This is a genomic window from Dyella ginsengisoli LA-4 (assembly GCF_000334915.1).
Taxonomy (GTDB): Bacteria; Pseudomonadota; Gammaproteobacteria; order Xanthomonadales; family Rhodanobacteraceae; genus Dyella_A; species Dyella_A ginsengisoli_A.
Genome location: NZ_AMSF01000063.1, coordinates 1 through 57,671, shown reverse-complemented (window position 1 = coordinate 57,671; position 57,671 = coordinate 1). Strand labels below are relative to the sequence as shown.

The following is a 57,671-nucleotide window of genomic DNA, read 5'->3' as shown; positions in this document are numbered from 1 at the left end:
GGTGTTGCCCTCGCCCGCGCGGTTGCGGGTGAGCGGAGCCATCACGATGCGGTTGGGCAGCTTCAGGTCGCCGACGGTGATCGGCTGGAACAACACGGAAACGTCGGCCGGGCGGTCGGTCATGGGAACTCCTCGGGATGGGGTGGAAAAGACGTGGCGCGATTGCGCTGCATGGCAGCTGGGGAGCGCCATTCGTATTTCAAGCGATTGGATTGTACGCAATGGAAACGTGGTCGGATCGTGAGTACGCTCAGCCGGCCAGCCGGGTGCGTCGCCACCACTGCGAAAAGCTGCCGCAGGTGCCCGCCACCGGAGTGAACAGCCGCGGGACGGGGTGCCACTGAATCCTCGTTCCGGCCGGGCCGAGCGCCTGGCGCAGGTGCGGATCGTCGACGGCATGCACGCTTTGCGCGCCGGCCAGCGCGGCGACCAGCTGCGGAGCGGGAGCCAGCCAGCGCAACGGCGCCAGCGAACGCTGCCGTTCGGCGACAAACGCCCAGCGCCGCGCCGACCATGGCCAGCGCCGGTGCCAGTCGTCAATTGCCACGGCCACGGGGAGGGCGTCCCCCGGCAGGTCCGCCGGTGCCGCGCGCAGCGCCCACGGATGCACCAGCCACACGTCGCGCCCGTGCACGGCGGCGGGGTCGGGCGCGCCGTGGCCACACGCGGCGGATGGGCCGTCGAGCAGTGGCGGTTCGTCCTCGCCCTGCGCATCGTCGCGGGTTTCGGCGGCTGCCGCCGAGGGATCACGGGCGATCCGGTCCAGTGCCTCGTAGCTGCAGTCGATCGCGGTGCCGGTGCTGTGCCAGTCACGCGGGGCGTATTTCGCCACGTTGGCCGCGTTGAACAGGTAGGGCTTGTGGCTGCCGGTGCCGGCCACCCACTGCCAGCTCAGGTGGTTGCTGGCGAGGTCGCCGTCCAGCAGGTGCCCGTAGAGCCAGTCCGCGCCGGCACGCCAGTGCACCTTGCGCAGGTGCACCACGTAGCTGGCCAGCCACATGCGGGCGTGGTTGTGCAGGTAGCCGGTGGCGTACAGCGTGGCCACCGCGCGGTCGATCGCCGGCACGCCGGTGCGGCCCTGGCGGATGTCCGCGGGAAGGGTGTCCGCATAGGTGGAGTCCGGCAGCGGGCCGGCGTGCAGCGAGTCGAGGATCGCCTCGCCACGACGCTCCCAGACGTGATGGAAGTACTCGCGCCAGCCGAACTCGTAGACCAGCTTGTGCTGCGGCTCCAGCCGATGGCGGGCGGCGATCCCGGCGTGGGCTTCCGGCAGCGTGAGCACACCGTGGGTGAGATAGGGCGAAAGCCGGGTAACTGCGCCGTCGAGGGCGTTGCGGCTGCGCGCGTAGTCGGCTGGACGCACCGCGGCGAGCCGGGCGAGGGCGGCTTCGCGGGTGGGCGGGAAGTCGTCGGGGGTCATTCGAACAGGTCGGCCTGTGGTGACGGCGATGGCGGCGCGGCGCGGCGACGCCGCCGGGTGCTGGTGGGCAGGCCGCTGCGGCGGGAACCGTGGCGGCCCTGGATCGCGTCGGCCTCCGCGCGGGCGCGCGGATCGCGGCGCACGGCGTACAGCCGTTCGCGGGCGCTGGCCAGGGCGACCTTCTCCTCCACCAACGGGGCTGGATAGTCGCGGCCGATCACGCAGCCGGCCGCGCGCTGCTGCGCCGGGTCCATCCGCCACGGCTCGGCCAGCAGCGGCAGCGGCACGTGCGCGAGTTCCGGCAGCCAACGGCGGATGAAATGGCCGCCCGGATCGTGGTCGCGCGCCTGCTTCGCCGGCGAGTACATGCGCAGCGTGTTGATGCCGGTGGTGCCGCTCTGCATCTGCATCTGGCTCCAGTGGATGCCCGCCTCGTAATCGAGGAACTGGCGCGCCAGGAACAGCCCCGGTTCGCGCCAGTGCAGCCACAGGTGGTAGGCGGCGAAACTCACCAGCATCGCCCGCATCCGGAAGTTGAGCCAGCCGGTGGCGCGCAGCGAGCGCATGCAGGCGTCGACCATCGGGTAGCCGGTGGCGCCGGCGCACCACGCCTCGAAGCGCTCGCGGTCGAATTCGCCCTCGCGCAGGCCGTCGGTCGCCCGGGCCAGGTTGCGGAACTCCAGCGACGGCTGGCTCTCCAGCTTTTGCATGAAGTGGCAGTGCCAGCGCAGCCGCCCGGCGAAACCGCGCAGGGCGCGGCGCACATCGGTGTCGTCCCGGGTTGCAAGGGTCGCCACGGTGGCCTGGTGCACCTGGCGCATCGACAGCATGCCGAAGGCGAGGTAGGGGCTGAGCCGGCTGCCGCCGCGCTCGGCGCGCAGCGGACTGGAGATCGACTTGAGGTAGTCGTGGCCGCGGTGGGCGAGGAAGCTGGCGAGCGTCGCCTCTGCCGTGGCCTCGCCGGCCATCTGCAACTGCTTGCCGTGCGGTGGCAGGCCAAGCCGGGCGAGATCGGGCAGATCGTGCGCCTCGAGACACGCTTCACCGCGGAAGCCCGCGGGCGTGGGGATCTGCGGGGCATCCATCCGTGCCTGCCAGCGCCGGGCCCAGCCATCGCGCGAGCGCAGACGGCGCACCGCGCCGGTCTGGGGAAACTCCGTCCAGGCCACGCCGCGGCGCCGGCACCACGCAGCTACCGCCTGGTCGCGACGGTAGCTCCAGCCGGAGCCGGTTTCCTCGTGACTGAGCAGCTCGTCGAAGGGGAAACGCGCGCGCAGGCGGTCGAACACGCTGCACGCCTCGCCCACCTCGACCAGCAGCGGCAGGCCGCGGGCGGCCAGTGCCCGTCGCAGTTGTGCCAGGCCCTCCAGTGCGAACGCGACGTGGGCCGACGAACCCTCCGGGCTGGCCAGCCAGTCCGGCTCGATCAGGTAGACCGCCGCCGCCGCGTCGGCCCGTGCGGCGGTGGCCAGCGGCGCGTGGTCACGCAGGCGCAGGTCGCGCTTGAACCAGACAAGGGAACGTAAAGGCATGCGCCTGGATACGCGCGCGACGCTCCTTCCGATGCCTGCGGCCTTCTGCGCTCAGAGCAGCCGCAGCAGTTCCTTCATCAGCGGCAACCGGCGCACGCGTACCGCGGTGGCGCGGAATACCGCGTTGGCGAGCGCCGGTGCGGCGGTCGGCATGGCCAGGAAGCTGGCGCCGGCGGGCGGCCGGTCATTGTCCGCGATCACCACGACTTCCACCGCATTCGGCAATTGCGCCATGCCGGCCAGGCCGTAGGCGCTCCAGTCCCGTTGCTGCACCTGGCCATCCCTGACGGTGATCGCCTGGTTCAGCGCCTGGCCGAGCGCGTCGAGCGTGGCGCCGGCAAGCTGGCCTTCCAGCCCGGTGGGGTTGATCGCACGGCCGATGTCGGCCACGCAGACCGCGCGCTCGATGGTGAGCTGCTCGCCCTGCATCGAGGCTTCCACCGCGTGCGCGACATAGGCGCCGTCCATGTACCAGGCGGCGATGCCCAGGCCGTTGACGGTGTGCAGCCAGGTCGGCCAGTCGATGCGCTCGGCGGCCAGTTTCAGCACGTTGGCCAGCCGGCCGGTGTCCAGCGCACCGCCGCCGGGCAGCGGCAGCTGGCGCGGCTCGCCGATCACCCGCAGGCGGGTGTCCAGCGGGTTCTCGCGCATCACGTGGGCGATCTCGTCGATGAAGCTCTCCACGGCGAAGGCCTGCGCCGTATCGGGCATGCCGCGCATCGGACCGCGCGGGGTGACCGCCTGCAGCGCGTACCAGTCCAGCCGGAAGTTCGGCACCAGGCCGGCCGGGAGATGGCCCGGATCGGCTTCGGCGGTCCCCAGACGGCCTTCCGGCACGCCACGGCCGGCCAGCGCCGGTGCGGTGGCGAAGCGCTGGCTCCAGGCCAGCAACTGGCGCTTGCGGCCAATGATCGCCTGCATCGCATGCACGCTGCCGGAGCGGTAGAAGTCGTGCGCGAGATCGTCCTCGCGCGTCCACAGCAGCCGCACCGGTTTGTCGAGCATCTTGCCCAGCATCACCGCCTCGGCCACGTAATCGTGGTCGAGCCGGCGACCGTAGCCGCCGCCCACGCGCGGTATGCGGATGGTGATCTGCGCCGGCGACAGGCCAGTGAGCCGCTGCACCACGGCCAGTGCCTGCTGCGGTGCCTGGGTCGGAATGACCAGCTCGGCGCGGTCCTTCTCGATCCGTGCGAAACAGTTCATCGGCTCGGCCGTGGCATGCGCCAGCCACGGCTGGACGTAGGTGGCCTCGATGCGCCGGGCGGCTTTCTTGCTGGCGGCATCGACGTCGCCGTCGTTGCGCATGCGAAGGGTGGGTGCGTCGTCGCCTGCGAGCAGGGTCTGCGCCTGCTGCTCGATGGCAGCAGTGGACTCCCCCGCGGCCGCGCCGGGTTTCCATTTCAGTTCGAGCGCCGCGCGACCGCGCAGTGCCGCCCAGGTGCTTTCCGCCACCACGGCGATGGCGGCGCAGCGCGGCGTGGTACCCGGTGCCTGGCCCTTTTCCGGCGCCAGGCGCAGGACCTTCTGCACGCCCTTGACGGCCAACGCCTTGGTCGTATCGATCCGGTCCAGGCTGCCATCCGGCCACGGACAGTGCGCCAGCACGGCCACCAGGGCGTCGTCGTTGGCGTGGTCGATGCCGAAACGGGCCTGTCCGGTGACCACGGCCCGCGCATCGGCATCGCCGGCGCCCTTGCCGATCAGGGTGAAACGGTCCGGCGTCTTGATCGGCACGGGTACCTTGGGTGGGTCGATCTTCGCGGCGGCCTCGGCCAGCGCCCCGTAGCCCAGCCGCCGGCCATCGCCGGCGATCACGTGGCCGGCCTCGCAGCGCAACTGGTCCGCCGGCACGCCGAGCTGGCGCGCAGCGGCCTGCAGCAGCAGCCAACGGGCCAGCGCACCGGCCGGGCGCAGGTCGTTCCACGCCGTCGGCACCGAGGTGCCGGTGCCGCCGAGCTGGTGGCCGTAGACGAAGCGGGTAGCGCCGTCGACCTGGGTCGTGTCCGGCCCCAGTGCGATCACCTTCACGCTCGTCCAGTCCGCGTCCATCTCGTCGGCGATGATGCGGGCCAGCGCGGTCGCCGCACCGGTGCCGGTTTCCGGGTCGCGCGCGCCAATCAGCACGCTGCCATCGGCATCCACGCGCACGTAGGTGCCCAGGCCGTAGAGCTGGTCGCCGAGCCAGCCGGCGGGCACCGGCGCATCGGCGGCATCGACCAGCGGAATGCCCACCACCAGCGCCCCGGTGGCGCCGGCCAGCACCTGCAGGAAGCGGCGCCGCGACAGCCGGATCATGCCTGGCCTCCCTTGGCGGCGCGCTGGATCGCCTTGCGCACGCGGGTCTGGCAGCCGCAGCGGCAGAGGTTGGGCAGGGTGTCGATGTCGGCGTCGGTGGGATGCGGCTTGCGGTGCAGCAGGTCGACGCCGGCGATCAGCCAGCCCGGCGTGCAGTAGCCGCAGCCGATCGCGTCCTCGTCGATGAAGGCCTGCTGCAGCGGGTGCAACTGGCCGTCGGGCCCGGCAAGTCCCTCCACGGTCACCACGGATTTGCCGGCCAGCCGGGCCATCGGCAGGGTGATCGCCGAAATCGCCTTGCCGTCGACCAGGACCAGGTCGGCGCCGCCGGTTCCCCTGGCGTCGGCGTACTTGGTGCCGGTCAGGCGCAGCACGTCCCGCAGATACCAGAGCAGCGGCAGCTCGGGGTCGCCGGTGTGGCGGAAGTCCTCGCCGTTGATCCGCAGACCGATGCCGTCACGGACCTTTTCCGGCGTGACGGAGGTGTCCGGATTCGCCAGCAGACCCTGGTCCTGCAACTGCGTCATCAAACCGCTCCCGAGGATGATCCGGGCATTCTCGCATCCCCTGCGAGGGTTAGGGATGGGCGGGCCTGAACAGATGCTGCCAGACGAAATACACCGGCGCGCCGGCCAGCATGATCAGCACGCCGATGCCGGCATTGCGGGGATTGCTGCACATGGTCTCGACCACCACCCAGCCGATCACGCCGACGAACAGCAGCGGCAGCAGCGGATAGCCCGGCACCCGGAAGCTGGTGCCGGTACCGTCGTGGCGCCGGTACCAGAACAGGGTCAGCACGCCGATCGCGCAGGCCAGCCAGTCGGCGAAGGTGGCGTAGTCCAGCAGCTGGCCGTAACTGCCGGACACCACCAGCACGATCGACCAGCCCGCGAGCAGCACGATCGCCAGGTTCGGCGTGCGATGCACCGGGTGCAGCCGCGCCACCGAGCGGAAGAACAGCCCGTCCTCGCCCATCACCTGCAGCACGCGTGCGCCGGCCACCACGGTGATGTTGCAGAAGCCCAGGGTGGAGATCGCCACGCCCAGCGAGATCGCCTTGGCGCCGACAGTGCCGAACACCCGCTGCATCACGTCGGCCGCCGGCGCGTGGCTGGCGGCCAGTCCCTCGTGGCCGAGCGCGGCCAGGTAGGCCACGTTGACCAGCGCGTAGGCGACGATCACGCCGAGCATGCCGAGGAACAGGGCGCGCGGCAGGGTGCGCTGCGGCTGGTCGACTTCGCCGGCGAGGTTGTTGAGGTAGGTAAAGCCGGAGTAGGCGAACAGCACCGGCAGCGCCGCGCCCATGAAGCCCACGCCGTGCCGCGCCTCATCCACGCCCAGCACTGCCTGCGCGCCCTGGCCCACCCCGGCCAGGTACAGGCCGCATCCCACCAGCGCGGCGACCGCGGCCAGCTTGAGCACCGAGAAGGTGTTCTGGATCGTCGCGCCGAGGCGGATGCCGAACAGGTTGATGCCGGCGACGAAGGCCAGCGCAGCGACTGCCAGCGGCGTGGCCGCGCGCGGCGGCAGGTCGAACAGTGCCGAGGCGTAGCTGGCGAAGATGGTGGCCACCGCGGCGGTGGATCCGGAGTAGATCACCAGCAGCATGGTCCAGCCGAACAGGAAGCCGGCCAGTGGGCCGAAGGCTTCGCGCAGGTAGACGTAGATGCCGCCGGTGTTCGGTCGCCGCGCGCCGAGCTCCGCGTAGCACAGTGCACCGACGAGGGTGAGCAGACCCGCACCGACCCACATCGCCAGCAGGGCGATACCCGATTCGGTGCGCGCCGCGGCCACGCCGGGATTGAGAAAGATGCCGCCGCCGATGATGCCGCCGATGACGACCATCGCCGCGTCGCCAAGGCGCATGCTGCGCAGATAACCGTTCGGGGTGTTGGGCATGCGCGGGCGATCCGTTTGCGGGAGGCGGGAGAGGAGGCGGCATCATGTCGGTCCGCGGCAAGAGCAGCAAGCGCCTACTCCCCTTGTAGGCGCATGCTGACAGGCTCGCTGCCCGTGGCTGCCCATACTCCCGCGGCTGTTGCCACGGCCATGGGGCCGAGGTGCAGAGATCGCCAACCACAGGGGAGTCACCGATGAGCAAACGCTTCACCATCGCCGTTGCGGCGATGGCCCTTTCCTGCATCTCCACCGGCTCGCTGGCCGCGACCACCTCGGGCCAGTTCTTCCTCAATGGCACGGTGGGCCAGTCGACCTGGCACGACGACGGCTTCAACACGAACAACAAGGACACCGCCACGGCGTGGCGCTTCGGTTACGCATGGAACGTCGATCAGCTGAGCTACGGCTTCGAGGCCGGCTATGCGGACCTGGGCAAGGGCAAGGGCAACCTTTATTCCGGTTACGGCAGCACGGACCTGTCGGGCGGCGCCACCGGCCCGCTGGCGGGCGTCAACATGACCTACCGCTTCCGCAACCGCATGTTCATCGACGCCCGTCTCGGCTGGATGCACGACAACGTCCGTTTCGATATCGGCGGATCCAGCTCGAGCTATTCCGGTGATGGTGGATACGCGGGTATCGGTGTCGGCTACGACGTCAACGAGCACTTCGGTGTGGGCGTGGCATACGACCGCTACAACGTGCGTGCCCAGATCAACGGCTCCCGGTCTCAGGATGGCGTGGACGTGTTCTCGGGGTTTGCCGAAGTTCGCTTCTGAGTCCGTTCGGCGGGGATCGAAAAAGCAACGGCCGCCCATCGGGCGGCCGTTGTTCTTCAGGTGCTGGTGACTTACCAGCGGAAGCGCATGAACGCATCCAGGTTGCTCACGTCCAGCGTGCCGATACCGGCACCCGGGGTGTAGTGCGGTGCGCCCTGGTAGAACCAGTTGTCGCCACCGTTGACGCTGTTGAACGGCGAGTAGCGGCCATAGCCGAACACCGCCTGCAGGAAGTACACCTGCGGATTCCACAGTCCGATGCGGTGCCCCGAGCTCTGTCGCAGCAGGGCGGTGATGCCGTTGAGCTGCGGGGCCACGAAGCTGGTGCCGCCCTGGCCGGCCGTCAAACCACCGTCGGTACTGGAATACACCAGGTATCCGGTCTCCGGGTCGGCGTTGAGCGAGATGTCCGGCAGGTTGCGGCCGGCGAAGTGCGACGGCAGCTTGAGCAGCGTGGTCGGACCGGCGGTGGGGTCGTTGTAGTCCAGCGACTGGTGACGCTCGGTGCGGCGGATGCCCCGGGTGAAGTACTGATAGAACGGCTTGCGCCAGTAGCTGCTGACGCCGCCGCCACCGCCCACTGCGAACAGGTCGACCACGCCCTTGCCGAAGTTCGTGTCGAAATAGTTCTGCAGGTAGTCCCAGCCCCACACGCTTTCCTGCGAGACCGATGCCACGGGGCCGTTGCCGAAGGCAAAGCTGAAGGGCGTGGTGGTGCCGCCGGCTGCGGTGATGTACGGGTCGGATGCCGGCGAGTCCACCGTCAGCGGTGCACTGAATTCACCGGGGCCGGTGCCGTAGCCGAGTCCGCGCACGGTGTCGTAGGCCCCCGAGTCGCCGGCCGCGGCGAACACCGACTGGCCCTGCACGGCGGCCTCCATCAGCAGCGTGTGGAAGGCGCGCAGCGTGCCGACGTCGCGGGTGTCGTTGACGCGGGCGCCGTCGACGTTCAACGCCGCGAAGTTGTAGATCTCCGGTGCGCCCCAGCTGGTGGAGATGGCGTCGGCGCGGTTGTCCACCACCGCCTGGGCCAGCGCGTTGACGAAGCTGGCGTTGGTGTTCGGCGCGTCGTAGACGAGGATGTCCGCATCCGGCGCCAGGCCGCCGGCCTGCTCGACGTCCAGCGCGGTCTCGCCGCTGCCGCTGTTGATCGCGCCACCGCCATCGACATGGATCTGCTCGATGCGGTGCGACTTGGTGGTCAGGCCGATCGCACTCCAGTAGGCCTCGGCATCCGCAGGATCGAAATTGGACAGCGTCACGATGGCGACGGTGGAGCCCTTGCCGGTGATGCCGCGCTGATACAGCGGGTTGATGTTGTAGAAATTGGCCACGTCGCCGACGGTGTACTCGCCCGGCTGTCCCGACGCGGTGGGATTGCTGTCGGCGGTCTTGGCCCGGTTGGCGCCGATCGCGTTCAGGCTGGCCAGCTTGGGGGCGGCCTGGGGCAGGTGCGGCGAGCTCAGCCGGTGCGACAGGAAGCTCGATTCGTTGTCCAGGCCGACGATCGCGTCCACCTGGCCGGCCAGGCCGGCCGGCATCACCACGTCGCCGGTCGGGCGGTGGTAGAGGCGGCCGTTGGCGCGCAGCCGGTAGCTGTGAATGGGCGTGCCGAAGGCGGCGCTGAACTGGGCCAGCGTGCCGCTGACCTGCAGCGTGACGCGGTTGGCCATCACGTCGCCGCGCAGGCCCTGCGAGGCAAGGTATCGCTGTACGCGGGCGATCTCGGCGTCGGAAGCGCCAAAGCGCCGGGCGAATTCCGCGGTGCTGAGGAAGCGCTGGAAGTTCGCGCTGCCGGGGGTCACGGTCTGCTGGATGTAGTTCGCCAGTCCGTGCTCATCGCGCAGGCGGAGCATCAGCGTGACGTTGACGGTCTGCGAGGCGTCGGCAGCGCTCGTGGTGGCTGCCTGCGGCGCATCCGCGGCGCTGGCGAGCGATGCGCCGGCGAAGAACAGAGCGAGGGTGGCGGCGAGGGTGGTGCGGTGAAGCGTGGATCGCATGAGACTCTCCTTAGAACACGGCCGGATCGGAGGCCACGACAGTTCGCGCACGGCACGACCCGTCGCGCTTCAACCCGATGGGCGAGCGCGTCATCCGTAGCGATGACTTCGTTGTTTCCCTGTACGCCGCCGCGTCCCCCGCAGACCGCGATGGCGTTCTGTGAGCTTGCACCCAAAATCGTTCCAAGTGAAGTGCTAGCGGGTCGGCATTTTTCCTAGCACGGTCGGCGTCAGGTTCAGTTCGCCGCGTACGGTGAGCGCGCAGGCGCCGCCGATCGTGATTGCTCCGGAGTACGCATCGCGCGCGACGTCGACGATGCCATCGCGCCCGACCTCACGCCCCTGGCTGGCTCGATAGTGCAGGCCGTATCCGGTGTCGCCGCGCGCTGCCAGCCAGGCCATGATCGCCGCGTTGGCGCTGCCGGTGACCGGATCTTCCGGAATGCCGTCGGCCGGACAGAAGGCCCGCACCGCCATCGCCGCGGTGCCGTCGGTCTCGCGCCCGAAGACGCTCACCCCCACGGCTGCATGGTGTCCACACAGCGCCGCCACTGCGGCCAGGTCCGGCTGCAGCGTGCGTACCTCGTGCGCTTCATGCAGGTCGCAGACCAGCCAGTGTGGGCCGTTGTCGACCAGTCGTACCTCGTCCCGTTCCAGCCTGGCCGGCAAGGCCGCGGCCAGCCGCTCGCGCAGGTCGTCCGCGATCTCGAGGATCCGCGCCGGTGGCGCCTGGACGTGGATCCGGCGGGCGCGGCCATGCCCTTCCACGCGAACCGGCAGCAGCCCCGCCGCACATTCCTGCACGAGCGAGCTTTTGCCGGTATCGACCAGGCCAGCCTCGATCGCGGCATAGGCGCTGCCGACGCTGGGGTGTCCGGCAAACGGCAACTCCTGGCGCGGGGTGAAGATGCGCACGCGGTAGTCCGCCTCCGGCGTGGTCGGCGGCAGCAGGAAGGTGGTTTCCGACAGGTTGGTCCAGCGCGCGAACGACTGCATTGCCGCGTCGTCGATGTCCTGCGCATCGATCACCACGGCGAGCGGATTGCCGAGCATCGGGCGGTCGGAAAAAACGTCCAGCTGCATGAAGCGACGGGCGGGCATGGCAACTCCGGAAGAGGGGGGCGAAACGGCACCATGCCAGCGGCACGCAGCGCGGGCAACGTGCCGCCGGCGTGTCGCGACATGCGGGCGGCGCACGAAACGGGCTGTCCTTTTCTGTTACGTTTCACGGCCCTTCGGCGCACGTTGCCGGGGGACTTCAACCGATCACACAAGGAAGCAAGATGAGCAGGAAGCTTGCCGCGGCGTGCCTCGCCGCGTTGGTGCTGTCGTCCGCCGCCCACGCGGAAGGCAAGCAGTATTTCGTGGATGCCGCATTGGGTGCCTCCGACGGCCACCTGGATGGGAGTTACCGCTACAGCGACCGCCTGGACGGCACGGACGTGGCTGGCGCGGTGCGTGTCGGCGTGATGTGGCAGGGCCAGGCGGACTGGGGAATCGAGGCCGGCTACGTCGACCTCGGTCAGGTGTCTGACCAGTACATCGTCTTCCCGTCCAACGTGACGAACGAATCGCGTACCCGGGGCATGCTGGTGGGTGGCAACTTCACCTACCGCTTCGATGCGCCCTGGTACCTGTCCGCCCGCGGCGGCTGGCTGCATAGCTGGACCGATCTGCGCACCCGCGTCGACGGACCCTACGGCGCGGCGCCCTCGGCCTCGGCCAGCGGCGATGGCTTCTACGTCGGGGTGGGGGGCGGCTACGACATCAGCGAACGTCTCAGCATCGGCCTGCACTACGACCTCTATCACGTGCAGGCTTCGGGTGGCGGGGCCGACCTCAGTGGCGACATCGGCACCGCGATGGTGCAGCTCGAATACCGGTACTGACCCGAACCGGGACCGTGGGGCAGTGCGCCTCACGGTCCGGGTCACCCCTGGTCGCTGTCGCCATGGACGTCTGGCCGCCTGTTCGCCGGAATCGGGAACTGGCCAACAGACCGGATCCGCCATGGCGGCTAAGGTGTGTCCGCAGTGCGTACTTGCGCATGTGCAGATCGTGATCCGGTTCACAGGGGTGTTCGATGTTCGGCAAACGGGCGGTGGCGTTCCTCGCCGCTTTGATCCTCGCGCCTGCCGCATACGCGGCGGCGCCCCAGTATTTCGTCGATGTCGGCGCCGGCAGCGCGCAGGCGCGGCTGGGCGAGCCCTCGGGGACCGGTTATCGACGCGACGGCAATGACGTGGCGAGCGCGATCCGCGTCGGCGTTCGGTGGCGCGGCCGGGTCAGCCTGGGCATCGAGACCGGGCTGACCTACCTGGGCAGGTTCTCGGACAGCTACAACCTGCCGGGGGCCAGCGTGCACGACCAGGTGCGCGTATCGGCGGGTCTGCTTGGCGTCACGGCGACCTACCGCGCCGATGCACCCTGGTACATCAGTGCCCGTGCCGGCCTGCTGCATGGCTGGCTGGATATCAGTTCCCAGGTCAAGCCGCCGATCTACGTGGTCAGTGGCAACGGAGAAACGGCGGGCAATGGCTGGTACGCAGGCGTAGGCGGTGGCTATGACATCAACGACCGTTTCAGCGTCGGCGCTCACTACGACTTCCATCACCTGAACGCCTCGCGCAACGGCATGCGCATGGACGGCCACGTCGGCACGTTGATGCTGCAGCTCGAATACCGCTACTGAGTGGGCATGGCCGGGTGCGGCCCGGTGCCACGCGGTTTGGCCCGGTCGCGGCCGCTGGGGCAAAATAGCGGGCTGGCGCCGTCGAGATCCCCCCGGCGGGCCCTGATCCCCGCGAGCCGCCCATGACCGCCATCAAGCAGGAAGACCTGATCCAGTCCGTCGCCGACGCACTGCAGTACATCAGCTACTACCACCCGGTCGACTACATCACCAACCTCGCCGCCGCCTACGAGCGCGAGGAATCTCCTGCGGCCAAGGACGCGATGGCGCAGATCCTGATCAACTCGCGCATGGCCGCCGAAGGCCACCGCCCGCTGTGCCAGGACACCGGCATCGTCACGGTCTTCCTTAAAGTGGGCATGGACGTGCGCTGGGAGGGCTTCACCGGCTCGCTGGAAGATGCCGTCAACGAAGGCGTGCGCCGCGCCTACAACGACCCGGACAACAAGCTTCGCGCCAGCGTGCTGGCCGACCCGGCCGGCAAGCGCAGCAATACGAAGGACAACACACCGGCGGTGATCAACGTCTCGATCGTGCCGGGCGACAAGCTCGACGTGATCGTCGCGGCCAAGGGCGGCGGTTCGGAGGCGAAGAGCAAGTTCGTCATGCTCAACCCGTCCGACTCCATCGTCGACTGGGTGCTCAAGACCGTGCCGACCATGGGCGCCGGCTGGTGCCCGCCGGGCATGCTCGGCATCGGCATCGGCGGTACCGCCGAGAAGGCGATGCTGCTGGCGAAGGAATCGTTGATGGAGCACATCGACATCCAGGAGCTGATCGCCCGCGGGCCGAGCAACCGTGCCGAGGAGCTGCGCATCGAGCTGTACGAGAAGGTCAATGCGTTAGGGATAGGCGCGCAGGGCCTGGGTGGCCTGACCACCGTGCTCGACGTGAAGATCAAGGACTACCCGACCCACGCGGCCAACCTGCCGGTGGCGATGATCCCCAACTGCGCGGCCACCCGCCATGCGCACTTCACCCTGGATGGCTCCGGCCCGGTCGCGCTCGATCCGCCCTCGCTGGAGCACTGGCCCAAGCTCACCTACAACCCGACCAACGCGCGCCGGGTGAACCTGGACACCATCACCGCCGAGGAAGTCGCCAGCTTCAAGCCGGGCGAGGTGCTGCTGCTCAACGGCAAGCTGCTGACCGGTCGCGACGCCGCGCACAAGCGCATGGTCGACATGCTCAACAAGGGCGAGAAGCTGCCGGTCGACTTCAAGGGGCGCTTCATCTACTACGTCGGCCCGGTCGATCCGGTGCGTGACGAGGTGGTCGGCCCGGCCGGCCCCACCACCGCCACCCGCATGGACAAGTTCACCGAGCAGGTGCTGGCGCAGACGGGCCTGCTCGGCATGGTCGGCAAGGCCGAGCGCGGGCCGGCGGCGATCGAGGCGATCAAGAAGCACCGTTCGGTGTATCTGATGGCGGTCGGCGGTGCGGCCTACCTGGTGTCCAAGGCGATCAAGGCCTCCAAGGTGGTGGGCTTTGCCGATCTGGGGATGGAGGCGATCTACGAGTTCGAGGTCAAGGACATGCCGGTGACGGTGGCGGTCGATTCGGCCGGTACCTCGGTGCACAAGACGGGGCCGCAGGAGTGGCAGGCGCGAATCGGGAAGATTCCGGTCGTTGTTGAGTAATTGGGCACTGCGCGCATTTGCTTCCTCATTCCGTTCCGGGAGATCGGCGCTGTGTTACCCGTGGCCCTCACTGCCGTCATTCCCGCGAACGCGGGAATCCAGTGACTCTTGGCTATGCGGTTACGCTGCTGGAAAAGAGCAAGAGCGTTTCGTCCTCCTTCGGGGGCCGAGTCACTTCTCTTTGCATGGCCAAAGAGAAGTAACCAAGAGAAAGGCCACCCCGCTTTCGCGCCTCCCGGGCCGTTGGCCCGGGAGGTACGCGTCCGGGCTGCGGGGTTTGTCGACAGTCCATCCATGGACTGACGCCAAACTGGCTCGCATCCCTGCGAGCCACCCTTCGGGCTGATCCTCCGCCCGGCCGCCGCTGCAGAGGGGGGGGAAGATCAAAAGCCGCGCGCAAAGGCTCGGCGATCGCTCACGCGATCACCATCGCCTTTGTGTTGTTGTCCATGTCGATGCCGATGCTGTTGCTGAAGCTGAGGCCGTAGTCGCAGTTATTGCCGCTGCCGTCGCCGTCGCTCTGGCTGTAGCTGTAGCTGTAGCTGTAGCTGTGGCTGTGGCTGTGGCTGTGGCTCTTGCCCTTGCCCTTGCCTTTGATCCCCACCTCCCTTGTGAGGCGGTGAGCCGTGGACGACAGGCCCGCAGGGGCATCGGCATGGATGCCGATGCCTTTTCGCCAGTGCATGGATGCACTGTCGAAAAGCCCGGCCGCGGCTCACGGACTTGCCGGGCGCAGCCCGGGAAGCGCCGAGGAGGGTCGCCTTCTCTTTGGTTACTTTCTCTTGGCGACCCAAGAGAAAGTAACTCGGTCGCCGAAGGCGAACGAAACGCTCTTGCTCTGAAAATATCCCCGTGTCGTCACCGGCCGGCACCTCGAGTGAGGCCTACGAGTCACGAGAAAGCTAGTTAGTCGGGGTATTTGGATGTCTAAACGTCCAAACATGCCGCCCAGTTGCAATCGCGTTGCCGCAGCGCAACACTGGCGAACCTTCCACGCCACCTGGCCCAACTACCCGTGACCCCGCCCACCCAAGCGCCGCTCCCCGCGGACGCCCCCTGGATCGTGATGAAGTTCGGCGGCACCTCCGTCGCCACGCTTCCCCGTTGGCAGAACATCCGTGAGCTGGTCGCCAGCCGCCGCGCCGAAGGCGCGCGCGTGCTGGTGGTCGTCTCCGCGCTGACCGGGATCACGGACGCACTGAAACAGCTGTGCGGCGAGAGCGACCGGGCGAAACGGATCGCGGCGGCCGACGCGATCGCGCAGCGCCACTACGACCTGCTGGCGCACATGCAGCTGGAGACGCCGCCGACGCTGGCCGAACGGCTGCGTACGTTAGCGGAGCTGGCCGACAAGGGTCCGGCCGAGCTGGGCGAGCTGGCCTGGTCGGCGCAGGTGCAGGCGCACGGCGAGCTGATGTCCAGCGCGCTGGGCGCGGCCTTTCTCAGCCACAGCGGCGTGCCGACCGAATGGGTCGACGCGCGCGAGTGCCTGAGCGCGATCGCCCTGCCCAACCAGAACGAGCGCACCCGGCTGCTCTCGGCGATGGTCGATGCCCGCCCCGATCCGGCGCTGAACGCGCGCTTGGCTGAGCTGGGCGAGGTGTTCATCACCCAGGGCTTCATCGCCCGCGAGGCCGACGTCGAAGGCAGCCGCCGGCGCACGGTGCTGCTCGGCCGCGGCGGCTCGGACACCTCGGCTTCGTACTTCGGCGCCCTGCTGAAGGCGGCGCGGGTCGAGATCTGGACCGACGTGGCCGGCATGTTCACGGCCAACCCGCGCCAGGTGCCGGGCGCGCGCCTGCTGCAGAAGCTGGATTACGAGGAGGCCCAGGAAATCGCCTCCACCGGTGCCAAGGTGCTGCATCCGCGCTGCCTGTCGCCGCTGCGCGAGCCGCGCGTGCCGCTGCTGATCAAGGACACCAACCGGCCCGAGCTGGAAGGCACGGTGATTGGTCCGGAAGTGCGCGAGCACGCGCCCAGCGTCAAGGCGATCAGCGCGCGCAAGGGCATCACCCTGGTGTCGATGGAGTCGGTCGGCATGTGGCAGCAGGTTGGCTTCCTGGCCGACGTGTTCGCGCAGTTCAAGCAGCACGGCCTGTCGGTGGACCTGATCGGCTCGGCCGAGACCAATGTCACCGTGTCGCTGGACCCGACCGAGAACCTGCTCGATTCCGACGCGGTCGCCGCGCTGGCCGCCGACCTGGCCAAGGTGTGCCGGGTCAAGGTGATCGCGCCGTGCGCGGCGATCACCCTGGTCGGCCGCGGCATGCGCTCGATGCTGCACACGCTGTCCGGCGTGCTGGCCGAGTTCGGCCAGTTGCGGGTGCACCTGATCTCGCAGTCGTCCAACAACCTCAACCTGACCTTCGTGGTCGACGAGAGCGTGGTCGACGAACTGCTGCCGCACCTGCACGAACTGCTGATCGGCGCCGGCGCGCTGCGCACCGACGACAGCGCGCTGTTCGGCCCGAGCTGGCAGGCGCTGTACGGCAGCGGCGAGGCGCCGGTGGCGGCCTCCGCCTGGTGGCGCGAGGCCGAACGCGAACGGCTGCTGGCGATCGCTGCCGAGGCCACGCCACGCTACGTCTACCACCTGCCCACGGTGCGCGCGCAGGCGCGCGAGCTGAAGACGCTGGCCGCGGTGGACCGCCTGCACTACGCGGTGAAGGCCAACACGCACCCGGCCATCCTGAAGGCGATTGCCGAAGAAGGCTTCGGCTTCGAGTGCGTCTCGCCGGGCGAACTGAAGGCGGTGATGGCGGCGGTGCCGGAGAGCGCGCCGCTCTTGTTCACGCCGAACTTCGCCCCGCGCGAGGACTACGCCTGGGCGTTGACCACGCGGGCCACCGTCTCGCTGGATTCGCTGTACCCGCTGGAGCATTGGGGCGACACCTTCCGCGGCCGCGAGATCGTGCTGCGGCTCGACCTGGGTCGCGGCCTGGGCCATCACGAGAAGGTGCGCACCGGCGGCAGCGGCAGCAAGTTCGGCCTGCCGGTGGAGCAGCTCGATGCCTTCCTGCGCCTGGCCGACCGCCATGGCGTCACGGTGCGCGGCCTGCACGCGCACCTGGGCTCGGGCATCCTCGACGCCGGTCACTGGGGCGAGGTCTACGCGCAGCTGGCGAGCCTGGCCGAGCGGATCGGCAGCGTGGCCTTCCTGGACATCGGCGGCGGCCTCGGCGTGCCCTCGCACCCGGGCGAGGCGCGGCTGGACATGGTGGCGCTGGACAAGGTGCTGCGCGAGGTGAAGGCGGCCTATCCGCACTACCAGCTGTGGATGGAGCCGGGTCGCTACCTGGTGGCCGATGCCGGCGTGTTGCTGGCCAAGGTCACCCAGCAGAAGGGCAAGGGTGCGCTGCGCTACCTCGGTATCGATACCGGCATGAACAGCCTTATCCGCCCCGCGCTGTACGACGCCTGGCACGAGATCGTGAACCTGACTCGCCTCGACGAACCGGCGACCGCGCTGGTCCAGGTGGTCGGCCCGATCTGCGAGAGCGGCGACGTGCTCGGCACCGACCGCCGCCTGCCCGAGGCCAGCGAGGGCGACGTGGTGCTGATCGCCCAGACAGGCGCCTACGGCAAGGTCATGTCCTCGCCGTACAACCTGCGCGAGGACGCGCAGGAAGTGATCCTCGACTGACGGCGCTCTGCCTCCTCGCTGCCCGTGGAACGACGGGCAGCGAGGAGGCGGCGCCGTTAGAATCTGCGCTTGCGCCGAGCCGCGGCCGGCGAGGAGACTCATGTGAACCATCCGATCCAACCGCGCCTGACCCAGGTGTTCCGTTTCCTGCATGCCCGCTACGCCGATGGCGTGGCCGAGCTGGCCTACGCCTTCGACGAGGGTGAGCCGCTGGTCGAGCGCATCCGCTTTCCGGCCGCGCCGGCCCTGCCGCCGGCACGCCAGGCCGCGTTCGACGCGGCGCTGAAGCTGCTGCACCTGATTGCCGGCGTGAGCTACTACAAGGCCGGCGTGCCGCCGCAGATCGAGGTGGCGAATGGTCCGCTGGACGACGCCACCGCCGACCTGCTCGACGCGCTGTACCTGCACGGGCTGGCCGAGTTCGCCTACCGCAACGGGCTGGACCTGCGCGGTCGCATCCATTTCCCGCGCGGTGGTCAGGCGCTGCCGGCGATGCCTGCGCTGGGCCTGCCGAAACGCACCCTGGTGCCGATCGGTGGCGGGAAGGATTCGCTGGTGGCGGTCGAGGCGATCAAGTCGATCGGCGGCGACGCCACCGCGGTGTGGGTCGGCAACTCGCCGCTGATCGCCGCCTGTGCCGAGCGCACCGGGCTGCCGACGCTGAACATCCAGCGCGAGCTGGCGCCGGGGCTGTTCGAGCTGAACCGGCTGGGCGCGTGGAACGGCCATATCCCGGTGACCGCGGTGAACTCGGCGATCCTGGCCGTGGCGGCTATCCTCTACGGCCACGATTCCATCGCCTTCGCCAACGAGCGCTCGGCGTCGGCGGCCACGCTGGAGTACGACGGCCAGCAGGTGAACCACCAGTGGAGCAAGGGCTACGCCTTCGAGACGCTGCTGTCCGACTGGCTGCACAGCCACGTGGCGGCGGATCTGGACTACTGCTCGCTGCTGCGCCCGTATTCGGAGCTGGCGATCACCCGTGCGTTCGCGAAGCTGACGCCGTATTTCGACAGCTTCTCCAGCTGCAACCGCAACTTCCGCATCCTCGGACCCAAGCCGGCCGACCGCTGGTGCGGGCAGTGCCCGAAGTGCCATTTCGTGTTCCTCGCCCTGGCGCCGTTCCTGCCCAAGCCGCGGCTGCTGACGATCTTCGGCCGCAACCTGCTGGACGACGAATCGCAGGCGGCCGGCTTCGACGCGCTGCTGGAATACCAGGATCACAAGCCGTTCGAGTGCGTGGGCGAGGGCGCCGAGGCACGCGCCGCGATGTATGCGTTGAGCCAGCGGCCGGAGTGGGCCGAGGATGCGCTGGTCGCCCGCTTCCGCAGCGAGATCCTGCCGCAGCTCGATATCGCGCAGCTGGCGCTGGAGCCATGGTTGCAGCCGTCCGGCGAGCACCGCGTGCCGGCCCGGCTTCAGGCGGCGCTGGCGGCGATCGGTTGATGCGCCACCGTGCCCCTGTAGGAGCCCGCTCGCGGGCGATGCTCCTGGCTTTGATGGTGATCAGGAGCAAAGGCATCGCCCGCGAGCGGGCTCCTACCGGGGGTGACCATGCGTATCGCTGATCTTGGCAACCAGCGCGTGGCCGTCTGGGGCTTCGGTCGGGAAGGGCGCGCGGCAATCCATGCGATCCGCGCGCAGCTGCCGGATCTGCCGCTGGCCCTTTACTGCAGCAAGGAGGAAGTCGAGGCCGCGCGCGCGTTCGATCCGGCGCTTGCCGTCTTCGGCCACGAACCGGATGCGGTCGCGCTGTCGGCGTACGACGTGGTGGTGAAGTCGCCGGGCATCTCGATCTACAAGCCGGCGGTGACCACCGCGCAGGCGCAGGGCACCGTGTTCACCTCGGGCACGGCGCTGTGGTTTGGCGAGAACCCTGCGGCACGCGTCGTGGCGGTGACCGGCACCAAGGGCAAGAGCACCACCACGGCGCTGCTCGCGCACTTGGCCCGTTCGCTTGGCATTCGCACCGCGCTGGCCGGCAACATCGGCCTGCCGTTGCTGGAGCTGCAGGGGCAGGCCGCCGAACTGTGGGCGATCGAGCTGTCGAGTTTCCAGACCGGCGAGGCCGGTCCGGTCGAACTGGCGGTGATCACCAGCCTGTACGAGGAACACCTGGACTGGCACGGCTCGCGCGAGCGCTACGTGGGTGACAAGCTCAAACTCGGCGACCAGGCGCGCACCCTGCTGGTGAACGGCCAGCAGGCCAACCTGCTGGCGCAGACCGCCGGCCATCCGGATCGCCGCGTGTTCGGCGACACCCAGGGCTGGCACGTCGCCGACGGCTTCATCCGCCGGGGCGCGCGCGACGTGTTCCCGGTGGCGCAGCTCGGCGTGCCCGGCCTGCACAACGCGCTCAACGCCAGCGCCGCGCTGGCGGCGCTGGATCTGCTCGGCTACGACGCGCTGGCCGCGGCGCCGGCGCTGGCCACCTTCCGCCCTTTGCCGCACCGCCTGCAGCCGCTGGGGCGGCGCGCTGGCCGCGACTGGATCAACGATTCCATCGCCACCACGCCGCCGGCCGTGGTCGCCGCGCTGGAGAGCCTGCCGGGCCGCGAGGTGGCGGTGCTGGTGGGCGGCTACGACCGCGGCGTGGACTGGGCACCGTTCGTCGCGTACGCGCAGGCGCATCCGCCCCGGGCGATCGTCTGCATGGGCGCGAACGGGCCGCGTATCGAGGCGGCGTTGCGCGCGGGGGCGGTCACCTGTCCGGTCGCGCGCGTGGCGGACCTGGCCGCGGCGGTGGAGGCGGGGCGTGCCGCCACGCCTGAGGGCGGTGTGGTGCTGATGTCGCCCGGCGCGCCGAGTTTCGACCAGTTCAAGGATTACGCCGAACGCGGCCGCCGCTTCGCCACGCTGGCCGGCTTCGAAGCCGACGCCACCGGCATCGATGGCCTCGGCATCCGCTGAGGCGCCGGTCGCCTGCCCGTTGTGCGGGGCGGCGACCGGTGCGCCGTGGCGCGAGGCCACCGGCGTCTATCGGCACTGCACGGCCTGCGATCTGGTCAGCCGTGACCCGGCCACCTGGCTCGATGCCGAGGCCGAGCGCGCGTATTACGGCACGCACGACAACCGCGTCGATGATCCGGGTTACCGGCACTTCCTGAGTCGGCTCGCCGATCCGCTGATCGCCTGCCTCGCGCCCGGCGCGCGCGGCCTGGACTACGGCTGCGGCGCGGCGCCGGCGCTGGCCGTGATGCTCACCGACGCCGGCTTTCCCACCGTCGGCTACGACCCGTTCTTTGCGCCCGATGCCGGCCTGCTCGATGCCCGCTACGACTTTGTCACCTGCACCGAAGTGCTCGAGCACATGCACGATCCGCTGTGCGACCTCGCCCGCATCGATGCGCTGCTCGTGTCGGGCGGCTGGCTGGGCCTGATGACCGAGCTGCGCCCGCCGATGGTCGACTTCCCCCGCTGGCACTACCACCGCGACCCGACCCACGTCGGCTTCCATTCGGAGGCGTCGCTGCGCTGGATCGCCGCGTGCTTCGCGTGGCGGGTTGAGAGCGTGGGGCGGCGGGTGATCCTGGTGCAGAAGTCGGGGTGAGCGAATGACGTGTGCGATGCAGATCGGGCCATTGCATGACGCCCGGCCTGTCGGATCGAGCGTGCATGACCGTCGGGGCTGAAGCCCCTCCCACAGAGGCTCGGACATGCATGCGCTTTCTGTGGGAGCGACTTCAGTCGCGACGACGCCCGGCCTGTCGGGTCGAGTGTGCATGACCGTCGGGGCTGAAGCCTCTCCCACAGAGGCTCGGACAAGCATGCGCTTTCTGTGGGAGCGATTTCAGTCGCGACGGCCGGTGGCTGCGGCTTACCAGATCTTCACGCGCTGGTCCGGATCCAGGTACATCGTCTGGCCCGGCTTCACGTCGAACGCCTTGTACCAGTCGTCCATGTTGCGCACGGTCTCGGCGCGGAACTGCGCCGGGGCGTGCACGTCGGTGGCCGCGCGCACGCGGGCCGCGGCATCGCGGGTCTTCGAGCGCCAGGTTTCGCCGAAGGCGATGAAGAAGCGCTGGTCGCCGGTCAGGCCGTCGATCACCGGCGCCGGCTTGCCGCCGAGCGAGGCGTGGTAGGCAGCCAGCGCGGCGGTGAGGCCGGACACGTCGGCGATGTTCTCGCCCAGCGTCTGCTGCCCGTTGACGTGCAGGCCCGGCAGGATCTGGTAGCCGTCGTACTGCTTGACCAGCTTCTGGCCCGCGGCCTCGAAGTGCTTGAGGTCGTCCGGCGTCCACCAGTTCGACAGCTTGCCCTGCGCATCGAAGTCGGCGCCGGTGTTGTCGAAGCTGTGGCTGATCTCGTGGCCGATCACCGCGCCGATCGAGCCGTAGTTGGCGGCCGGGTCGGCCTTCGGGTCGAAGAACGGCGCCTCGAGGATCGCCGCCGGGAAGTTCAGCGCGTTCTGCAGCGGCAGGTTCACCGCGTTGACCGTCTGCGGGGTCATCCACCACTCGCCGCGGTCCACCGGCTGGCCGATCTTGGCGCGCTGGTGCTGGTACTCCAGCTCGACGGCGCGCAGGTGGTTGCCCAGCGCATCGTCCGGCTTGACCGTCAGCGAGCTGTAGTCGCGCCAGGTATCCGGGTAGCCGACGCTCACGCGCAGCGTCTTGATCTTCTCCTTGGCCTTTTCCTTGGTCGCCGGCGTCATCCAGGTCAGCGTGTCGATGCGCTGGTCGAAGGCATTGACGATGTTCTTCACCATCGCCTCGACCTCGGCCCTGGACGAGGCCGGGAAGTAGTTCTTCACGTAGATCTGGCCCACCGCATCACCGAGGTCGGTGCTGGTGGCGTCGATCGCATCCTTGGCGCGCGGGCGCTGCTGCGGGATGCCCTGCAGGTCGTGGCCGTAGAAGCCGAACGCCAGGTCGGCGTAGCCCTTGGGCAGCAGGCTTGCGCTGCTGTTGATGGTGTGGAAGCGCAGCAGGGTCTTCCAGGCGGACAGCGGCTCGCTGCCGACCAGCTTCGCCAGGCCGGTGACGGCCTCCGGCTGCCACACGTCGATGGTCTTCACGCCGTCCAGGCCGGCGGCCTTGAAGTAGGCGGACCAGTCCAGCCCCGGCGCCTTCTTCGCGAAGTCGGCGGTCGGCCACAGGTTGTTCGCCTTGTGCACGTCCTGGCTGTCGACCAGGCTGGTCTGTGCCTTGGCGATCCTGGTTTCCAGCGCGAGGATGGTCTTGGCCTCAGCCTCGGCGTTCTTGTCGCCGGCCTGCTTGAGCAGGGCCACGACGTAGGCGTGGTACTGCTCGCGGATGGTCTTGGTCGCGGCGTCGTCGGAGAGGTAATAGTCGCGGCTGGGCAGGGCCAGGCCGCCCTGCAGCAGGTAGGCGATGTTCTGCGACGGATCTTCCAGGCCCTGGGTGACGAACAGGCCGAACAGGTGGCTGGTGTGGAAGTTGGTAGCGTTGATCGGGTCGACGTCGGCGCGCAGACGGCTGCCGAGCACCTTGGCCAGGTCGTCACGGGACTTGATGCCTTCGATCGCCGACAGCTCCGGTTTCAGGGGCGTCAGGCCGGCCTTCTCGATCGCGTCGGTGTTCATGTACGCGGCGTAGTAGTCGGCGATCTTGCGCTCGTTCGAGCCTTCGGCCGGCTTGCTGTCGCCGGCTTTCTGGATCAGTTCGGCGGTGCGCTTCTGGGCCAGTTCGTAGAGCTTGAGGAACGAGCCGGTGCTGGAGCGGTCCGCCGGGATCTGCGTGTCCTTGAACCAGGTGCCGTTGGTGTACTGGAAGAAGCCGTCGCCGGCGGGCCTGGATTTGTCCATGCCGGCCAGGTCGATGCCGATCGGGGCTGGCGCGGGCGCGGCGGCGGTCTTCGGCGCGGTGCTTGCCGGGGCGGGGGCCTTCGACGAAGGGGCTTCGGAATGACCGCACGCGGCGAGCGCGGCGCAGACGGCGGTGGCAAGCATCCAGCGGGTTGGCTTCATCGGAGAACTCCGGGTGGGGAAATCCCCACACCATACGCTCCCTTTCCGAGCCCCGCAGCATGACCGACGGCGCATGCGCCGTCGGCGTCAGCGCTCCAGCCGGTAGTTGAAGCTGGCGCGGCTGAAGGTCGTGGCATCTTGCGCCTCGAAGCTCCAGCGCTTGCTCAGCCGGTAGCGCAGGGTGATCACCTGGCCCGGTTCGAACAACCCCACGCCGTAGCTCAGGTACAGCCGCGGCGAGAGGTATTTGCCGACGGTGAACGCCGAGCTGCCGTTGAGCGCGTCGCTGCTGGACACGCCGATGTCGTCCACGCCGAGCTGAGAGCCGATGCGCTTGGCCAGCAGGTCGCCGCCGGCCGAACCCAACGCCTGCGCGGCGGAGTTCACCATCGAACCCTCGCCACCCTTCACCTCCGACAGCGGCTTGCCGGTGATCAGGTAGGACAGCGCGTCGGACTGCTCCATCACCGGCTGCGAGAACACGCTGAGCACCGGCCGCTGCGCCGTGCCGGACACGTACAGGCCGACCTTCTGGCCCTCGTCGATGGTCGCGTTCGGGTTGAGCCGGCGCACCGCGCGGATGTCCAGCCGCGGGTTGTCGATCGGGGTAGTGGCGAAAAGCAGTTGCCCGCGCTCGATGGTGAGGTTCTGGCCGTAGGCGCGATAGGTGCCGGACACGTCCACCTGGCCCTGACCGGTGGTGGCGCGGCCGGGCCGCTCGCGTACCACCAGCTGGCCGCGCAGGTTGCCGTCCAGCCCCATACCGACGAGGTGGGTGCGCTCGCCCAGGTCCACCGCCACGGTGGCGCTGATCGGCATCGCTCTCGCCCTGGCTTCCTGCTGCTCGTCGATCACCACCACGTCGGGCGACGCCTTGGTGGCGCCCGCACCGGGAAGGCGAGAGACGTCGATGTCGGCGCTGTCCAGTGCGACGCGGCCGGTGACGTCCATGCCCTGTGCGTCCTGCTTGAGCACCAGCGTGGGCGAGACGACCACGCGCGCCGCGGGGATGTCCGCGGCGGTGACCTGCTGACCCTGGAACACCAGTTCGGTGGATGCGTCGGTGCCGAAGCCGACCGTGCCGCGCACGCCCAGCGTGCCCTTGCCCGAACGCAGCGTGCCGTCCACGTGCAGCTGCCGGGCGTCGCTGCTGGCCAGCGTGATGTGACCGTCGGCGAGCTTGAGGCCGGCCGCGGGGATCTCCGCGGCGAGACCATCGATGGTCGCGTTGCCGGCCAGCGTGGGCGAGGCGAGTGTGCCGCCGACCTGGAAGCGCCCGGCCAGCGAGCCCTTCACGTTGGCCAGCTCGGTGGTGAGCAGTTCGACGAAGCCGAGCTGGCCGAGTTGCACATCCACGCTGCCGGCCAGCGTCCGGTCGGGACCGGACATCGCCACCTGGCCGTCGACATGGCCGCCGCCGTCGAGCAGGGCGTGCACGGTGGCATGCTGACTGCCGGGGGCAAGGCGGGCGTCCAGGGCGAGGTCGCGGTAGGCGAGCAGCGGATGATCGCCGTGGTCGCTGTAGTTGATGGCGCCGCTGGCGGAGCGGATCGTTGCGTGGCCATCGAGCGTGCCGTCGGGCTTGCGCCTGATCGCGCCGTCGCCCTCGAGGGTGCCGTCGGCACGCATCGGCAGGTCGGCCAGTCCGGCGGCGTTGAGGATCAGTGCCAGTGGCAGCGCGTGCAGGCGGTAGCTGGCGTCGAGCGTACCGGCCCGGTCCTGGCTGGCCGAGGCGCACAGCAGCGGTTCTCCGGCAGAAAGGCACAGTTCGCCGGCCCGCCAGCCGCCATCGCGGTAGGCCAGTGCCGTGGCCTGCTGCAGCCGCCAGCGAGGCAGGCCCTCCGGGGCCAGGTCGAGCGTGCGGAGGGTGCCGGTCCAGGCGCCGTTGCGCAGTGAGCCGTCGAGCGCCAGCCGACCGGACAGCTGGCGTCCGGCGACATCGAGGGCGAGCCGGTGGGTCGCCTCGCTGCCCTCGGCCAGCAGGTGCATGCGGTCGAAAGCCAGCCCGTTTGCGAGCAGGCCCTGGCCCTGCACGTCGAGCTTGCCGGCCAGTCGGCTCAGGTCGGGCAGGCCGACGACCAGTTGCAGATGGTCCAGGCGATCCTGGCGCCAGCCGAGCCGGTCGCCCTGCAGCGTGCCGTTGATGCTCAGCCGCGGCGCCAGCCCGCGCACGACCAGGTGCCCCTGCAGGCGGCCGCTGGCGTCGGGCAGCCAGTCGGACAGCGAGGCGATCGCCAGTCGCAGCTCGGCGTCGTTCTGCGCCCCCGGCTTGCCCTCCACGTGCAGGCGGCTGTTGCCGGAGGAGAGGTCCAGCGTGCCGTCCAGCACGCCGGACGGTGACAGGTGCAGTTCGCCGTGGCCGCCGAGCGTGCGCTGACGGAGCTTGCCGCCCAGCCGCCCGAGCGCCAGCGTGGCCTCCCAGCCGCTCGCCTGGCGCCGGCCGCGCGTGCGCAGATCGGCGTCGATGGCCCCGGGCCAGCCGGCAACCAGTTCGCCGGGATCGAAATGCTGCGCCTGCATGTCCAGCTGCCAGCCCAGCGACGGCTGCAGGTCGATCGTGCCGCTGGCGACCAGTTGTCCCTTCTTCTGCTTCAGGGCGAGCGTGCGCAGCGCGATCGAGGTCGGCGTGCCGTCCAGGTCGACGGCCAGGTGGGCCGGTTGTCCGGGCGGTCCGAGCGAGACGTCGCCATGGGCCTGGAAGTGCTCCGTGCTGCCCTTGGCACTCAGCGAGCCATCCGTGGCCAGCGCCTGGCCGACCAGTTCCTTCGGCAGCGTGACGCCCTTCCACTGCACCTTCAGATCGGCGCTGAGCGGCGTTGCGGACAGTTGCACCAGGCCACTGGCCTGCAGCGAGCCCGGGATCTGCGGCGAGGCAAGGGCGAGTTGTTCGAGCTGCAGCGTGTCGAGGCTGTCGCTCAGACGCGCGCGCAGCGGCTGCAGCTGCAAGGTGGTGTCGTTCACCTGCACGGTGCCATCGATGCGGCCGCCGCGACGGTCACCGCTGGCCTCGAGCGACAGCGCCAGCGCATGCAGCGGTCCCTGGCCGAGGATCGGCGAGGGATCGAAGCGCGGCGCCTTCAGCGTGGCGGTCCATGGATAGTCGCCGTGCTGTTCCAGCGACACCTGCAGGGTGGCCGCGGCCGGGCTGGCCAGTGCCAGTTCGAGCTGCGCCGTGCGGCCATCGCCGTGGGCCTGCAGCCGACCGCTCCAGGTGGTGTCGCCGAGCTTCCAGCGGAAGCGGCCCTGGCCCTGGCCGCGATAGTCGGCCGAGGCCAGTTCGCCGGCCAGGCTCACCTGGCCATCCGGACCGGCGAGTTCGAGCCGGCGCAGCGTGATGCCGCGCCCGGTCCAGCGGCCGGCGAGGTCGATGCGGTCGGCGGCGAATACGGGTTGCCCCTGGCGAGTGATGCGCAACTGGCCGGTATGCAGGCGGTCGACCTGCACATCCAGCGGCGGCTGCAGGTCGAAGCCGCTGCCCGTCGCAGGTTGCGGCGAGGGTGGCGGCAGCACCACCGCGATGCCGTCCGCGTCCAGCTCCAGCACGTGCAGGCGCTTGCGCAGCAGGGCAGCGACGGACAGATCCAGCCGCGCCCGCGCAACCCGCACGTCTAGTCCCTGGGCGTCGCGGTAGCGCAGGCGCTGCACGGTCAGCGGGCCGAGCAGGCGGCCTTCGGCCTGGCCGACGCTCAGTGCGCCGCCCGTCGCGGCGCTGGCGCGGGCGATCGCGAAGCGCAGGCCGCCCTGGGTGCCGAGCAGCCAGCCCAGCGCCAGCGCGATCGCCAGCACCACGGCGAACAGGCCGGCCGACAGCGCACGCAGCCAGCGGCGGCGGGGACGGGCGGGGCGTGCTGCGTCGGTCATGCGCGCCTCCTCACAGGTCCGGTCCGATCACGATGTGCAGCTCGATGCCGTGCTTTTCGCGACTGTGCACCGGCGTGCCGAAATCGACGCGGATCATGCCCACCGGCGACAGCCAGCGCACGCCCAGGCCAGCGCCGATCTTCGGCCGGTAATCGGTGCCGGTGAAGGCATTGCCGGCATCGACAAAGGCGGCAATGCCCCACTGCCTGGTGAAGTAGTGCTCGACCTCGGTGCTGGCCACCAGCAGGTTGCGGCCACCGATCACGCGGCCGTAGCTGTTCTTCGGGCCGATCGACTGGAAGCCGTAGCCGCGCACCGAGCGATCGCCGCCGGCGAAGAAGCGCAGCTGCGGCGGCAGCGCGTCGAAGTTGCCGGTGCTGGTCATGCCGGCGCTGCCACGCAGGATCAGCCGGTTGCGGCCGAGAAACGCACGGATCCACTTCGCGTCGACGGTGAACTGGGCGAAGCGGGTGTCCGACAGCAGCGTGCCCGCGGTGCTGCGCACGGCCAGGTTGATCGACCAGCCCCTGCGCACGAAAGTCGGGTTGTCGCCGCGCTTGCGTCCCAGCGAGGCCTCGGCGAACACCAGCGTGCTGCGGCCGTGGTCGATGCCCGGTGTGTTGTCCGGTTCGCCGCTGCGCTTGCCCACGGTGAAGGTGCCGGACAGCGCGTGCACCCCCAGCGTGCGGGTCCAGCCGTGCCACAGCCGGGTGTCGTTGCCGACCAGTTCCAGTGTGCGCGACTGCGAAGTGTCGGTGTTGGCGTCGCGGTAGTTGGCGCCGAAGTTCAGGCTGTGCTGGTTCTTGCCGGGGCGGGGGATGGTGTAGAAGGTGGAGAGCGTCTTCAACCGCTGCGCCACCACCAGTTCGTTCTTCCATTTGTGGCCGCTGCGGTTCACCCAGCGCCGCTCCACCCCGCCGCGCAGGCCGAAGCCGGTGTCGGTGCCGATGAACGGGCCGCCGGTGTAGACCGTGCGCTTGGCCGGCACCAGCTGCACGCGCACATTCACGGTGCCGTCCTTTGCGTCGTCGACGTCGGGCAGCACGTTGACCACCGAGAAATAGTCGGCGCCGTTGAGCGCCTGCTGCAGGTCGAGCAGTTTGTCCTGCGAGAAGTAGTCGCCGGGCCTGAATGGCACGTAGCGGTCGAGGAAGCCGTCGCGGAACTGCGAGCCCTCGAACTGCACCGGGCCGAAGCGGTAGCGCGGGCCGGCCTCCCAGGCGAGCCGGATCACCGCGCTGCGGTCCGCGCGCGTCACCTCGACGCGATGGGTGAGCAGCTTGGCGGCGAGGAAGCCGTTAGCGGTGAGCTGGCCGCTCAGCGCGTCGCGCGCGGCGTCGTAGACGCCGTCGTTGAGGGTCTGGCCCTTCAGCTGTTCGATCGCCCGTTCCGCGCGTCGGATCGGCGCGATCGCCAGCGCCGCCTGATCGAGGTCGACGTGCACGGCGGTGATCTTCACCGGTTCGCCCGGCTTCACGTGCAGCGTCACCTGCCAGTCGGTGCCGATCCGTTCGAGGTCGGCGTCCACGCTGGCGTCGTAGTACCCGTAGGGGCGCAGCGCCGTCTGCGCCTGGTCCGGCGCACGGGCGTAGAGCCGCCGTACCTGCGCGTCGCTGACCTCGCGCGTGGCGTACTGCGACAGCTCCACTCCCGCGACGATGGCTGTCTTGAGCGAGTCGTCCACGCCGTCGACCACCAGCTTCACGCCGGCATGCGCAAGGCCGGGCAGCAGGGCGACCAGGGCGAACAGGCTCAGGCGTCGGAAGCGGCGCATGGACGGGGCGACATCCCTGTGGAACGTGAAAATCCGCGGGAGCTTACCCGAGCCGGCGTGCGCTTCCGATGAACAGTCGCGCCTCATCGTCCGGATTGTCAGCCCGCCTTGTCGCCGGCCTTGTGCGCGATCCAGGCGCCGATCACCGCGGAGAAATAGGGGATCGACTGCGCGCCCAGGATGAACATCCACAGCGTGCCCTCGATATAGCGCGTGCCGTAGCTCAGTGCCATGCCGACGATGCAGCCGACCAGCGCGATCGCCATCAGCAGCTCCTCGCGCACCGGGGCGAATGCGGCGAAGCCCGATTCGCCCAGCCGGCGGCTCTTGGCGGTGACCACGAACGAGGTCTTCTCGCGGGTCAGGCCGTGCAGGATGCCGCGGGCGATGGCGTGGCTCAGGCTCATGCTGGCCAGCGAGGCCATCAGCGTGTCGTACCAGCCGCACGGGACGCGGGCGCGGTACAGCACGATGCCGAAGATCGCCTTGGCGAAGAAGAAGCCGATCACCGGGATCAGGAACAGCTGCATCGGCAGGCTGAAGTACTGCGGGAACGCCACCATGCCGGCGGTCCAGAACAATGCCATCAGGGTGAAGATCAGGTGCAGCGCATCGGCGAACCAGCTGAACCAGCCGGTGAGGAAGTGGAAGCGCTGGCCGGATGACAGCGGGCCCTTCTTCACCATCCAGTGCCAGCGGCCCTTGAGGATCTGCATCGCGCCGAAGGCCCAGCGGTAGCGCTGGCTCTTGTATGCCTTGAAATCGGCCGGGGTCAGGCCCTTGCCCATCAGTTCGTCGACGTAGACCAGCTCGTAGCCGGCGTGCATCAGGCGCAGGCCCAGCTCGGCGTCCTCGCAGATGGTCCACTCCGACCAGCCGCCAGTGCCCTCCAGCGCGCTGCGCCGGACCATGGTCATGGTGCCGTGCTGGATGATCGCGTTGCGCTCGTTGCGGTGATGCATGCCGATGCGGAAGAAGCCGTCGAACTCCCAGGCGGTCATGCGGCGGAAGCGGTTGTGCTCGAAGTCGCGGTGCGCCTGCGGGCACTGCACCACCGCCACCTTCGGGTCATGGAAGTAGCCGGTCAGGCTGGCCAGCCAGTCGTGGCGCACCTCGTAGTCGGCGTCGATCACCGCCACCACGTCGGCGCGCGGGTCGGTTTCCTTCAGGCCGAAGTTCAGTGCGCCGGCCTTGAAGCCGGGCCACGGCTCGAGGTGGAAGAAGCGGAAGCGCGGGCCGAGCTTCTCGCAGTACGCCTCGACCGGCTTCCACACGTCGGGGTTCTTGGTGTTGTTGTCGATCACCAGCACTTCGAAATTGTCGTAGTCGAGCGCGGCGAGCGAGTCGAGCGTGACCTGCACCATCTCCGGCGGCTCGTTGTAGCAGGCCAGGTGGATCGACACGAACGGCTGCTTTTCCGGCGGATCGGGTCGCAGCATGCCGGCGTGGCGGACCCAGCCCCGGCGCCACAGCACTTCGGTGAACTCGAAGCCGTTGATCAGCAGGATGGCCAGGATCGCGATCTGCGCCGGGAACAGCAGGGTGAGCATGGTCCAGTCGACCCAGCTCAGGTAGAAGTTGAACGGCAGCGTGGCCGACCACACCACCAGGCCGCAGGCCAGCTGGATCAGCGCGGCGAAGAAGAACCGGCCCATCAGCCTGAAGCGGCTGAAGCGGCGGCCGAACCAGATCATCGGCAGCAGCGCCAGCAGGCTGGCGGCCAGCGCCTTGGCCGGCCACGAGGTGTCCTCCACCACCGGTCCGGTGAACGGGAACTTCGGCTGCCGGTCGGCGTTGAAGATGCCCCAGTAGGCGCCGGTACGGCCTTCGCCGAGGGCCTCCTTCCACGGCTGGTCGAACGCTTCCAGCAGGTAGTAGTCGATGTGGCGCGCCTGGGCGGCGTTGAGCCAGTGGCGGATGAAGATCGCCTCGTTGGACACCGACGGCAGCGCGTATTTCTGGCGGTCGCCGTTGGACGGCCAGCCGATCTCGCCCACCACGATGTGCCTGGTCGGGTACATCCGCTGGATGTTGTCGTAGGCGCCGAGCGCCGCATTCAGCGCGTTGTCGCGGTCCGGGTCGACGCTGGTGCCGATGCCGTTCCAGAACGGGAACAGGTGGATGGTGATGAAATCCACGTGCTGGGCCAGCTCGGGGTACTTGATCCAGATGTAGTCCGGCTCGGCGATCGACACCGGCTGGCGCACGTGGGCGCGCACGCGGTCGAGATAGCGGATCATCTGGTCCAGCGACTGGTCGCCGCGGAACAGCACCTCGTTGCCGACGATCACCTTGTCGATCGTGTCGGGATAGCGGTTGGCCAACGCGATCAGCTGGTCGATCTCGCGCTCGTTGTTGCCGCGGCGGGTGTCGATGTTGGCGCCGGCCATCACCTTCAGCCCGTCCTGGTGCGCGAGCCGGTAGACCTGCGGATTCTCCTGCGTGGAGTAGGTGCGGATGTGCCCGGTGTACTTGCGCAGCAGCTTCAGGTCGCTGTCGATCTGCTGGTCGGACGGGAAGTCCTGCTTGAGCGGGTTCTGGTAGCGCTGGAAGAACGACACCGAGAAGCCGTTGATCGGCCCGCGCCAGTCGTCCGGGCCATGCGGCCGGTTGCCCCACCACCACAGGCCGAGGTTCATGGCGGCCACGAGAACCGCAAGCAGGAGGGCTACCAGCAGGGGATGGCGACTGTCGTTCGTGGCTTGCGTGGCGCTCAAGAAAGATCCCCGTGAAAGCCTCCACGACGAAGGCCGGAAAGCCCGCGGAGCTTACCGAAACCCGGGCGACGGGCCAATAAAACCGCGGTCGCGTGGTCAGCCGCGCCTCAGGCCCGGCGGCCGCTTCCGGGGGCGGCTACCTGTCGCGGGCGTTGCGTCGCGCGCCCACTGGGCCGATCCTCTGTCCCATCGTCGAAAAGGCATGCAAACGATGCAGGAGCCGCCGCACGAACCGGTGCGCCTGTCCGGGGAACAACTGGTCCGCCTGATGGAGCTGCAGCGTCGGCTGCTCGACCTGGTGGCGCGCGGGGGACCGTTGCCGGAGCGGCTGGGCGAAGCTTGCCGCCTGTTCGAGTCCTTCGTGCCCGGCGCCATGGCCACGGTGATGCGGTTGGGGCCCTCCGGGCGGCTGCACTTCGCCAGCGCGCCCAGCGTACCCGCCGCCGTCCAGATGCTGCTGGACGGCGTCGTTCCGGGCCCGGACTCCGGCTCCTGCGCGTGCGCGGCCTGGACCGGCGAGCCCGCCTTCGTCAGCGATGCCCGTGAGGATCCACGCTGGGCCTCGCTGCGCGACGTGGCGGCGGAGCACGGGATCGGCGCCTGCTGGTCGGCCCCGGTGCGACTGCAGTCGCGGGAAGTGGCCGGCACGTTCGCGTTGACCTCCTTCGAACGTCGCCTGCCCGACATGCTTCATCGCCAGCTGATGGAGCTGGGCGCCGGCGTGGCCGGTCTCCTGTTCGACCAGGCGGCGGAGCATGAGCGCCAGGAGTCCGAGGGCGCGGAACTGCGGCGCATGGCGTTGGTGGCATCCCGGGTGCCGGTCGGGGTGGCGATCACCGATCTCGACGGGCGCATCCAGTGGGTGAATGAGGGCTTCCGCAGCCTCGGTGGCCTTGGCGACGAGGACTTGCTCGGGCACCTCCGCAGCGAGGTGATGCTGGGCGAGCGCACCGATCATAAGGCCCTGCAGGCCCTGCATGAGGCGATCGCTGCGTGCCAGCCATTCGCCGGGATGCTGGTGGACTACCGGCGGGACGGTGGTTTCGCCATCGTGCAGGTTGCCAGCACGCCACGGCGCGACGCCGCGGGCCGTTGCGAGGGGGCACTGCTGGTGGAGACCGACGTAACCGCCAGCCGCCGCCTGGCCGACTTCAATGCCCTGCTGGCCGAGGTCACCGAGTGCGCCTCCGCCTACGACGATGCCGTGCCGCTGTTGCAGCGCGTCTGCGAGCTCGCGGTAGCGCACGCGGGGCTGTGCCTGGCCTGGGTCGGCCAGCCGGGGCCGGATGGCTGGTTCGAGTTCCTTGCCAGCGCCGGCCCGGCGATCGGCTACATGGAGGGGCTTCGGATCAGCGCGGATCCGGCGCTGCCGGAAGGCGGCGGATCCAGCGGGCGCACCTGGCGCGAGGGGGGCGGCTACTACAACCGCTCGTTCGCCCACGCCGGCTTTCTCGCTCCATGGCGGGAGCGCGCCGCGCGCTTCGCGATCGGCGCCAGTGCCACGCTGCCGATCCGCCGGGGCGGCCGCATGTGGGCGGTGCTTACCGTCTACCACCTGCGCGAGGACATGTTCGATGCCGAGCTGCGGACGGTGCTCGAAGCCATCGCCGGCAGCATCTCGAGGGGCCTGGACCGGCTCGACCTGGTACACCGCGAACGCGAGATCCAGGCGCTCAACCAGTCCATGCTCGACAGCACCACGGTGGGGGTTTTGCTGCTGCGTGAGCGGGTCGTGGCGCGGGCCAACGAACGCGCCGCCCAACTGCTCGGCGCCGCCGGTGCGCAGGCACTGCTCGGCACGCGCGCGATCGATCTCTACGCCGACCGTGCGCAGGGCGAGGCCATGCCCGGGCGCATCGCGGAGGCGTTCGCGAAGGACGGGCGCGCGGTGATGGAGGTGGCGGCCCGTCGCCTCGACGGCGACCAGGTCTGGCTGAGGATCGAGGGGGCTCCGTTCCCGCGGACGGGCTTCGACCAGATCTGGACGCTGGTCGACATCAGCGGACAGCACGAGGCGCTGGCCTCCCAGGCGCTGCTGGCGCGCGCGCTCGCCTCGGTCAAGGAGGGGGTGATCATCACCGATGCCGAACAGCGCACGGTCTACGTGAATCGGGCCTTCGAAACGATTACCGGATACGGCCCGGACGACATCCTCGGCCGCAACTGCAATCTGCTGCAGGGCGAGCTGACCGATCCGGGCATGCGCGCCAGGATCACCGCTCGCCTGGTTGCCAAAGACAGCTTCGAGGGCGAGATCCTCAACTACCGCAAGGATGGTCGCAGCTTCTGGAACCTGCTGGCGATCACGCCGCTGCGCGACGAGGCGGGGCAGGTGACCCATTTCGTGGGCGTGCAGCGCAACATCGACGAGATCCGCGCCTTGCGCGACCGGCTCGAGTACCTGGCCTTCCACGACGACCTCACCGGCCTGCCGAACCGGCGCGAGCTGGACCGGCACCTGCCGGGCGCGATCGCCGCCGCCCAGGCCGCGCGACGGGCGCTGGCGGTCGGCAAGATCGACCTGGACGACTTCAAGGTGGTCAACGAGAGCTTCGGTCCGAGTCGCGGCGACCAGTTGCTGCAACAGCTGTCCCAGCGCATCCGCCAGCGGCTCGCGCCGGGCGAGTTCCTGGCGCGCGTGGGCGGCGACGAGTTCGTGGTGGTCCTGTCGGGCCGCGGCTCCACCTTCGCCGACGACGAGCTGGATGCCTGCGCCCGTCGCCTGGGCGAGGCGTTCGCCGATCCGGTGTCACTCGCGCCGGGCCTGCAGGTGGAGGTCTCCCAGAGCATGGGTATCGCGCTGTTTCCCGACGATGGCGCCGAAGGCGGCCTGCTGCTGCGCAATGCCGAGGAGGCGCTGTACCAGTGCAAGCAGAATCGGCGCAGCCGCCGACGCTGGTGGCTTCGCCACGGAACGACACCGGCAGCGGATGCCCACGTCGAGCAGTCCATCGCGGCCTATGGCGAGGAGGCCTCCCGCCTGCTGCGCAAGCTGGTATCGCAGACGGAGACAGTGCAGCAGACCTTCATCGAGGAGTTCTACCGGCGCCTTGGCGACGAGCCGCATTCGCGCGAGATCCTCGAAGGGCTGGCGCCCGCCGACCTCGCCCTCCTGCGCGAACGCCAGGGTGAACACCTGCGCCGACTGGCCGGTGGCGACCTGTCGTGGGAACGGCTGCAGGAAGAGAGCCGGCGGCTCGGACGCATCCACGCCCTGGTCGGCGTGGACGGTGCCCAGCTGATGTACTGGATGGCGGTGTATCGCGACATGCTCAGTGCCCACTTCAACGCCCAGCCGATGCTTGCCCGCGAGCGCTACCAGGTGGTGCAGCTGCTGGATCAGCGCATCCGCGACGACATGCAGATCCAGCTGCAGGCGCAGGCGGAGACGAACGAGCAGTTCGTCGAGATGGTCATGCAGGCGCTGCCTGCCTCCTGGGGTTCGTGGACGGATGCGATGGGCAGCGAGCTCGCCCAGCTTGCCCGGATGCCCGGCATCGCCTGCGCGCTGGTGCTGCGGCAGAGTTCCGAGGGCGTGTTCAGCGTGGAGGCCAGCGATGGGCCGCTGGCGCCGCAGGTGACTTCACTGTTTGCCGCCGAAGGCGGCGAGATCGGGCCGCTGCGCCCGCCTGCCGATTCGCTGCTGATTCGGGCCTGGCAGTCCGGTCGGGTGCATGCGTCCGCCTCGCTCGTGCGATCGACCCGCGTCGACAGCTGGGGCGAGCTGGACGAGCACATGCTGCGCCTCGGGATCCGTGCCGGAGCCCATCTGCCGGTGCTGGATGCACAGGGGCAGCCGGTGGCGCTGCTGGTGGTGCTCGGCCGCTTCCCGCGCCAGTTCGGCGGCACGGTGATGCAGCAGTTCACCCGCAACCTGCAGCAGCGCTGGAGCGAGATCTGGCAGCGCGGCACGCGCCCGCCGCCGCCGGTCTCGCAGGAGCAGGCGGTCGCCTATCGACGCCGGCTGTTCGAGGGCGGGCTGCAGATGGCGGTGCAGCCGATCGTGGACCTGCGCGATGGCAGGCTGGCCAAGGTGGAGGCGCTGGCGCGGCTGGTGCTGGAGGACGGGACCATGGTCGGCCCCGACGTGTTCATCCCGCTGCTGCGCCAGGCCGAGCTGGACCGCCTGTTCGTGCGCGGGCTGGACCTCGCGCTCGCCGCGCTGGGTGCCTGGCAGGCCGAAGGCCTGGTGGTGGACGTGTCGATCAACCTGCCGCCGCTGACCCTGGCCGAGCCGGCCTGCGCATCCTGGGTGGCGCAGGCACTGGCCACGCACCGTGTAGCGCCGCACCGGCTGGTGCTGGAGGTCCTGGAGACCCAGCAGTTCGACGAGCTGGTGCGCGACGAGAACGTGCAGCGCCTGCTCGATCTCGGCGTGCAGCTGGCGATGGACGACCTGGGCTCCGGCTACAGCAGCCTGCGCCGGCTGGCCAGCCTGCCGTTCAGCGCGATCAAGGTCGATCAGGACCTGCTCAAGCGCCTGCGCATCGAGCCGGCGCAGACCATCAGCCTGGTCAGCGCAGTGATCCAGATGGGCCGCGACTTCGGCTGCGACGTGGTGGTGGAGGGGCTGGAGGATGCGGGCATGATCGAGGTCGCCCGTCTGCTTGGCGCCCGCTACGGGCAAGGCTATGGCCTCGCCCGGCCGATGCCGGTCGAGGCGCTGCCGTGCTGGCATCGTGAGACACGCATGCCCGACCTGTCCGCGCCGCTGTCCACGCGCATCGGCGCGGTCGCGTTCCAGTGGTGGTCGATCAGGCATCGCTCGCTGCACGCCGCCACGCTCGACGCCTGCCCCATGAGTGTCCTGTTGGCGCAGTTGGGCGACGCCGGGCAGGCGGCACGCGTGCTCCACGATCGGCAGCACGCCGAGCCGCACAACAGCGCAGTCGCCCGCGACCTGCTCGATGCACTCGAGGCGCTGGTGCGATCGCGCCTGGTCGACTAGCTACCCCTTTGCTGGAGATGGAGGATCTTTTTCCTCCGGATGCGGTCTGCGCCTGCGCAGCCGGACCTCACCTGCGCGCAAGTTGTTGCAGATGTTCCGCGCGGGTGGGGTTGGCACGACGTGACCGCGTTGAATATCAGGGCGAAGCCGTTTCGCCGAGTGCCCTGCACGCGCCGCGTTCCGGCGACGAGTGCGGACGTGTTCCGGAAACAAGGAAAGGAATTGATGAAGAAGAGTTCAATGAGTGCCGTGATCGGCATGCTTCTGGCGGCCGGTGCGATCGGTCATGCGCGTGCCGCGACGGCACCCTCGGATGTCACCCGCGCCACGCTGGACAACGGCCTGCGCGTGGTGATCGTGCGCGACACGCTGGCGCCGGTGGTGACCACCGAGCTGAACTACCTGGTCGGCTCGGACGAGGTGCCGGCGGCGTTCCCGGGCACGGCGCACGCGATGGAGCACATGATGTTCCGCGGCAGTCCGGGGCTCTCGAAGGACCAGCTCGCGGCGATCGCGGCGAACATGGGCGGTGCGTTCAACGCCGACACCACCCAGGGCGTGACCCAGTACTACTTCGTCACGCCGTCGCAGGACCTGGACGTGGCGCTGCACGTCGAGTCGCTGCGCATGCGCGGCGTCGACGTGACCGAGAAGGCCTGGGCCAAGGAGCGGGGCGCGATCGAGCAGGAGGTCTCCCGCGACCTGTCCAACCCGTCCTACAAGGCGTACGAGCAACTGCAGGCGCAGCTGTTCGCCGGCACTCCCTACGGGCATACGCCGCTCGGCACGCGCGCTTCGTTCGACAAGACCACCGCGGCGATGCTCAAGCAGTTCCACGACACCTGGTACGCGCCGAACAACGCGATCCTGGTGATCGCCGGCGACGTCGATCCGGCCGCCACGCTGGCCAAGGTGAAGCAGGAGTTCGGTGACATCCCTCGCAGCCAGCTGCCGGCCCGGCCGGGGTTTTCGTTCAAGCCGGTGCAGGCCAAGGCCGTTGCGCTGCCGACCGATAGCCCCTATGGCTCGGTGTACCTGGCCTACCGCTTGCCGGGCATGAAGGCCAAGGACTACGCGGCGGCCGCCGTGCTCGGCGAGGCGCTGGGTTCCCAGCGCGCCGCGCTGTTCGGCATGGGCATGGACGGCACCGCGCTGTACGGCGGCTTCTCCGCGCAGTTCATGCCGCAGGCGGGCTTCGGCATGGCGGTGGGCATCTTCCCCCGCGGCGGCAATCCGCAGCCGGTGCTGGCGCGCATGCGGACGATCCTGGCGCAGGCGGCCAGCAAGGGCGTGGATCCGGCGCTGGTCGAGGCGGCCAAGCGCAAGGCGATCGCCGCGCTGGAGTTCGACAAGAACTCGGTCGATGGCCTGGCCAACGCCTGGTCGCGGGCGCTGGCGTTCGAGGGGCTGGATTCGCCCGAGGCGATCAAGCAGGCGATCGAGGCGGTGACCCCGGCGCAGGTCGACGCGCTGGCCAGGGCGACCTTCGATCCGACTCATGCGGTGACCGCCATCCTGACGCCGGAGAGCTCGGGCAAGCCGGTGGCGGGCAAGGGTTTCGGTGGCGCGGAAAGCTTCGCCTCCAGCCCGGACAAGCCGGTGCAGCTGCCCGAGTGGGCGGCCAAGGCCTTCGCCAAGCTCAGCGTGCCGAAGTCCTCGCTGCATCCGGTCGACTACCACCTCGCCAACGGCATGCGCCTGATCGTGCAGCCGGAGGCGATCAGCAACACCGTGGTGGCCTTCGGCCGCGTGCAGACCAACCAGGATCTGCAGGCGCCCAAGGGCGAGGAGGGCGTGGCCGACGTGCTGGGCCAGCTGTTCCAGTTCGGCACCACCCACCTCAACCGCCTGCAGTACCAGGCCGCGCTCGACGCGATCAGCGCCCGAGCATCCGCCGGCAGCAGCTTCTCGCTGGCGGTGCCGTCGGCGCACTTCGAGCAGGGCATGAAGCTGCTGGCCGATGCCGAACTGCATCCGGCGCTGCCGGCGCAGGCTTTCGCGATCGTGCAGCGGCAGACCGCCGGGCTGGTCGCCGGCCAGGTGCAGTCGCCGGGCTTCCTGACCCAGATCGGGCTGGACCAGGCGCTGCTGCCCGCGGGCGATCCTGAGCTGCGCCACGCCACGGCGCAGAGCGTGATGGGACTGACGCTGGACAAGGTGAAGCAGTACTACGCACAGGTCTTCCGTCCCGACATGACGACCCTGGTGGTGGTCGGCAAGGTCGATCCGGCGCAGGTGAAGCAGGTGGTCGAGCAGACCTTCGGGGCGTGGAAGGCCAGCGGCCCGAAACCCGTCGTGGACTACGCCGCCGTGCCGCCGAACCACGCCGGCCAGCTGCACGTGCCGGACGCCAGTGCCAGCCAGGACAGCGTGACGATGGCGCAGACCATCGATGTGACCCGCGACGATCCGGACCGCTATGCGCTGAACCTCGGCAACGAGGTGCTGGGCGGCGGCTTCTACGCCTCGCGGCTGTACCACGACCTGCGCGATACCCGCGGCCTGGTCTACAGCGTCGGTACCAGTTTCGACTACGGCAGGAACCGCAGCACCTACTCGGTGGACTACGGCGCCGATCCTGACAAGGTGAAGGCGGCCAGCGCGCTGGTGGTGCAGGACCTGAAGCAGATGCAGACGACGCCGGTATCGCCGGCCGACCTGGATCGTGCCAAGGGCATCCTGCTGCGCCAGATGCCGCTGGGCGAATCCAGCTTCGGCGGCATCGGCGGGCAACTGCTCGGCCTGGCCATCGAGGGCAAGCCGCTGGACGCGACCACGGTGGCGGCGAAGCACTACCTGGAGATGACCGCGCCGCAGGTGCAGCAGGCGTTCGCCAAACACGTGCGGCCGGAGGCCTTCGTCACGGCGGTGAAGGGGCCGGCGCCGAAGGGTTGATCAGGGACCGGCGGTGGGCGATCCGCCCACCGCCTTGCTGAAACGAAAAGCCCGCCGTTCGGCGGGCTTTTCGTTTCATCGGTGCAGCCGGCTCACTTCAGCAGCGAACGCAGCATCCACGCGGTCTTCTCGTGCTCCTTCAGGCGGCCGGTGACCATGTCGGCGGTGCCCTCGTCGCCGGCCTTGTCGGCCACCTTGATCGTCTCGCGGGCGGTATGCGCCACGATCTCGTGGCCTTCCACCAGCTGGCCGACCATGTCCTTCCAGTCCGGCACGCCGGCTTCTTCCTTGATCGCGCTCAGCTTGCCGAACTGGCTGTAGGAGCCCGGGGCGAACACGTCCAGCGTGCGGATGCGTTCGGCGACCTCGTCGGCGGCCAGCCACAGCTCGTTGTACTGGGTCTCGAACATGGCGTGCAGGCTGTTGAACTGCGGACCGGTCACGTTCCAGTGGAAGCTGTGGGTCTTCAGGTACAGCGAATAGGTGTCCGCCAGCAGCTTGGAGAGCTGCTTGGCGATCGCCTCGCGGTCCTTCTTGGCAATACCGATGTTCATGGCCATGTGCTGCTCCTACGTTCTTGTCTCAAATAGAGAGTGGAATGAATTTATCGTCTTATCCCTTGCTCGGGAAATGAATCCTGATGATGTGGTTGATAGCTTGCAACTATCGTCGTTTTCCTTTGTTGTGCTCTCGTTCAACGGTACCCTTGCCGGCCTAACGGTTGCCGCTTGGTGCGCGTTCGCAGACGCCCGGCAGTTCCGTGTCCATCAAGGATGAGGCCTTCCGCACATGAGTCGAAGCAGTTCAATCGAGCCAGCGAGAGCCGGCATTGCGCTTGAGGCTCGCACGCCAACTCGGCGCTGTTGACATCTCTTCTTCCGGCATCTTGTCGGGAGCCATGCTCCTGATGTCGTTCGGAGCGCATGAAGAAGCGGCCAGTCGCGACATCAAGTGCCTCGTCGGCAGATTGCGATGCCCGGTTTGTGATTGCCCTTTTGGAAGGCTGGCCCGTGCGGCTGGACAGGATTCTCACAGGAGGAGAAATTTTCATGCTCAAGGCTGACATCGCGTGGGGCGATCTCTCACAGAATCCGGAATGGAAGCATGGCGTCATCGCCCTGGGGCGCAGCCAGATTGCTCCGTTTCAGCATGCCGCGCTCGAAACACTGGTGGTGCAAACGCAGGAACGGTGGTTCGCTGTCGTGCGAGAGCGGGTTGCCGGAGCAGCGGTTAGCGAGAACGCCAGCTTCCAGAACGTCGATAGCGAGCGGTTCGATGAGCTGTATCGGGCATGCCTGCTGTGGCCGCTCGACTATGTAATGGTCGAGGTCGCCAAGCAGGGGCGCAGAGTCAAGCTCCGCGCCGGCATGCTCGGCGCGGCGCCCGTCTACTGCCGTGCGACGGACGAGCAGGTGAGAGTGTCGTGGGACTTTGCCGATTTTCTCTCTGACAGGTTGCCGATCGATTTCGAGGCTGCCAGCTGCAGCCTGGGCCTGGAGCAGGTCTATTCTTCCCGGCAGATATGCATCGGCGTGTACCTGCTCACCGAGCGGGCCACCCTCTATTTGGAACCAGGTCGCGCGCACTACCGCTATCCGTCTCCATTTGAGGTGCCTGCGGCACCTGCAATGGAGTGCGCCGACGCGGTGAGCATGTTCGACCAACTGTTGCGGAGGGTCATCGCGAAGCGGCCCGCAGCTCCCGGCCGCATTGCTGTCGAGTTGAGCGGGGGGATGGATTCAGCGGCAGTCGCTTGCGCCTTGGCCGACCTTCATGGCCCGGTGGCAAGCAGGGGAATTCTTGTCGGGGGCGAATGCCGAGTGCCGCAGGTCGAACGTCGCCGACAGATCGCGGACCGGCTCCGATTGTCCGACGAAACGGTGGACATCGATGCGATCCCTCCCTCACTCGATCTGAGTCCCGATGGGCACAAGGCGTACGTCAACACGGAGTATTACCTTGAAGCCTTCGAGACACTGTGGAGCACGGCACGCGCTCAAGGTCGCGACCTCATGTACACCGGTCTCGGTGGAGACGAGTTGTTCATGGGTACGGGCGTTGTCGCGGAGGACAACGTCGCAGGCGGCAGGTCGATCGGAGATCCGCAGCGCTTTGCCAGGCAGCTGCTGACCCCGCGTGCGTTGAGCGCACTGCGTTCGTTGCATGCCTTCGACGCTCCGGCCGGTCCGGTGCCATCCGTGATGGCCAGTGTCAGCAAGGCGCACCATCTGATGCAGCACGGCATGTGGCCAATCAATCCGCTGAGCGATCCTGACCTGATGGTTTTCTGCTATCAGCTGCCGCTGGAGCTTCGCCGCAGACGCACCACGATGCAGCTGTATCTTGATGCTCGTCTGGGCGAGGATGTTTTTCCGCGCAACTACGCCAAGGAGACCTTTGCACAGGTCTTTCCGGAGCTGATTGCTCGGCATAGGACCGCCCTCGCGGGGCAATTGCGGGAATGCGCGCTTGCAGACCTCGGGCTGGTCGACCAGCGAGCCGCGCTTGCGTTGCTTGATACGGTGGCGACCACCAAGGCGGTGGCGCCTACGTCGCCATTGATCAATTTCTTATGGACGGAGAGATTCGCAAGGCAACTGACGTGATCCTTCGGACAGGAACGGGCGGCGCCTTGCCATGCCGTGTCGCCTGGCAATGGAATTAGTTCGGGTGTTAGATTCGGCAAGCCGCCAGGAAGCGGCATATGAGATGGAGCTGATATGAACCAGTTGCAGATTGTGACGGAAGGTGCCTCGGATGAGGCCAACACCTTCGGCATCCAGCTTGAGCAGCCGATGTCGAGCAACGTAGGCAAGTCGCTTTACCACAAGCCCTACGGCATGGTGATCGATGCGGCCAAGCAGGACGCCAGGGTGCTTGAGGGCTAAACCAGCCCGGCCCGGTATTCGGGCGGTTGATTACGCCGTCCCGCTTGCGGGACGGCGTTTCTATATGCGGTTGGTCGGCAACACCGCGAGGGCGGGGCGCTATCATTCCGCGCCATGTCTTCCTCTTCCCCTCCTGCCAGCTTGGAACCTCGTCTACGTGAAGCGCGTCGGGCGCTCGATAGCGTTTCGACCCGGGATTTCGGTCGTCTGCTGGGGCGCTGGCGTGGGTTGTTGCGAGAGCCAAGCGCTGCGAAATTCAACGCGCTGATGGTGGATATCGAGGCGTCGGCAGCCAGGCGCCAGGTACGCGCAACAGCCAAGCCCGCGGTGATGCTGGACGAGTCGCTGCCGATCACCGCGCGCGCCGACGAGATCGTCGAACTGATCCGCAAGCACCAGGTGGTGGTGATCGCCGGCGAGACCGGCTCGGGGAAGACCACCCAGCTGCCCAAGCTGTGCCTGGCCGCCGGGCGTGGCGAGGCCGGCATGATCGGCTGCACCCAGCCGCGCCGGCTGGCGGCGCGCTCGGTGGCCGCCCGCGTGGCGGAAGAGCTGGGTACCACGCTGGGCGACCAGGTCGGCTTCCAGGTGCGCTTCACCGACAAGGTGTCCGAGCGCAGCCTGGTGAAGTTCATGACCGACGGCATCCTGCTGGCCGAGACGCAGGGCGATCCGTGGCTGTCGAGCTACGACACGATCATCATCGACGAGGCGCACGAGCGCAGCCTCAACATCGACTTCCTGCTCGGCTACCTCAAGCGTCTGGCCGCGAAGCGGCCGGAGCTGAAGATCATCGTCACCTCGGCGACGATCGACACTGCACGTTTCGCCGAACACTTCGGCGATGCGCCGGTGGTGTCGGTGGAGGGTCGGGCGTATCCGGTGGAGCTGCGCTGGCGTCCGGTCGATGAGGCAAAGGGGGGGCAGAGTCGCCTTTCGTCCGCGAAAGGCGACTCTGACCCCCGTTTGCAGCAGGGCAGCGCCGAGCACATTGCCCAAGTCATCGACGAAATCATCGCCGACCGCAGCCTCGGCGGCGGCCCCGGCGACGTGCTGGTGTTCCTGCCCGGCGAGCGCGAGATCCGCGATGCGCACCTGCTGCTGTCGCGCCGGCAATATCGTGAGACCGAAATCCTGCCGCTGTACGCGCGGCTGTCGGCCACCGACCAGGACCGGGTGTTCAAGCCCGGCCCGAAGCGCCGCGTGGTGCTCGCCACCAACGTGGCCGAAACCTCGCTCACCGTGCCGCGCATCCGCTACGTGGTGGACACCGGCACCGCGCGGGTGAAGCGCTACAGCCAGCGCAGCCAGCTCGAGCGGCTGCACGTGGAACCGGTGTCGCAGGCCGCCGCCGACCAGCGCAAGGGCCGCTGCGGCCGTATCGGTCCGGGCATCTGCTACCGCCTGTACGACGAGGCGGACTTCGCCGCGCGCCCGGCCTACACCGATCCGGAACTGCTGCGTTCCTCGCTGGCCAACGTGATCCTGCGCATGCTGGCGCTGAAGCTGGGCGAGGTGGACGAGTTCCCGTTCCTGGAGGCGCCGGACCCGCGCGTGGTCGCCGACGGTTACCGCCGGCTGGCGGAGATCTCGGCGATCGACGAGCGGCGCACGCTCACCGCGATCGGCCGCGACCTGGCGCGCCTGCCGATCGACGTGCAACTGGCCCGCATGCTGGTGGAGGCGCGCCGGCTCGGCTGCCTGCGCGAGCTGCTGACGGTGGTGTCCTTCCTCAGCATCCAGGATCCGCGCGAACGTCCGGCCGACGCGCGCGGGCAGGCCGACGCGGCGCATGCGGTGTTCGCCGATCCGAAGTCCGATGTCCTCGGCGTGCTCAACCTGTGGCGCGCCTATCATGACGCCAGCGAGGAGCTGACGCAGTCGAAGCTGCGCGACTGGTGCTCGCGGCATTTCCTGTCCTTCCTGCGCATGCGCGAGTGGCGCGAGCTGCATCGGCAGCTGCTGCTGGTGGTGGACGAGATGGGCTGGTCGAGCCGCGAGGGTTCCGCCGTCGAAGCGACGACGGGCGACCAGGTTACCGCTCCGCCCCAGGGGCGCGGCCGGCCCAGCCGGGCCGAGGCCGGTCGACCGGCTCGGCGTGGTGGCAAGCCGGAGAAGGGGCAGGGCGGGGCGACGGTGCAGATACGTGGTCGCCGGCCGTCGGCGCCGGACAAGGCATCGCCCGCGCCGGTCGACGATGAGGCCGCCGCCAGCCGCCTGTTCGAGGCCGTCCATCGCAGCCTGCTCGCCGGCCTGCCGACCCAGGTCGGCCGCAAGGACGAGAAAGGCGTGTTCCGCTCCACACGCGAGCGCAAGTTCCAGGTATTCCCCGGCTCGGCGCTGGCCAAGCTGCCGCCGAACTGGGTGTTCGCCGCACAGATCCTCGATGTCGGCGGCAAGGTGTGGGGCATGATGTGTGCCCGCGTCGAGCCGCAGTGGATCGAGGAGCAGGCCGCGCACCTGGTGAAGTCCAGTTGCCGCGAGCCGCACTGGTCGAAGAAGCGCGGCTGCGTGGTGGCCTACGAGCAGGTGAGCCTGTTCGGGCTGAACCTGGTGGAGCGGCGCGCGGTGACCTTCCAGTCGCAGGATCCGCCGCTGGCGCACCAGATCTTCCTGCGCGAGGCGCTGGCGCGCGGCGACATCGAGGCGAAGCTCGACTTCGTGCGCGCCAACCAGCGCGTGCTGGAGGATGCGCGCGGCATCGAGGCGAAGCAGCGACGCGAGGGCCTGATCCGCCACGAGGACGAGCTGGTCGCTTTCTTCGAGGGCAAGCTGCCGGAGGACATCGCCGGCACCCGCGCGCTGGAGGCCTGGTATCGCCGCGCGCGTCCGGCCGAGCAGGCAGCGCTGCGCTGGTCGATCGACGACGTGCTGGTCGGCGGCGCCGGGCTCGACCCGAAGGCATTCCCGGCAGCCATGGACATCGGCACCCAGCGCTACCGGCTGGAGTACCGCTTCGTGCCCGGAGACGAGGCCGACGGCGTGACCCTGCACCTGCCGCTGGCGATGCTCAACGCGCTGCCCACCGCGCGCTGCGAATGGCTGGTGCCCGGCCTGCTCGGCGAGAAGGTGGCCGAACTGATCCGCGGCCTGCCCAAGGCGCTGCGCCGCAACTTCGTGCCCGCGCCGGATTTCGCGCGCGCCTTCGTCGAGGCCGAGGCGCCGCGCGACGAGCCGCTGGCGAAGGCGCTGGCCGCGTTCCTCAAGCGCACCACGGGCGTGGAGATCACCGCCGCCGAGTTCGCCGCGGTCGAGCTGCCGGCGCACTTTTCCATGCGCTACCGCCTGCACGACGACAGCGGCCGCACGCTGGCCGCCTCTCGCGATCTCGCCGCGCTGCGCGGCCAGTGGGAGGGCCAGGCACGCGAGGCGTTCTCGCGCAAGACCGACGTCGAGCTGATGCGCGAGGATGTCGCCACGTGGGATTTCGACGAGATCCCGCCCGAGGTGCGCTCGGCGGGCGGCCTGCTGGCCTTCCCGGCGCTGGTGGATCTGGGCGAGACGGTGGCGCTGCGCGTGTTCGAGCGTCGCGACGAGGCCGCCGACGCGCATCGCGACGGCGTGGTGCGGCTGCTGCGCAATGCGCTGGCCAGCGACGTGAAGCAGGCGCGCCGGCGCCTGCCGATCGCCAACGCGCTGTCGCTGAAGTACGCGCCGCTGGGCAGCATCGACGGCCTGCGCGAAGACCTGGTCGAGGGCGGGTTCGCCGACCTGCTCGAGCGTCACCCGCTCGACGTGCGCACCGCCGGCACCTTCGAGGCGCTGCGCACGCAGGCGGCGCGCGAACTGTTCGGTGCGGCGATCGAGCGGCTCAAGCGGGTCGAGCCGGTCATCGAGGCGCAGGCCGACCTGAAGCCGTGGCTGGAGCCGCCGCTGATCGGCTTCGCCCGCGCCAGCTACGACGACCTGCACGAACAACTCGACGCACTGCTCGCCCCCGGCTTCGCCCGCACGTTCACGGTAGAACGGCTCGGCCACCTGCCGCGGTACCTGAAGGCCATGCGCCTGCGTGCCGAGCGCCTGCGCCAGGACCCGGCGAAGGACCAGCAGCGCATGCTGCAGGTGTTGCCGTACTGGCGCGCGTACCTCAACCACCGCGCCGAGGGGCGCGATGGGCTGGAGGAACTGCGCTGGCTGATCGAGGAGTGGCGCGTGTCGCTGTTCGCGCAGGAGCTGAAGACCGCCGAGCCGGTGTCGGCCAAGCGGCTGGCGCGGGCGCTGGAGGCGGTGGAGGCCGCCTGAGCGGGGTTACTTCACCCGCTCGACGTGCACGCTGCCATTGCAGCCGTCCACGTACATCAGCCAGCTGCCGAACAGGCTGGGCTTGACCTTCACCGCCGGGGCCGAGGCGCTGCCGCAGGCCGGCTGGTCCGAGCCGACCTGCTTCCACTGCTGGCCGTTGTCCAGGGTCATCACGTTGTGGCCGTTCCAGCCGTCGAAGTGACCGACCAGATGCGTCTCGATGGCCGTGCGCTTTTCCTTGTCCGTGTAGAACACCGGTTGGCCGTTGCTGGTCACCATCTTCGTGCGTGTCGTCGGGTGGGCTGCGAGCCACGCATCGAGGTGGGCCAGTTCGTCGGCGGAGAGCTTGTCGAGACCCGCTGTGTGGAAGTCGGCCGCGCTCATGCGGTCGCGCAGCGAGGCAGTCTGGTCGGGCGACGCGGCCAATGCAGCGACCGGCAGGGCGAGCAGGGCGGAGAACAGGGGGGCAAGGCGCATGACGGGCTCCAGCGGAACGGGGGGAGAAGGCGTTCGGTAAAGGCAAGGATGCATAGAATGGGACAAGTTCCCGAGGCGAGTCGATGATTCCTGCAGCCACTCCCGCTCCCGGCGGGCTGACGCGCTGGCGCGTTGCCCATCCGGATGCCGGCCCCGTCATCGGCGCGGCGATCGATGCCTGCGCCGTCGCGCCGGTCGACCAGACCGAGTGCACCGACGTGCTGGACCTGTTGGTGATGCTCGACTGCGACGCCGTCACCCAGTCCGCGGCGCTGTGGTTCGCACTGGCACAGGCGGCGCCGGAGGTTTACGAGGCGAAACAGGCTGCACTGCCGGCGGACGTGCGCCTGCTGGTGGACGGTCAGCAGGCGGCGGAGAAGGTGTGGACGCTGCATGCGCAGCCGGGCGGTGCGGCCAGCTCGGAAGGGCTGCGCCGGCTGTTGCTGGCGATCATCCGCGACGTGCGCGTGGTGTATGTGCTGCTGGCGCGGCAGCTCGCCCGCATGCGCGCGGCGATGGCGCTGGATGACGCGATGCGCGTCCGGCTGGCCCGGCTCACCCGCGACATCCACGCGCCGCTGGCCAATCGCCTGGGCATCTGGCAGCTGAAGTGGGAGCTGGAGGATCTGGCCTTCCGCTACCTCGAGCCCGACACCTACCGCCGCATCGCCTCGCTGCTGGACGAGCGGCGCGAGGACCGCGAGCAGTTCATCCGCGAGTCGCTGGCCGAGCTGCGCCGCTCGCTGGAGGCCGCCGGCATCCGCGCCGACCTGGCCGGGCGGCCGAAGCACATCTACTCGATCTGGAAGAAGATGCAGCGCAAGTCGCTGGCTTTCTCCGACCTGTACGACATCCGCGCTGTACGCATCCTGGTCGACAGCGTGGCCGACTGTTACGCCGCGCTGGGCGTGGTGCACGCGCTGTGGCCGTACCTGCCCGGTGAGTTCGACGACTACGTGGCGCGGCCCAAGGCCAACGGCTACCGCTCGCTGCACACCGCGGTGATCGGCCCGCACGGCAAGACGCTGGAAGTGCAGATCCGCACCCACGAGATGCATCGTGCCAACGAACTGGGCGTGGCGGCGCACTGGCGCTACAAGGAAGGCGGTGGCGCCGACGCCGAGTTCGAGGCGAAGATCGCCTGGATGCGCAAGCTGCTCGAGCCGCGCGCCGATGGCGAGGGCGAGCTGGCCGCCGGGCTGCAGACCGAGCTGGTCGAGGACCGTGTCTATCTGCTCACGCCCAAGGGCGAGGTGTTCGACCTGCCGCACGGCGCCACCGTGCTGGATTTCGCCTATCACGTGCATACCGAGGTCGGGCATCGCTGCCGCGGGGCCAAGGTCAATGGCCGCATCGTGCCGCTGACCTACCAGCCGCGCAGCGGCGACCGGGTGGAGATCCTCACCACCAAGGTCGGCGAGCCCAGCCGCGACTGGCTGTCGCCGCACCACGGCTACCTCAATACCGCGCGGGCGCGCGAGAAGGTGCGCGCCTGGTTCCGCCGCATCGCGCACGACGCCAACCTTGCCGCCGGTCGCGCCATGCTCGAGCGCGAGCTCAAGCGCCTGGCGCTGCCGAATGCCGATCTCGCTGCGCTGCCGGCCCATTTTCATCTCAGGACCCACGACGAACTGCTGATCGCGCTGGCACTGGGCGAAGTGGCGCCTGGACAGATCGCCCGCCTGCTGCAGGAGGCGGCGCAACCGCCGGAGCCGGCCTCGCCTCCGCCAGCGGCGTCGAAGGTGCCGACGATCGACCAGGGTGCGCTGACCATCGAGGGCATCGGCAACCTGCTCACCGTGCTGGCACGCTGCTGTCAGCCGCTGCCGGGCGACCCGGTGCGCGGCTTCGTCACGCGCGGGCGCGGCGTGTCGGTGCATCGCGCCGATTGCCCCGCGCTGGCCCGCCTCGCCCGGCGCGATCCGGACCGGGTGATCGAGGTGAGCTGGGGGCGGGTGCCGGCGCAGGCCTACCAGGTCGACATCGAGCTGCATGGCTACGACCGCAAAGGCCTGCAGAAGGACGTCACCGCGGTGATCAGCAACGCCAACATCCCGATCATCGCCTCGTCCAGCCGCATGTTCGTGCGCACCGGCGAGGTGGAGATGCGCTTCACCCTGCGCGTGCGCGACTACGAGCAGCTCTCGCACCTGCTGGCGAAGCTGGTGGCGCTGTCCAACGTGGTGGATGCGCGCCGGGTCGGCGCGCGCTGAGCCGGCTGGCAGTTGAATGGCCGTCCGAACCCGGGCGGCCCGGCCGGGGTCCGATGCTAAGCTTCGGCGGTTATCGACCTGGCGACTCACGATGAGCGGACGCAACGACCCGCGCGGCCCGCAAGGGCGCACCGAACCCACCCTGGGCAACCTCGACGACCTGGATCGTCCGGCACCGGTGTCGCCGGCCCCGGACGACGGACTGCCCCGGGTGGACGTGGAAGCGCCGCCGCATCGCGCGGCGGCGTCGCGCGCGCGCCGCGCGCCCGAGGTGGATCCGGACGAGTCACCCGCGCGCAGGCGCGGCTGGCTGGTGCCGCTGGCCCTGCTCGTGGTGGTGGGGCTGGCGACGGTGGCCTGGCTCAACCAGGACACGCTGCGCGGGCTGGTGCCCCGCACCAGCTTCAACGACGTGCTCTCCCGCGCCAATGCCGCACTGCAGGCCGGGCATCTGGACGGTACCGACGGCACCAGCGCGCGCGAACTGTTCCAGGCCGCGCGCGCGCTCGAGCCGGACAACGACCGTGCGCTCGATGGCCTGCGTGCCGTCGGCCAGGCCGAGCTCGCCCAGGGCCAGAAGCAACTTGGAGCCGGCGACCTCGATGCTGCCACGCAATCCGCCTCGGCCGCGCGCGAACTGCTCGGCGGCGGTACCGACGTCGACCAGCTCGACCGCGCGATCGCCCAGGCGCGGCTCACCCACATGCATGCCTCTGACATGGTCGAACGGGCGCGCGACGCCCTGGCCCAGGGCAAGCTGGACGGTCCCGACGGCGCCGCGGCGCTGTTCGCACAGGTGCTCGCCGCCGACCCCGGCAACGCGGTGGCCTCGCACGGCCTGGACCAGGTCGGCGGCGCCTACGCCGACCAGGCGCGCAAGGCGCTCGACGCCGGTGACGCCGCGACCGCGGGTGCGGCGATCGACAAGCTCGCCTCGCTGCTGCCGCGCTACGGCGACCTGCCGTCGCTGCGAGCACAGCAGGCCCAGGTGCAGCGCGCCCACGACGATGCGGTGAACCAGGCGGTAACCCAGGGCATGGACGCGTTGCGCGCCGGTCGCATCAGCGGCTCCGGTGACGACACCGCGCTGGCGTACTTCCAGAAGGCGCTGACGCTGGACCCGAACAACCCTGCTGCCCAATCGGGCCTGGGCAAGGTGGTGCAGGCGCTCACCGTGCAGGCCAACGCGGCGATCGACAGCGGTGACGACGCCCAGGCCAGGGCCCTGCTCGACCAGGCCCAGGCGCTGGCGCCGAAGTCCGCCGACCTGGCTGCCGCCCGGGCACGATTGGGCCGGGCAGCCCCGGCCGCGGCCGGATCGTCGGCCCCGGCTACGCAAGCCGGGGCCGCGCCGACCGGCGCCGCCGGTGGAACAGCCAGCGCCTCTCCGGCGGCGCCGGCGAAAGACGACGCCGCCGGCGCCCTGCTGCAGCCCAGCCTGACCCCGGCACAACAGGCCCAGGTCAGTTCGCTGGTGCAGCAGGCGAAAGAGGCCGCGCAGCGGGGCGACATCATGCTGCCGCCGGGACAGAGCGCCTACGACCTGTACCGCAGCGCGCTGGCCATCGACGGCAACGACAAGGCCGCGCGCGATGGCCTGCAGAACCTGCCGGCGACGGTGATCCAGCTGTTCAACCAGGCGCTGCAGGGCGGCCGTCTGGCCACCGCCGGCGACATGCTCGGCAACCTGGCGGACTTGTCGCCGGGCGATCCGAACCAGGGTCAGCTGCGCAATCGCCTCGCCGAAGCCTGGCTGGATCGCGCCGAGCAGCAGCTGGACAGCGGCGACCGCCCGGGCGCCTCGCAGTCGCTGGATCGCGTGCGCAAGCTGGCGCCGCAGCATCCCCGGTTGGCTGAGCTGACCGCACGCCTGAACAACGCCGGGCGGTGATCGCATGACCCTCCTGGTGCTGGGCGCCAGCAGCCAGATCGGCCGCTTCCTGCTGCCGCGACTGTGCGAGATCGGGCATGACGTGCTTGCACTGAGCCGCCGGTCACAACCGGCGCGGCCCGGCGTGCGCTGGATCGAAGCTGGCCTGCCCGATGCGATGCCACGCGACCTGCCGCCGCTGTCCGGCATCGTCAGTTACGGGCCGCTGCTGCCGTTCGCGCAGTGGCTGGCGCAGGCGCCGCTGCGCGGGTCGCCGCGCATCGTCGCGACCAGTTCGATGAGTGCGCAGACCAAGCGCGACTCCGTCGTGGCCGCCGAGCGGGAGATCTCACGACTGCTGCTGGAGGGCGAACAGACGCTGGCGGATGCGTGCTCGGCGCGGGGACTGGCTTGGATGGTGCTGCGCCCGACCATCGTCTATGGCGCCGGGCTCGACCGCAGCCTGACCCCGATCGCCCGGCGCGCTGCGCGACTGCGGATGTTTCCGCTGCCGGCGGGACGCGGACTCCGTCAGCCCGTGCACGCCGACGACATCGCCCTGGCGAGCATCGCCGCGCTGGACCCGTCCGCGGCCAGCGGCGGAATCGTGCCGATCGGCGGCGGTGAGCGCCTGACTGCAGCGCAGATGTTCTCCCGCGTGCGCGACAGCCTGCCGGTCGCCACGGTGCCGCTGCCGGTGCCGCGCGTCGCCTTGCATCTGGCCGCGCGTCTGGCACCGAAGCTGCGCGGACCGCTGGAACGCCTCGACGAGGACCTGGTCGCCGACAACGCGGCGCTGACCCGGCTGCTCGGCGTGCAGCCGCGAGCGTTCCGGCCGGACGCCCGCTGCTGGGGGCTGGCGCGCTGATCCGCCCGCGGATCGCCTGCATCGTGCCCGCATCCTGCCCCGCCCGCGGGGCGGGCATTCATATTTGCGCCGGGGGCGAGGGCCTATCATCGATCCCCGTTTTCCCCGGGAATCCCTCGCGTTGGCCTTTCTGACCCGACTGCAATCCTTCGTCCGCACCGCCTGGCCGTGGGTGCGCGTTCCGTTCTGGATCGGGGTGGGGCTGTTCTTCGGCTTCCTGCTGCCCTACACGCTGGTGCTCAACAAGCGCGTGCAGGACCGCTTCAACGACCTGGTGTTTGCCGTGCCCACGCGGGTCTTCGCGCGCCCGCTGCTGCTCGAGGCCGGCGAGCCGATGACGCCGGCCGCGCTGGAGCTGGAGCTGACCTTCGCCGGCTACAGCGACGACGGCAAGGGCGAACTGCCCGGACGCTGGGGCAGGCACGGCGGGCGCTACACGATCTCCTCGCGCGGCTACGCCGGCCCGGACGGCGGCGAGCTGCCCAAGCGGATCACGGTCACGATGGGGCGGGGCGTGGTCGCCGCGGTGGCCGATGCGGCCAGCGGCAAGCCGCTGAAGCAGGCGCACCTCGACCCGGCGCGCATCGCCACCGTGTACGGCGCCCAGCAGGAGGAGCGGCGCATCGTGCACCTGGCCGACGTGCCGCCGCTGCTGGTCAGCGGCCTGCAGGCGGTCGAGGACCGCGATTTCAAGCACCACATCGGCATCGACTTCACCGCGATCCTGCGCGCGGCATTCGCCAACCTGCGCGCCGGCCACACGGTGCAGGGCGGTTCGACGCTGACCCAGCAGCTGGTGCGCAACCTGTTCCTGGACCGCAACCAGAACTTCACCCGCAAGTTCAACGAGGCGATCCTCTCGCTGCTGATCGAGGCGCACTATCCGAAGTCACGCATCCTCGAGGCCTACATCAACGAGGTCTTCCTCGGCCAGCAGGGCAGCCAGGCCGTGCACGGCTTCGCGGCGGCGGCGGAGTTCTACTTCGGCCGGCGGCTGGAGGAGCTGCGGCCGCAGGAGATCGCGTTGCTGGTCGGCATGGTCAAGGGGCCGAGCTACTACGATCCGCGGCGCTATCCCGAGCATGCGCTGGCACGCCGCAACCTGGTGCTCGAGCAGTTCGCCAAGACTGGCCTGATGACCGCCGCCCAGGCCAGGGCGGCCGAGGCCACGCCGCTGGGCATCGCCGACAACGCGCAGCTGCCGCACAACCGCTTCCCGGCCTTCATGGACCTGGTGCGCCGGCAGATCCGGGCCGACTTCGACGATGACACCCTTCGTGCGGGCAACCTGTCGATCTTCACCACGCTCGATCCGGCCGCGCAGCTGTACGCTGAGAAGGCGGTGACCGACGCGGTGAAGTCGCTGGGCAAGCGCGGCAACGCGGTGCAGGCCGCCGGCGTGGTGACCGATGCGCACACCGGCAGCGTGCTGGCGGTGATCGGCAGCAAGACGCCAGGCGATCCCGGCTTCAATCGGGCGATGGACGCGCAGCGCCCGGTCGGCTCGACCATCAAGCCGTTCGTCTACCTGGTGGCGCTGACCGACCCGGCGCACTGGAACCTCGGTACGCTGCTGGACGACAGCCCGGTCAGCATGCGCCAGCCGGACGGTTCGATGTGGGAGCCGCACAACGACGACAACCAGTCGCACGGCATGCTGCCGATGGTCGATGCGCTGGCGCATTCGTGGAACCTGGCGACCATCCACCTGGGGCTGGAGGTGGGTCTGCCGCGTATCCAGGCGTTCCTGGAGTCGTTCGGTTTCAAGGACATCAATCCCAGCCCTTCGTTGCTGATCGGCGCCCAGGACATGGCTCCGCTGCAACTGGCGCAGCTCTACGAATACCTCGCCTCCGACGGCCATGCGCTGCCGCTGCTCGCCGTGCGTGGCGTGGTGGATGGCAACGGACGCACCATCAAGCGCTACGAAGTGCAGGAAGGTCCCGGCGAGTACCAGCCGGCGGTGCGCCTGATCACCTGGGCGATGCAGCAGGTGGCGCTGTTCGGCACCGCGCATTCGATCGGCGACTCCGGGCTGGCCTGGCTCAACGCCGCCGGCAAGACCGGGACCAGCAACGACACGCGCGACAGCTGGTTCGCCGGCTTCACCGGCGACCGTCTGGCGGTGTTCTGGATGGGCCGCGACGACAACAAGCCGACCGGCCTGTTCGGTGCCACGGGTGGTCTGCGCATCTGGCGCAACCTGTTCGCACGGCTGCCGACCCGTCCGCTGTCGGCCGAGCCCGGCCCCGGCCTGGAGATGGCCTGGATCAACCCCGTCGACGGCAAACGCACCGATCCGCAATGCAACGGCGCGCGCCAGCTGCCGGTGGTCGCCGGCAGCCTGCCGCCGGAGGTCGACAGCTGCTTCTGGCAGCGTGTCGGCAACTTCTTCGGCGTCGGCGACAACAACAATCCGCCGTCGCAACCCGCGCCAGCACCCAGCCATTAAGCCGCAGCCATGTCCGTGTATCGCATCCACCGTGTCCTCCCCGTCGCCGCCGCCGTGTTGCTGGCCGGCTGCTTCGCCGACAACCCGCCCGCACCGCCGTCGCCGCCACCGCCCTCGCCGCAGGCGATGGTCAATGCGATCCGCGCCGCCGGTGAGCGCGAGCAGTCGGTGATCGACGTCAGCCCGCTGCGCGATCCGGGCGTGGCCTCGCTGCAGGACGCCGCCGAGGCCGACGAGCGTGCCGGCGATTTCAAGAATGCTGCCGGCAAGCTCGACCAAGCCCTGCGGCTCAGCCCCGAGTCGCCGGACCTGCTGCAGGATCGCGCCGAGCTGGCGGTCCGTCTGCAGGATTTCCCGGTGGCCGAAAAACTGGCGCAGAAGTCGTGGTCGCTGGGGCCGAAGCTCGGCCCACTGTGCGTGCGCAACTGGCAGACCGTGGTGGAGATCCGTCTGCACGCCAGGGACGCGCAAGGTGCCGCCGATGCACGCCAACAGGTGCAGGCCTGCCACAAGCCGGGCATCAATCGCTTCTGAGCGGGGTGCCTCGGCGCGCAGCTGATGGCGAGCCGTCGCGCTCGCCGTTCGCCGCCCCCTCGGCCATACTTGGCGAGATGATCGATCCCGATGACGCCGCGCCCGACGACGTCGGTGCGCTGCTCGGCGCCGACGGCCCGTTCGCCCGCGAACTCCCCAACTTCGCTCCGCGTGCCGCGCAGCAGGACATGGCGCGCGCGGTCGCGCACGCCATCGCCGAGCGCGAGACGCTGATCGCCGAGGCGGGCACCGGCACCGGCAAGACCTTCGCCTACCTGGTGCCGGCGCTGCTGTCCGGCGGGCGGGTGATCGTCTCCACCGGCACCAAGGCGCTGCAGGACCAGCTGTTCTTCCGCGACCTGCCGCGGGTGCGCTCGGTGCTCGGCAGCCGGGTGAAGACGGCCCTGCTGAAGGGGCGCGCCAACTACCTGTGCCTGTACCGCCTGGACCAGACCGTGCGCGACGGCGGCAGCCTCGACCCGAAGCAGTCGCATCAGCTGGCGGCTATCCGCCAGTGGTCCGCACGCACCCGTCACGGCGACCGCATGGAACTGGCCGAGGTGCCGGAGGAGTCGCCGCTGTGGCCGCGGGTCACCTCCACGCCGGAGAACTGCCTCGGCGCGGAGTGCCCGTTCTTCGACGACTGCCACGTGATCAAGGCGCGCCGCGAGGCGCAGGAGGCCGATCTCGTCGTGGTGAACCACCATCTGCTGTTCGCCGACCTGGCGCTCAAGCAGGAAGGTTTCAGCGAGATCCTTCCGGGCGCGCAGGCCTTCATCCTCGACGAGGCGCACCAGGTGCCCGAGCTGGCCGGCCAGTTCTTCTCGCAGAGCGTGAGCGCACGGCAGCTCTCCGAGCTGGGCCAGGATGCGCTGACCGAGTGCAGCGGCATCACCGGTGCGATCGGCCTGCTGCTGGAGCCGGTGGAGGCCCTGCAGGAGGCGCTGAAGAAGCTGCGCGCGGTGATGGAGGCATTGCCCGCGCGCGGTCCCTTCGCCGAACTGGAAAACCGTGCCGCCGTGCGCGACGGTCTGCGCGACCTGGTCGAGCTGGTCGCCGCGCTGTCCGACCAGCTCGCTTCGCAGGCCGACCGCTCGCGCGGCTTCGCCAACGTCTACGAGCGCTCGCTGGCATTGAGCGAACGGCTCGAGCGCATCGTCGAAGGCCAGGCCGGCGAGGCGCGCGGCATCGACGTGCGCTGGTACGAATTGTTCCCGCGCGGCTTCGCCATTCACGCCACGCCGCTGGACCTGGCCGCACCGCTGCGCGCGATGCGCGAGCGCACCCAGGCGGCGTGGATCCACGCCTCGGCCACGTTGTCGGTGGGCGGCGAGTTCGGGCATTTCGCGCGCCAGCTGGGGCTGGACGATCCGCAGACGCTGAGCCTGGAAAGCCCGTTCGACTACGCGCGCCAGGCGCTGTGCTACCTGCCGCCGGGCCTGCCGGATCCGGCCACGCGCGACTACACCGACCAGGTGATCGAGGCCGTGCTGCCGGTGCTGGATGCCTCGAACGGCCGCGCGTTCCTGCTGTTCACTTCGCACCGCGCGCTGCGCCGCGCCGCCGACCTGCTGCGCAGCCGGGTGCCGTGGCCACTGTTCGTGCAGGGAGAGGCACCGCGCCATCGGCTGCTGGAGGAGTTCCGCGCCAGCGGCCACGGCGTGCTGCTCGGCGCCGCCAGCTTCTGGGAGGGCGTGGACGTCGCCGGCGAGGCGCTCAGCGTGGTGGTGATCGACAAGCTGCCGTTCGCCGCACCGGACGATCCGGTGCTGGTGGCCCGGCTGGAGGCGCTGGAACAGGCCGGCATCAATCCCTTCATGGGCTGGCAGGTGCCCAGCGCGGCGATCGCGCTCAAGCAGGGCGCCGGCCGGCTGATCCGCGACGTGCACGACCGCGGCGTGCTGGTGCTGTGCGACCCGCGCCTGCTCGGCAAGGGCTACGGCAAGCTGTTCCTGGCCAGCCTGCCGCCGATGCCGCGCACGCGCGAGCTTGCCGACGTGCAGACATTTTTCGCGTAGCGCACGGCAGGGCGCCCGCCACGGGCGGGAGACGCCACCGCTGAATAAAGGCGCGATCCGGCCTGTATCGGGGGGGGGG

General features: G+C 69.4%; 34 protein-coding genes (1 of these 34 running past the window's edge). 19 read left to right on the top strand and 15 right to left on the bottom strand.

Going from position 1 to position 57,671, the window contains the following annotated elements:
* The 6 genes from C693_RS0115310 to C693_RS0115285 form a co-directional block, all read right to left on the bottom strand.
* On the bottom strand, nt 1-123 hold the 5' portion of the coding sequence (locus C693_RS0115310) for an alkene reductase (RefSeq protein WP_017463154.1). 972 nt of this gene lie to the left of the window's left edge; 123 of the gene's 1,095 nt are visible here — the first part of the coding sequence; its start codon is at nt 121-123; its stop codon lies beyond the left edge, outside the window.
* 127 nt (nt 124-250) lie between these two features.
* The gene (locus C693_RS0115305) at nt 251-1,420 is read right to left on the bottom strand and encodes an FAD-binding domain-containing protein (RefSeq protein WP_017463153.1); all 1,170 of its coding nucleotides are present in this window, start codon (nt 1,418-1,420) and stop codon (nt 251-253) included.
* The gene (locus C693_RS0115300; RefSeq protein ID WP_017463152.1) at nt 1,417-2,952 is read right to left on the bottom strand and encodes a cryptochrome/deoxyribodipyrimidine photo-lyase family protein; all 1,536 of its coding nucleotides are present in this window, start codon (nt 2,950-2,952) and stop codon (nt 1,417-1,419) included. The genes C693_RS0115305 and C693_RS0115300 overlap by 4 nt, the downstream gene beginning before the upstream one ends.
* A 51-nt stretch (nt 2,953-3,003) precedes the next feature.
* Nucleotides 3,004-5,250, bottom strand: coding sequence for a xanthine dehydrogenase family protein molybdopterin-binding subunit (locus tag C693_RS0115295; protein ID WP_017463151.1), 2,247 nt, complete (start codon nt 5,248-5,250; stop codon nt 3,004-3,006).
* Entirely contained in the window at nt 5,247-5,777 is a 531-nt protein-coding gene (locus tag C693_RS0115290; RefSeq protein WP_017463150.1) for a (2Fe-2S)-binding protein, read from the bottom strand. Before C693_RS0115290 ends, C693_RS0115295 begins: the two co-directional genes overlap by 4 nt.
* A 49-nt stretch (nt 5,778-5,826) precedes the next feature.
* Nucleotides 5,827-7,152: an APC family permease gene (locus C693_RS0115285; protein ID WP_017463149.1), complete on the bottom strand. Its 1,326-nt coding sequence runs from the start codon at nt 7,150-7,152 to the stop codon at nt 5,827-5,829.
* Between the two features lie 194 nt (nt 7,153-7,346).
* On the opposite strand from C693_RS0115285, the gene C693_RS0115280 reads away from it, so the two are divergent.
* Nucleotides 7,347-7,931 carry an outer membrane beta-barrel protein gene (locus C693_RS0115280; RefSeq protein WP_017463148.1) on the top strand — a complete coding sequence of 195 codons (585 nt, stop codon included), beginning with the start codon at nt 7,347-7,349 and terminating at the stop codon, nt 7,929-7,931.
* 71 nt (nt 7,932-8,002) lie between these two features.
* On the opposite strand, the gene C693_RS0115275 is transcribed toward C693_RS0115280, so the two are convergent.
* Entirely contained in the window at nt 8,003-9,931 is a 1,929-nt protein-coding gene (locus tag C693_RS0115275; RefSeq protein WP_017463147.1) for a S53 family peptidase, read from the bottom strand.
* Nucleotides 9,932-10,126: 195 nt separating this feature from the next.
* The gene (locus C693_RS0115270; protein ID WP_017463146.1) at nt 10,127-11,032 is read right to left on the bottom strand and encodes a PhzF family phenazine biosynthesis protein; all 906 of its coding nucleotides are present in this window, start codon (nt 11,030-11,032) and stop codon (nt 10,127-10,129) included.
* Nucleotides 11,033-11,214: 182 nt separating this feature from the next.
* Here C693_RS0115270 and C693_RS0115265 point away from each other — a divergent pair, with 182 nt between their 5' ends.
* From C693_RS0115265 to C693_RS0115255, 3 genes are all read left to right on the top strand, one after another.
* A complete protein-coding gene (locus tag C693_RS0115265) occupies nt 11,215-11,820 on the top strand; it encodes an outer membrane beta-barrel protein (RefSeq protein ID WP_017463145.1) in 606 nt (201 codons plus the stop codon).
* 194 nt (nt 11,821-12,014) lie between these two features.
* Nucleotides 12,015-12,623 (top strand): outer membrane protein, encoded by a 609-nt coding sequence (locus C693_RS0115260; RefSeq protein WP_017463144.1) that lies wholly within the window; start codon nt 12,015-12,017, stop codon nt 12,621-12,623.
* 122 nt (nt 12,624-12,745) lie between these two features.
* A complete protein-coding gene (locus C693_RS0115255) occupies nt 12,746-14,263 on the top strand; it encodes a fumarate hydratase (protein ID WP_017463143.1) in 1,518 nt (505 codons plus the stop codon).
* Nucleotides 14,264-14,678: 415 nt separating this feature from the next.
* On the opposite strand, the gene C693_RS23805 is transcribed toward C693_RS0115255, so the two are convergent.
* Nucleotides 14,679-14,948 carry a hypothetical protein gene (locus C693_RS23805; protein ID WP_157798641.1) on the bottom strand — a complete coding sequence of 90 codons (270 nt, stop codon included), beginning with the start codon at nt 14,946-14,948 and terminating at the stop codon, nt 14,679-14,681.
* A gap of 330 nt (nt 14,949-15,278) precedes the next feature.
* Here C693_RS23805 and C693_RS0115245 point away from each other — a divergent pair, with 330 nt between their 5' ends.
* The 4 genes from C693_RS0115245 (at nt 15,279) to C693_RS21925 (ending at nt 21,456) form a co-directional block, all read left to right on the top strand.
* Nucleotides 15,279-17,906 (top strand): bifunctional aspartate kinase/diaminopimelate decarboxylase, encoded by a 2,628-nt coding sequence (locus tag C693_RS0115245; RefSeq protein ID WP_277813088.1) that lies wholly within the window; start codon nt 15,279-15,281, stop codon nt 17,904-17,906.
* A gap of 102 nt (nt 17,907-18,008) precedes the next feature.
* Complete coding sequence (gene murL, locus C693_RS0115240) at nt 18,009-19,352, top strand: UDP-N-acetyl-alpha-D-muramoyl-L-alanyl-L-glutamate epimerase (RefSeq protein ID WP_017463140.1); 1,344 nt, start codon at nt 18,009-18,011, stop codon at nt 19,350-19,352.
* A gap of 108 nt (nt 19,353-19,460) precedes the next feature.
* Complete coding sequence (gene murD / locus C693_RS0115235) at nt 19,461-20,816, top strand: UDP-N-acetylmuramoyl-L-alanine--D-glutamate ligase (protein WP_017463139.1); 1,356 nt, start codon at nt 19,461-19,463, stop codon at nt 20,814-20,816.
* Entirely contained in the window at nt 20,797-21,456 is a 660-nt protein-coding gene (locus C693_RS21925) for a class I SAM-dependent methyltransferase (RefSeq protein WP_017463138.1), read from the top strand. The genes murD and C693_RS21925 overlap by 20 nt, the downstream gene beginning before the upstream one ends.
* Before the next feature lie 267 nt (nt 21,457-21,723).
* Here the strand turns inward: C693_RS21925 and C693_RS0115225 are convergent, their stop codons facing one another.
* The 4 genes from C693_RS0115225 to C693_RS0115210 all read right to left on the bottom strand — a co-directional run bounded on the left by C693_RS0115225 (nt 21,724) and on the right by C693_RS0115210 (nt 32,187).
* Nucleotides 21,724-23,835 carry a M13 family metallopeptidase gene (locus C693_RS0115225; protein WP_017463137.1) on the bottom strand — a complete coding sequence of 704 codons (2,112 nt, stop codon included), beginning with the start codon at nt 23,833-23,835 and terminating at the stop codon, nt 21,724-21,726.
* Between the two features lie 87 nt (nt 23,836-23,922).
* Nucleotides 23,923-27,696 carry a translocation/assembly module TamB domain-containing protein gene (locus C693_RS0115220; protein WP_017463136.1) on the bottom strand — a complete coding sequence of 1,258 codons (3,774 nt, stop codon included), beginning with the start codon at nt 27,694-27,696 and terminating at the stop codon, nt 23,923-23,925.
* Between the two features lie 10 nt (nt 27,697-27,706).
* On the bottom strand, nt 27,707-29,470 hold the full coding sequence (locus C693_RS0115215; RefSeq protein WP_017463135.1) for an autotransporter assembly complex protein TamA: 1,764 nt from the start codon (nt 29,468-29,470) through the stop codon (nt 27,707-27,709).
* 98 nt (nt 29,471-29,568) lie between these two features.
* Nucleotides 29,569-32,187: a glycosyltransferase gene (locus C693_RS0115210; protein ID WP_017463134.1), complete on the bottom strand. Its 2,619-nt coding sequence runs from the start codon at nt 32,185-32,187 to the stop codon at nt 29,569-29,571.
* A gap of 202 nt (nt 32,188-32,389) precedes the next feature.
* On the opposite strand from C693_RS0115210, the gene C693_RS0115205 reads away from it, so the two are divergent.
* Together C693_RS0115205 and C693_RS0115200 are read left to right on the top strand one after the other, a co-directional pair.
* On the top strand, nt 32,390-37,135 hold the full coding sequence (locus tag C693_RS0115205; protein ID WP_198506885.1) for an EAL domain-containing protein: 4,746 nt from the start codon (nt 32,390-32,392) through the stop codon (nt 37,133-37,135).
* 225 nt (nt 37,136-37,360) lie between these two features.
* Nucleotides 37,361-40,030, top strand: coding sequence for a M16 family metallopeptidase (locus C693_RS0115200; protein ID WP_026107455.1), 2,670 nt, complete (start codon nt 37,361-37,363; stop codon nt 40,028-40,030).
* 92 nt (nt 40,031-40,122) lie between these two features.
* On the opposite strand, the gene C693_RS0115195 is transcribed toward C693_RS0115200, so the two are convergent.
* Nucleotides 40,123-40,590: a Dps family protein gene (locus C693_RS0115195; protein WP_017463131.1), complete on the bottom strand. Its 468-nt coding sequence runs from the start codon at nt 40,588-40,590 to the stop codon at nt 40,123-40,125.
* 489 nt (nt 40,591-41,079) lie between these two features.
* Here C693_RS0115195 and C693_RS0115190 point away from each other — a divergent pair, with 489 nt between their 5' ends.
* The 3 genes from C693_RS0115190 (at nt 41,080) to hrpA (ending at nt 47,160) form a co-directional block, all read left to right on the top strand.
* A complete protein-coding gene (locus C693_RS0115190; RefSeq protein WP_017463130.1) occupies nt 41,080-42,636 on the top strand; it encodes an asparagine synthase-related protein in 1,557 nt (518 codons plus the stop codon).
* Between the two features lie 114 nt (nt 42,637-42,750).
* A complete protein-coding gene (locus tag C693_RS23800; protein ID WP_017463129.1) occupies nt 42,751-42,918 on the top strand; it encodes a hypothetical protein in 168 nt (55 codons plus the stop codon).
* A gap of 114 nt (nt 42,919-43,032) precedes the next feature.
* The gene (hrpA, locus tag C693_RS0115180) at nt 43,033-47,160 is read left to right on the top strand and encodes an ATP-dependent RNA helicase HrpA (protein WP_026107454.1); all 4,128 of its coding nucleotides are present in this window, start codon (nt 43,033-43,035) and stop codon (nt 47,158-47,160) included.
* A 6-nt stretch (nt 47,161-47,166) separates the two neighbouring features.
* Here the strand turns inward: hrpA and C693_RS0115175 are convergent, their stop codons facing one another.
* Nucleotides 47,167-47,637: a hypothetical protein gene (locus tag C693_RS0115175; RefSeq protein ID WP_017463127.1), complete on the bottom strand. Its 471-nt coding sequence runs from the start codon at nt 47,635-47,637 to the stop codon at nt 47,167-47,169.
* A gap of 83 nt (nt 47,638-47,720) precedes the next feature.
* Here C693_RS0115175 and C693_RS0115170 point away from each other — a divergent pair, with 83 nt between their 5' ends.
* From C693_RS0115170 to C693_RS0115145, 6 genes are all read left to right on the top strand, one after another.
* Nucleotides 47,721-49,850 (top strand): RelA/SpoT family protein, encoded by a 2,130-nt coding sequence (locus tag C693_RS0115170; RefSeq protein WP_017463126.1) that lies wholly within the window; start codon nt 47,721-47,723, stop codon nt 49,848-49,850.
* 91 nt (nt 49,851-49,941) lie between these two features.
* Nucleotides 49,942-51,741, top strand: a complete 1,800-nt coding sequence (locus C693_RS0115165) for a tetratricopeptide repeat protein (RefSeq protein ID WP_017463125.1) — start codon at nt 49,942-49,944, stop codon at nt 51,739-51,741.
* A gap of 4 nt (nt 51,742-51,745) precedes the next feature.
* Nucleotides 51,746-52,588 carry an SDR family oxidoreductase gene (locus C693_RS0115160; RefSeq protein WP_017463124.1) on the top strand — a complete coding sequence of 281 codons (843 nt, stop codon included), beginning with the start codon at nt 51,746-51,748 and terminating at the stop codon, nt 52,586-52,588.
* A 121-nt stretch (nt 52,589-52,709) separates the two neighbouring features.
* Nucleotides 52,710-55,040 (top strand): penicillin-binding protein 1B, encoded by a 2,331-nt coding sequence (mrcB, locus tag C693_RS0115155; protein WP_017463123.1) that lies wholly within the window; start codon nt 52,710-52,712, stop codon nt 55,038-55,040.
* Nucleotides 55,041-55,049: 9 nt separating this feature from the next.
* Nucleotides 55,050-55,574, top strand: coding sequence for a hypothetical protein (locus tag C693_RS0115150; protein WP_017463122.1), 525 nt, complete (start codon nt 55,050-55,052; stop codon nt 55,572-55,574).
* A gap of 77 nt (nt 55,575-55,651) precedes the next feature.
* The gene (locus C693_RS0115145) at nt 55,652-57,592 is read left to right on the top strand and encodes an ATP-dependent DNA helicase (RefSeq protein ID WP_017463121.1); all 1,941 of its coding nucleotides are present in this window, start codon (nt 55,652-55,654) and stop codon (nt 57,590-57,592) included.
* The last annotated feature ends 79 nt before the right edge of the window (nt 57,593-57,671 follow it).

What these genes read in the sequence shown, in the direction of transcription:
- C693_RS0115305 (WP_017463153.1), bottom strand. Translation starts at nt 1,420, where the DNA reads ATGACCCCCGACGACTTCCCGCCCACCCGCGAAGCCGCCCTCGCCCGG.
- C693_RS0115300 (WP_017463152.1), bottom strand. Translation starts at nt 2,952, where the DNA reads ATGCCTTTACGTTCCCTTGTCTGGTTCAAGCGCGACCTGCGCCTGCGT.
- C693_RS0115295 (WP_017463151.1), bottom strand. Translation starts at nt 5,250, where the DNA reads ATGATCCGGCTGTCGCGGCGCCGCTTCCTGCAGGTGCTGGCCGGCGCC.
- C693_RS0115290 (WP_017463150.1), bottom strand. Translation starts at nt 5,777, where the DNA reads ATGACGCAGTTGCAGGACCAGGGTCTGCTGGCGAATCCGGACACCTCC.
- C693_RS0115285 (WP_017463149.1), bottom strand. Translation starts at nt 7,152, where the DNA reads ATGCCCAACACCCCGAACGGTTATCTGCGCAGCATGCGCCTTGGCGAC.
- C693_RS0115280 (WP_017463148.1), top strand. Translation starts at nt 7,347, where the DNA reads ATGAGCAAACGCTTCACCATCGCCGTTGCGGCGATGGCCCTTTCCTGC.
- C693_RS0115275 (WP_017463147.1), bottom strand. Translation starts at nt 9,931, where the DNA reads ATGCGATCCACGCTTCACCGCACCACCCTCGCCGCCACCCTCGCTCTG.
- C693_RS0115270 (WP_017463146.1), bottom strand. Translation starts at nt 11,032, where the DNA reads ATGCCCGCCCGTCGCTTCATGCAGCTGGACGTTTTTTCCGACCGCCCG.
- C693_RS0115265 (WP_017463145.1), top strand. Translation starts at nt 11,215, where the DNA reads ATGAGCAGGAAGCTTGCCGCGGCGTGCCTCGCCGCGTTGGTGCTGTCG.
- C693_RS0115260 (WP_017463144.1), top strand. Translation starts at nt 12,015, where the DNA reads ATGTTCGGCAAACGGGCGGTGGCGTTCCTCGCCGCTTTGATCCTCGCG.
- C693_RS0115255 (WP_017463143.1), top strand. Translation starts at nt 12,746, where the DNA reads ATGACCGCCATCAAGCAGGAAGACCTGATCCAGTCCGTCGCCGACGCA.
- C693_RS23805 (WP_157798641.1), bottom strand. Translation starts at nt 14,948, where the DNA reads ATGCACTGGCGAAAAGGCATCGGCATCCATGCCGATGCCCCTGCGGGC.
- murD (WP_017463139.1), top strand. Translation starts at nt 19,461, where the DNA reads ATGCGTATCGCTGATCTTGGCAACCAGCGCGTGGCCGTCTGGGGCTTC.
- C693_RS21925 (WP_017463138.1), top strand. Translation starts at nt 20,797, where the DNA reads ATGGCCTCGGCATCCGCTGAGGCGCCGGTCGCCTGCCCGTTGTGCGGG.
- C693_RS0115225 (WP_017463137.1), bottom strand. Translation starts at nt 23,835, where the DNA reads ATGAAGCCAACCCGCTGGATGCTTGCCACCGCCGTCTGCGCCGCGCTC.
- C693_RS0115220 (WP_017463136.1), bottom strand. Translation starts at nt 27,696, where the DNA reads ATGACCGACGCAGCACGCCCCGCCCGTCCCCGCCGCCGCTGGCTGCGT.
- C693_RS0115215 (WP_017463135.1), bottom strand. Translation starts at nt 29,470, where the DNA reads ATGCGCCGCTTCCGACGCCTGAGCCTGTTCGCCCTGGTCGCCCTGCTG.
- C693_RS0115205 (WP_198506885.1), top strand. Translation starts at nt 32,390, where the DNA reads ATGCAAACGATGCAGGAGCCGCCGCACGAACCGGTGCGCCTGTCCGGG.
- C693_RS0115200 (WP_026107455.1), top strand. Translation starts at nt 37,361, where the DNA reads ATGAAGAAGAGTTCAATGAGTGCCGTGATCGGCATGCTTCTGGCGGCC.
- C693_RS0115195 (WP_017463131.1), bottom strand. Translation starts at nt 40,590, where the DNA reads ATGGCCATGAACATCGGTATTGCCAAGAAGGACCGCGAGGCGATCGCC.
- C693_RS0115190 (WP_017463130.1), top strand. Translation starts at nt 41,080, where the DNA reads ATGCTCAAGGCTGACATCGCGTGGGGCGATCTCTCACAGAATCCGGAA.
- C693_RS23800 (WP_017463129.1), top strand. Translation starts at nt 42,751, where the DNA reads ATGAACCAGTTGCAGATTGTGACGGAAGGTGCCTCGGATGAGGCCAAC.
- hrpA (WP_026107454.1), top strand. Translation starts at nt 43,033, where the DNA reads ATGTCTTCCTCTTCCCCTCCTGCCAGCTTGGAACCTCGTCTACGTGAA.
- C693_RS0115175 (WP_017463127.1), bottom strand. Translation starts at nt 47,637, where the DNA reads ATGCGCCTTGCCCCCCTGTTCTCCGCCCTGCTCGCCCTGCCGGTCGCT.
- C693_RS0115170 (WP_017463126.1), top strand. Translation starts at nt 47,721, where the DNA reads ATGATTCCTGCAGCCACTCCCGCTCCCGGCGGGCTGACGCGCTGGCGC.
- C693_RS0115165 (WP_017463125.1), top strand. Translation starts at nt 49,942, where the DNA reads ATGAGCGGACGCAACGACCCGCGCGGCCCGCAAGGGCGCACCGAACCC.
- C693_RS0115160 (WP_017463124.1), top strand. Translation starts at nt 51,746, where the DNA reads ATGACCCTCCTGGTGCTGGGCGCCAGCAGCCAGATCGGCCGCTTCCTG.
- C693_RS0115150 (WP_017463122.1), top strand. Translation starts at nt 55,050, where the DNA reads ATGTCCGTGTATCGCATCCACCGTGTCCTCCCCGTCGCCGCCGCCGTG.
- C693_RS0115145 (WP_017463121.1), top strand. Translation starts at nt 55,652, where the DNA reads ATGATCGATCCCGATGACGCCGCGCCCGACGACGTCGGTGCGCTGCTC.